At 54.7% G+C, this 57,671-nt stretch carries 52 protein-coding genes and 7 tRNA genes (2 of these 59 only partly in view); 18 read left to right on the top strand and 41 right to left on the bottom strand.

Annotation, left to right across the window (positions count from 1 at the left end):
* The 10 genes from rihA to miaB all read right to left on the bottom strand — a co-directional run.
* Positions 1-102, bottom strand: partial view of a pyrimidine-specific ribonucleoside hydrolase RihA gene (gene rihA / locus AOY24_RS03165; RefSeq protein WP_044266376.1) — the start only. 834 nt of this gene lie to the left of the window's left edge; only the first 102 of its 936 coding nucleotides appear in the window; it begins with the start codon at positions 100-102; its stop codon lies beyond the left edge, outside the window.
* Between the two features lie 116 nt (positions 103-218).
* Positions 219-944: a glutamate/aspartate ABC transporter ATP-binding protein GltL gene (gene gltL, locus AOY24_RS03170; RefSeq protein WP_043001415.1), complete on the bottom strand. Its 726-nt coding sequence runs from the start codon at positions 942-944 to the stop codon at positions 219-221.
* Complete coding sequence (gene gltK, locus AOY24_RS03175; protein WP_043001414.1) at positions 944-1,618, bottom strand: glutamate/aspartate ABC transporter permease GltK; 675 nt, start codon at positions 1,616-1,618, stop codon at positions 944-946. The genes gltL and gltK overlap by 1 nt, the downstream gene beginning before the upstream one ends.
* Positions 1,618-2,358, bottom strand: a complete 741-nt coding sequence (gene gltJ, locus AOY24_RS03180; protein ID WP_044256590.1) for a glutamate/aspartate ABC transporter permease GltJ — start codon at positions 2,356-2,358, stop codon at positions 1,618-1,620. Before gltJ ends, gltK begins: the two co-directional genes overlap by 1 nt.
* Positions 2,359-2,521: 163 nt before the next feature.
* On the bottom strand, positions 2,522-3,430 hold the full coding sequence (locus AOY24_RS03185; protein ID WP_054176132.1) for an amino acid ABC transporter substrate-binding protein: 909 nt from the start codon (positions 3,428-3,430) through the stop codon (positions 2,522-2,524).
* A gap of 379 nt (positions 3,431-3,809) precedes the next feature.
* Positions 3,810-5,348, bottom strand: coding sequence for an apolipoprotein N-acyltransferase (lnt, locus tag AOY24_RS03190; protein ID WP_054176133.1), 1,539 nt, complete (start codon positions 5,346-5,348; stop codon positions 3,810-3,812).
* 23 nt (positions 5,349-5,371) lie between these two features.
* Positions 5,372-6,250 (bottom strand): CNNM family magnesium/cobalt transport protein CorC, encoded by an 879-nt coding sequence (gene corC, locus AOY24_RS03195; RefSeq protein WP_054176134.1) that lies wholly within the window; start codon positions 6,248-6,250, stop codon positions 5,372-5,374.
* Positions 6,251-6,348: 98 nt separating this feature from the next.
* A complete protein-coding gene (gene ybeY, locus AOY24_RS03200) occupies positions 6,349-6,816 on the bottom strand; it encodes an rRNA maturation RNase YbeY (protein WP_043001409.1) in 468 nt (155 codons plus the stop codon).
* Positions 6,813-7,862: a PhoH family protein gene (locus AOY24_RS03205; RefSeq protein ID WP_043001408.1), complete on the bottom strand. Its 1,050-nt coding sequence runs from the start codon at positions 7,860-7,862 to the stop codon at positions 6,813-6,815. Before AOY24_RS03205 ends, ybeY begins: the two co-directional genes overlap by 4 nt.
* A 209-nt stretch (positions 7,863-8,071) precedes the next feature.
* The gene (gene miaB, locus AOY24_RS03210; RefSeq protein ID WP_054176135.1) at positions 8,072-9,496 is read right to left on the bottom strand and encodes a tRNA (N6-isopentenyl adenosine(37)-C2)-methylthiotransferase MiaB; all 1,425 of its coding nucleotides are present in this window, start codon (positions 9,494-9,496) and stop codon (positions 8,072-8,074) included.
* A gap of 145 nt (positions 9,497-9,641) precedes the next feature.
* On the opposite strand from miaB, the gene ubiF reads away from it, so the two are divergent.
* Entirely contained in the window at positions 9,642-10,817 is a 1,176-nt protein-coding gene (gene ubiF, locus AOY24_RS03215) for a 3-demethoxyubiquinol 3-hydroxylase (protein WP_054176136.1), read from the top strand.
* 95 nt (positions 10,818-10,912) lie between these two features.
* Here ubiF and AOY24_RS03220 read toward each other — a convergent pair.
* The 12 genes from AOY24_RS03220 to nagB all read right to left on the bottom strand — a co-directional run bounded on the left by AOY24_RS03220 (position 10,913) and on the right by nagB (position 17,843).
* Positions 10,913-10,987: transfer RNA gene (locus AOY24_RS03220), tRNA-Gln, on the bottom strand.
* 84 nt (positions 10,988-11,071) lie between these two features.
* Positions 11,072-11,146: transfer RNA gene (locus AOY24_RS03225), tRNA-Gln, on the bottom strand.
* Positions 11,147-11,193: 47 nt separating this feature from the next.
* Positions 11,194-11,270: transfer RNA gene (locus AOY24_RS03230), tRNA-Met, on the bottom strand.
* 15 nt (positions 11,271-11,285) lie between these two features.
* Positions 11,286-11,360: transfer RNA gene (locus tag AOY24_RS03235), tRNA-Gln, on the bottom strand.
* Between the two features lie 36 nt (positions 11,361-11,396).
* Positions 11,397-11,471: transfer RNA gene (locus AOY24_RS03240), tRNA-Gln, on the bottom strand.
* 23 nt (positions 11,472-11,494) lie between these two features.
* A tRNA-Leu gene (locus tag AOY24_RS03245) sits at positions 11,495-11,579 on the bottom strand.
* Positions 11,580-11,587: 8 nt separating this feature from the next.
* A tRNA-Met gene (locus AOY24_RS03250) sits at positions 11,588-11,664 on the bottom strand.
* A 223-nt stretch (positions 11,665-11,887) separates the two neighbouring features.
* Positions 11,888-13,552, bottom strand: a complete 1,665-nt coding sequence (gene asnB / locus AOY24_RS03255) for an asparagine synthase B (RefSeq protein WP_054176137.1) — start codon at positions 13,550-13,552, stop codon at positions 11,888-11,890.
* A gap of 254 nt (positions 13,553-13,806) precedes the next feature.
* Positions 13,807-14,559: a ribonucleotide monophosphatase NagD gene (gene nagD / locus AOY24_RS03260; protein ID WP_042320681.1), complete on the bottom strand. Its 753-nt coding sequence runs from the start codon at positions 14,557-14,559 to the stop codon at positions 13,807-13,809.
* 46 nt (positions 14,560-14,605) lie between these two features.
* Positions 14,606-15,826 carry a DNA-binding transcriptional regulator NagC gene (gene nagC / locus AOY24_RS03265; protein ID WP_043001404.1) on the bottom strand — a complete coding sequence of 407 codons (1,221 nt, stop codon included), beginning with the start codon at positions 15,824-15,826 and terminating at the stop codon, positions 14,606-14,608.
* A gap of 8 nt (positions 15,827-15,834) precedes the next feature.
* On the bottom strand, positions 15,835-16,983 hold the full coding sequence (gene nagA, locus AOY24_RS03270; RefSeq protein WP_054176138.1) for an N-acetylglucosamine-6-phosphate deacetylase: 1,149 nt from the start codon (positions 16,981-16,983) through the stop codon (positions 15,835-15,837).
* A 59-nt stretch (positions 16,984-17,042) separates the two neighbouring features.
* Positions 17,043-17,843: a glucosamine-6-phosphate deaminase gene (nagB, locus tag AOY24_RS03275; RefSeq protein ID WP_043001402.1), complete on the bottom strand. Its 801-nt coding sequence runs from the start codon at positions 17,841-17,843 to the stop codon at positions 17,043-17,045.
* 324 nt (positions 17,844-18,167) lie between these two features.
* Here nagB and nagE point away from each other — a divergent pair, with 324 nt between their 5' ends.
* From nagE to chiQ, 4 genes are all read left to right on the top strand, one after another.
* Complete coding sequence (gene nagE / locus AOY24_RS03280; protein ID WP_043001401.1) at positions 18,168-20,183, top strand: N-acetylglucosamine-specific PTS transporter subunit IIBC; 2,016 nt, start codon at positions 18,168-18,170, stop codon at positions 20,181-20,183.
* Between the two features lie 188 nt (positions 20,184-20,371).
* On the top strand, positions 20,372-22,039 hold the full coding sequence (gene glnS / locus AOY24_RS03285) for a glutamine--tRNA ligase (RefSeq protein WP_043001400.1): 1,668 nt from the start codon (positions 20,372-20,374) through the stop codon (positions 22,037-22,039).
* A 437-nt stretch (positions 22,040-22,476) separates the two neighbouring features.
* Entirely contained in the window at positions 22,477-23,883 is a 1,407-nt protein-coding gene (gene chiP, locus AOY24_RS03290) for a chitoporin (protein WP_043001399.1), read from the top strand.
* Between the two features lie 49 nt (positions 23,884-23,932).
* The gene (gene chiQ / locus AOY24_RS03295) at positions 23,933-24,265 is read left to right on the top strand and encodes a ChiQ/YbfN family lipoprotein (RefSeq protein ID WP_044256579.1); all 333 of its coding nucleotides are present in this window, start codon (positions 23,933-23,935) and stop codon (positions 24,263-24,265) included.
* Positions 24,266-24,317: 52 nt separating this feature from the next.
* Here the strand turns inward: chiQ and tcuC are convergent, their stop codons facing one another.
* The 8 genes from tcuC to ybfF all read right to left on the bottom strand — a co-directional run bounded on the left by tcuC (position 24,318) and on the right by ybfF (position 31,956).
* Positions 24,318-25,613, bottom strand: coding sequence for a tricarballylate/proton symporter TcuC (tcuC, locus tag AOY24_RS03300; protein ID WP_032190702.1), 1,296 nt, complete (start codon positions 25,611-25,613; stop codon positions 24,318-24,320).
* A gap of 54 nt (positions 25,614-25,667) precedes the next feature.
* Positions 25,668-26,807: a tricarballylate utilization 4Fe-4S protein TcuB gene (gene tcuB, locus AOY24_RS03305; RefSeq protein WP_044266362.1), complete on the bottom strand. Its 1,140-nt coding sequence runs from the start codon at positions 26,805-26,807 to the stop codon at positions 25,668-25,670.
* A complete protein-coding gene (gene tcuA, locus AOY24_RS03310) occupies positions 26,794-28,197 on the bottom strand; it encodes an FAD-dependent tricarballylate dehydrogenase TcuA (protein WP_043001396.1) in 1,404 nt (467 codons plus the stop codon). Before tcuA ends, tcuB begins: the two co-directional genes overlap by 14 nt.
* 97 nt (positions 28,198-28,294) lie before the next feature.
* Positions 28,295-29,221 carry a tricarballylate utilization LysR family transcriptional regulator TcuR gene (gene tcuR, locus AOY24_RS03315; protein WP_054176140.1) on the bottom strand — a complete coding sequence of 309 codons (927 nt, stop codon included), beginning with the start codon at positions 29,219-29,221 and terminating at the stop codon, positions 28,295-28,297.
* Positions 29,222-29,353: 132 nt separating this feature from the next.
* The gene (fur, locus tag AOY24_RS03320; RefSeq protein ID WP_043001394.1) at positions 29,354-29,800 is read right to left on the bottom strand and encodes a ferric iron uptake transcriptional regulator; all 447 of its coding nucleotides are present in this window, start codon (positions 29,798-29,800) and stop codon (positions 29,354-29,356) included.
* A 280-nt stretch (positions 29,801-30,080) separates the two neighbouring features.
* The gene (fldA, locus tag AOY24_RS03325; protein WP_054176141.1) at positions 30,081-30,611 is read right to left on the bottom strand and encodes a flavodoxin FldA; all 531 of its coding nucleotides are present in this window, start codon (positions 30,609-30,611) and stop codon (positions 30,081-30,083) included.
* Positions 30,612-30,760: 149 nt separating this feature from the next.
* A complete protein-coding gene (gene ybfE / locus AOY24_RS03330; protein WP_043001392.1) occupies positions 30,761-31,054 on the bottom strand; it encodes a LexA regulated protein in 294 nt (97 codons plus the stop codon).
* Between the two features lie 128 nt (positions 31,055-31,182).
* Entirely contained in the window at positions 31,183-31,956 is a 774-nt protein-coding gene (gene ybfF, locus AOY24_RS03335) for an esterase (RefSeq protein WP_043001990.1), read from the bottom strand.
* A 190-nt stretch (positions 31,957-32,146) separates the two neighbouring features.
* On the opposite strand from ybfF, the gene seqA reads away from it, so the two are divergent.
* The gene (gene seqA / locus AOY24_RS03340) at positions 32,147-32,692 is read left to right on the top strand and encodes a replication initiation negative regulator SeqA (protein ID WP_043001391.1); all 546 of its coding nucleotides are present in this window, start codon (positions 32,147-32,149) and stop codon (positions 32,690-32,692) included.
* 23 nt (positions 32,693-32,715) lie between these two features.
* Entirely contained in the window at positions 32,716-34,356 is a 1,641-nt protein-coding gene (gene pgm / locus AOY24_RS03345; protein WP_054176142.1) for a phosphoglucomutase (alpha-D-glucose-1,6-bisphosphate-dependent), read from the top strand.
* A gap of 56 nt (positions 34,357-34,412) precedes the next feature.
* Here the strand turns inward: pgm and potE are convergent, their stop codons facing one another.
* From potE to kdpF, 9 genes are all read right to left on the bottom strand, one after another.
* On the bottom strand, positions 34,413-35,732 hold the full coding sequence (gene potE, locus AOY24_RS03350) for a putrescine-ornithine antiporter (protein ID WP_044256569.1): 1,320 nt from the start codon (positions 35,730-35,732) through the stop codon (positions 34,413-34,415).
* On the bottom strand, positions 35,729-37,927 hold the full coding sequence (gene speF, locus AOY24_RS03355) for an ornithine decarboxylase SpeF (protein WP_054176181.1): 2,199 nt from the start codon (positions 37,925-37,927) through the stop codon (positions 35,729-35,731). Before speF ends, potE begins: the two co-directional genes overlap by 4 nt.
* Positions 37,928-38,184: 257 nt before the next feature.
* Positions 38,185-38,289: a leader peptide SpeFL gene (gene speFL, locus AOY24_RS24735; protein WP_114149115.1), complete on the bottom strand. Its 105-nt coding sequence runs from the start codon at positions 38,287-38,289 to the stop codon at positions 38,185-38,187.
* A gap of 278 nt (positions 38,290-38,567) precedes the next feature.
* Positions 38,568-39,245 (bottom strand): two-component system response regulator KdpE, encoded by a 678-nt coding sequence (gene kdpE / locus AOY24_RS03360; RefSeq protein WP_043001388.1) that lies wholly within the window; start codon positions 39,243-39,245, stop codon positions 38,568-38,570.
* A complete protein-coding gene (gene kdpD / locus AOY24_RS03365; protein ID WP_054176143.1) occupies positions 39,242-41,929 on the bottom strand; it encodes a two-component system sensor histidine kinase KdpD in 2,688 nt (895 codons plus the stop codon). Before kdpD ends, kdpE begins: the two co-directional genes overlap by 4 nt.
* Complete coding sequence (gene kdpC, locus AOY24_RS03370; RefSeq protein WP_054176144.1) at positions 41,919-42,494, bottom strand: potassium-transporting ATPase subunit KdpC; 576 nt, start codon at positions 42,492-42,494, stop codon at positions 41,919-41,921. The genes kdpD and kdpC overlap by 11 nt, the downstream gene beginning before the upstream one ends.
* Before the next feature lie 8 nt (positions 42,495-42,502).
* Positions 42,503-44,551 carry a potassium-transporting ATPase subunit KdpB gene (kdpB, locus tag AOY24_RS03375; RefSeq protein ID WP_044327929.1) on the bottom strand — a complete coding sequence of 683 codons (2,049 nt, stop codon included), beginning with the start codon at positions 44,549-44,551 and terminating at the stop codon, positions 42,503-42,505.
* Positions 44,552-44,570: 19 nt separating this feature from the next.
* A complete protein-coding gene (gene kdpA, locus AOY24_RS03380) occupies positions 44,571-46,250 on the bottom strand; it encodes a potassium-transporting ATPase subunit KdpA (RefSeq protein WP_054176145.1) in 1,680 nt (559 codons plus the stop codon).
* Positions 46,250-46,339 carry a K(+)-transporting ATPase subunit F gene (gene kdpF, locus AOY24_RS03385; protein ID WP_042285393.1) on the bottom strand — a complete coding sequence of 30 codons (90 nt, stop codon included), beginning with the start codon at positions 46,337-46,339 and terminating at the stop codon, positions 46,250-46,252. The genes kdpA and kdpF overlap by 1 nt, the downstream gene beginning before the upstream one ends.
* Before the next feature lie 308 nt (positions 46,340-46,647).
* On the opposite strand from kdpF, the gene AOY24_RS03390 reads away from it, so the two are divergent.
* The 11 genes from AOY24_RS03390 to nei all read left to right on the top strand — a co-directional run bounded on the left by AOY24_RS03390 (position 46,648) and on the right by nei (position 55,856).
* Positions 46,648-46,854, top strand: coding sequence for a YbfA family protein (locus AOY24_RS03390; protein ID WP_043001383.1), 207 nt, complete (start codon positions 46,648-46,650; stop codon positions 46,852-46,854).
* 94 nt (positions 46,855-46,948) lie between these two features.
* Positions 46,949-47,902 (top strand): 2-thiouracil desulfurase family protein, encoded by a 954-nt coding sequence (locus AOY24_RS03395; RefSeq protein WP_054176146.1) that lies wholly within the window; start codon positions 46,949-46,951, stop codon positions 47,900-47,902.
* A gap of 21 nt (positions 47,903-47,923) precedes the next feature.
* Positions 47,924-49,342, top strand: coding sequence for a deoxyribodipyrimidine photo-lyase (gene phrB, locus AOY24_RS03400; protein WP_054176147.1), 1,419 nt, complete (start codon positions 47,924-47,926; stop codon positions 49,340-49,342).
* Between the two features lie 175 nt (positions 49,343-49,517).
* Complete coding sequence (gene ybgI, locus AOY24_RS03405; protein ID WP_043001380.1) at positions 49,518-50,261, top strand: radiation resistance protein YbgI; 744 nt, start codon at positions 49,518-49,520, stop codon at positions 50,259-50,261.
* Positions 50,262-50,282: 21 nt separating this feature from the next.
* Positions 50,283-50,939, top strand: coding sequence for a 5-oxoprolinase subunit PxpB (gene pxpB, locus AOY24_RS03410; RefSeq protein WP_043001379.1), 657 nt, complete (start codon positions 50,283-50,285; stop codon positions 50,937-50,939).
* Positions 50,933-51,865 carry a 5-oxoprolinase subunit PxpC gene (gene pxpC, locus AOY24_RS03415; RefSeq protein WP_054176148.1) on the top strand — a complete coding sequence of 311 codons (933 nt, stop codon included), beginning with the start codon at positions 50,933-50,935 and terminating at the stop codon, positions 51,863-51,865. Before pxpB ends, pxpC begins: the two co-directional genes overlap by 7 nt.
* Entirely contained in the window at positions 51,855-52,589 is a 735-nt protein-coding gene (pxpA, locus tag AOY24_RS03420) for a 5-oxoprolinase subunit PxpA (RefSeq protein ID WP_054176182.1), read from the top strand. The genes pxpC and pxpA overlap by 11 nt, the downstream gene beginning before the upstream one ends.
* 77 nt (positions 52,590-52,666) lie before the next feature.
* On the top strand, positions 52,667-53,395 hold the full coding sequence (locus tag AOY24_RS03425) for a DUF969 domain-containing protein (RefSeq protein WP_043001377.1): 729 nt from the start codon (positions 52,667-52,669) through the stop codon (positions 53,393-53,395).
* Positions 53,392-54,387 (top strand): DUF979 domain-containing protein, encoded by a 996-nt coding sequence (locus AOY24_RS03430; protein ID WP_043001376.1) that lies wholly within the window; start codon positions 53,392-53,394, stop codon positions 54,385-54,387. The genes AOY24_RS03425 and AOY24_RS03430 overlap by 4 nt, the downstream gene beginning before the upstream one ends.
* Positions 54,388-54,396: 9 nt before the next feature.
* Positions 54,397-55,041 carry a pyroglutamyl-peptidase I gene (pcp, locus tag AOY24_RS03435; RefSeq protein WP_043001375.1) on the top strand — a complete coding sequence of 215 codons (645 nt, stop codon included), beginning with the start codon at positions 54,397-54,399 and terminating at the stop codon, positions 55,039-55,041.
* A gap of 23 nt (positions 55,042-55,064) precedes the next feature.
* Positions 55,065-55,856: an endonuclease VIII gene (gene nei / locus AOY24_RS03440; RefSeq protein WP_054176149.1), complete on the top strand. Its 792-nt coding sequence runs from the start codon at positions 55,065-55,067 to the stop codon at positions 55,854-55,856.
* Here nei and AOY24_RS03445 read toward each other — a convergent pair.
* Both AOY24_RS03445 and AOY24_RS03450 read right to left on the bottom strand, forming a co-directional pair.
* Positions 55,853-56,899 (bottom strand): AbrB family transcriptional regulator, encoded by a 1,047-nt coding sequence (locus AOY24_RS03445; RefSeq protein ID WP_043001373.1) that lies wholly within the window; start codon positions 56,897-56,899, stop codon positions 55,853-55,855. The two genes, nei and AOY24_RS03445, sit on opposite strands and share 4 nt — an antisense overlap.
* A gap of 186 nt (positions 56,900-57,085) precedes the next feature.
* Positions 57,086-57,671, bottom strand: the 3' portion of a protein-coding gene (locus AOY24_RS03450) for a citrate synthase (RefSeq protein ID WP_043001372.1). Its footprint extends 698 nt past the window's final position; 586 of the gene's 1,284 nt are visible here — the last part of the coding sequence; its start codon lies beyond the right edge, outside the window; the stop codon is at positions 57,086-57,088.

Raw genomic sequence — 57,671 nt, forward strand, 5'->3', positions numbered from 1 at the left:
GGTGATGGCTTTAACGTCAAGTTCCGGTGAGGCGAGGGCGAGAACCAGTGCGATCGCGTCATCATGACCCGGGTCGCAATCTATGATTATTGGCAGTGCCATTGTTGCTCCTTATGAATGCTACATTGTGGCAAGGGTAACGCTGGGGTGAAAATGATTCGAGGAGCGAGGCAAGAAAGCGTGAGATGGCGCGCACTCTGACATGCGCGCCGAAAAGATTAATGCAGGATTTTGGCGAGGAAGTCTTTTGCGCGTTCGGATTTCGGGTTAGCGAAGAACTCTTCTTTCGGTGAGTCCTCAACGATTTTCCCTTCGTCCATAAAGATCACCCGATTCGCCACTTTGCGGGCAAAGCCCATTTCATGGGTCACCACCATCATGGTCATCCCTTCGTTGGCCAGTTCAACCATAACGTCCAGTACTTCGTTGATCATCTCTGGATCAAGTGCCGAAGTGGGTTCATCGAACAGCATGGCGATAGGATCCATACACAGCGCGCGGGCAATCGCCACACGCTGCTGCTGGCCGCCGGAAAGCTGCGCTGGATATTTATTGGCATGCGCGGCAAGGCCCACGCGTTCCAGCAACTTCTGCGCTTTTTCACGCGCCGGGGCTTTATCACGCTTAAGCACTTTTACCTGCGCCAGGGTCAGGTTTTCAATAATCGACAGATGCGGGAACAGCTCAAAGTGCTGGAACACCATCCCGACGCGTGAGCGTAACTTCGCCAGATCGGTTTTTTTGTCGTTGACCATGATACCGTTCACGGTGATTTCACCTTTTTGCACCGGCTCCAGGCCGTTAACGGTTTTGATCAGCGTCGACTTTCCGGAACCTGACGGGCCGCAGACGACCACCACTTCGCCTTTTTTCACTTCCGTGGAGCAGTCGGTCAGCACCTGAAAGTGACCATACCATTTAGAAACATTTTTCAGGGTAATCATTAAACTGTCCTTTTCTTCAAATAGCTGACCAACAACGATGCGCTCAGGCTGATAACAAAGTAAACGGCACCGGCAAACAGGATCATTTCGACCTGTGTACCATCACGCTCGCCAATCGTAGACGCAGTGCGGAAGAAATCCGCGAGACTTAAGACGTACACCAGAGACGTATCCTGGAACAGGACGATGCCCTGCGTCAGCAGCAGCGGTACCATCGCGCGAAACGCCTGCGGCAAAATGATGAGCTTCATTGACTGCCAGTGGGTCATCCCCAACGCCAGCGCCGCACTTGACTGTCCGCGGGAAATACTCTGGATGCCCGCACGGATAATTTCGGAGTAATAGGCGGCTTCAAACATCGAAAATGCGACCATTGCCGAAATCAGGCGAATATCGGTTTTCGGCGACAGCCCCAGTACATCCTGTAATAGCCCCGGCACAATCAGATAGAACCACAACAGTACCATCACCAGCGGGATGGAGCGGAAGACGTTAACGTACGCTTTAGCAAACCAGGCGACAGGCGCAAAACTGGAAAGGCGCATAACGGCGAGAATAGTGCCCCAGACAATACCGATAATCACCGCGGTGACGGTAATTTTCAGCGTAATGAGCAGCCCATCCAGCAGATAGGGCAGGGAAGGGACAATTGAACTCCAGTCGAATTCGTACATTATTTGCCTCCCAGATTGCCAGGCAGGCGGATTTTACGTTCCACCAGACTCATCACCAGCATGATGAAGGCATTAATCAACACGTACGCCAGGGTAATGGCGGTAAATGACTCCCAGGCATGCGCCGAGTAATCGAGCAGCTTTCCGGCCTGCGCGGCCATATCGACCAGACCGATGGTCGAGGCGATGGCGGAGTTTTTCACCAGGTTCATCATCTCAGAGGTCATCGGCGGGACGATCACGCGATAGGCGTTAGGCAACAACACGTAGCGGTAGGCCTGCGGCAGGGTCAGTCCCATCGCGAGCGCTGCGTTTTTTTGACCGCGTGGCAGTGACTGAATGGCGGCACGAACCTGTTCGCAAACGCGCGCGGCGGTAAACAGCCCCAGACAGAGCATGGACGATACGAAGAACTGAATATTGGGATCCAGTTCTGCCTTAAACCACATGCCAAGATCTTCTGGCAGCAGTTCAGGCACCACCAGATACCAGGTGAAGAACTGGACGATCAGCGGTACGTTACGGAACAGTTCTACATACAGGGTGCCGATCCCGGAAAAGAAGCGATTCGGGACGGTGCGTAAAATGCCAAATAAAGAACCGACCAGGAAGGCAATGATCCAGGCGGTGATGGAAAGTGCGACGGTAACCTGGAAACCGCTCCAGAGCCAGCCGAGATAGGTGGTGTTGCCGAATGGGGCCTGTTGTAAAAAAATGCCCCAGTTCCAGTCTATTGACATACATCTACTCCGAAAAAATAAGGGTAGCAGCGCTACCCTCGAAGATTGTTATCCAGCGTACTTCGGTTTTCAGGCCTGATGGGGAACGACCATCAGGCATATAGTCTGTCCGTGCTGCATAGCAATCGAGAGGGCAAGGAGTTCCCGCCCCATTTCGTTCTAGTTAGTTAAGTGCTTTATCATTCGGTTCTTTGAACAGCGCTTGCATTTCGTCCGACAGTTCGAAGTTCATGTTCAGGTTTTTCGGTGGGATCGGATTTTTGAACCACTTATCAAACCATTTCGCGGCTTCGCCTGAAGTCTGCGCCTGGGCGATGGTGTCATCCATCAGCTTTTTGAACTCAGGATCGTTCTTACGCAGCATGCAGCCGTAAGCTTCCTGAGACTGTGGTTTGCCGACGATTTCCCAGTTGTCCGGTTTCTTCGCCTTCGCGCGTTCACCGGCCAGCAGGGCATCATCCATCATAAAGGCAACGGCGCGACCGCTTTCCAGGGTACGGAAAGAGTCACCGTGGTCTTTAGCGCTGATGATACGCATATCCATTTTTTGCTCGTCGTTCAGCTTGTGCAGCAGAATTTCAGAGGTGGTACCTGAGGTGACAACAACCGCTTTGCCTTTCAGGTCCGGGAAGTCTTTAATGTCGCCGCCTTTTTTCGCCAGCAGACGGGTGCCGACGACAAAGATGGTGTCAGAGAAAGCGGCCTGTTTCTGGCGCTCAAGGTTGTTGGTGGTGGACCCGCACTCAAAGTCGAAAGTGCCGTTTTGCAGCAGCGGAATACGGTTCTGCGACGTAATCGGGATCAGCTTCACCTGCAGATCGGGCTTGTTCAGCTTCTTCTTCACGGCTTCAACGATGGCGTTGGAGTAATCCTGAGAATAACCCACCACTTTCTGCTGATTGTCGTAATAAGAGAACGGCACGGAGGATTCACGGTGACCGACGACGATAACGCCGTTTTTGGCGATCTTGTCCAGCGTGCCGCCTGCGGCAGGGGCCGCATCTTCCGCATGTACCAGACCGGCTGACATTCCCATTACCAGCATTGCTGCGGCTAGCTTACGTAATTGCATATCCAACTCCTTATCGTCTGCGCCGTCGACGCAGTGATACCTATTGTGAGTGTCTGTGTTGTTATCACCTGCAACTTAAGCGTGCAGTGTTTTACCTGTTTGTTAACATTTAGTCTGGCTTAATGTAAAGATATTGCTGCGTTATTGTTTATTTTTGCGAAGTGCGCCGCACCGTTTAGAGGCAAAAATCCCTCGTTGCACCGTTTCGGTGCTACTGGTGAACTGCTTTAGTGCGACGACGTTGCGCTGAACGCCAAAAACAGGTTTGCCTTTGTTAACAAAGCAATAGGCGTGCCAGAATGGAAGAAGAGAATGGAGAATGGTAGGCCGGATAAGACGCGTAAGCGCGGTTATCCGGCCTGATGCAGGGAGTAATCGATTATTTACGACGTTGACGCAAACTCATTAACACGGCGGCAAAACCGAACAGCGCGGTCAGGAGCCACAGCGGCCAGTTGCCGGTGCGAGCATATGGCGTTAAGCCTGTTGTTGGCGTTACATCGACGGTTAACACCTGGCGCGTAAATTGCGGGATCATCGCCTGAATCTCGCCCTGCGGACCAATCACCGCTGTAATACCGTTGTTAGTACTGCGCAGCAGGGGGCGTGCCAGCTCCAGCGAGCGCATCCGCGCCATCTGGAAATGCTGCCAAGGACCAATCGACTTACCAAACCACGCATCGTTGGAGATGGTTAGCAGAAAGTCCGTGTCCGGGCGGAAGTTATCGCGTACCTGTTCACCCAAAATGATCTCGTAGCAAATCGCGGCGGTCAGTGCTAAACCGTGCGCATGCAGCTGCGGCTGAATGTACGGGCCGCGGCTGAACGAGGACATCGGCAGGTCAAAGAACGGCGCTAAGGGGCGCAGAATGGATTCCAGCGGCACAAACTCACCAAACGGCACCAGATGGTTTTTGTTGTAGCGGTTGGTGGAGTCATAACGGTAAGGATTGTCTTTCCCCAACGTGATGATGGTGTTGTAGGTGTCGTAACGGTTCTGCTTGTTCAGTCGCGCATCGACAATACCGGTAATCAGCGAGCTGTTCTTTGAACGCAACAGGTCATCCAGCATGCCCAGAAAGCGCTGCTGGTTGATTTCCAGATCCGGAATGGCGGATTCCGGCCAGATGATCAGCTGCGATTTCCCCATTTCGGGCTGCGTCGCATCCAGATAGATCTTGAGCGTATTCATCAACTGGCCTTCGTCCCATTTCAACGACTGCGGGATATTGCCCTGAACCAGCGACACGCGGGTTGTTCTTTCCGGCTCCAGGGTGAACCACTGGATATAGCGCAGTGGGAAAGGGAGCGCGAAAAGAATGATGGCGACCACCAGCGGACGCCAGTTACGGCTGACCAGCGAGAGAACCAGCAATCCGCTGACCATCATCAACAGGAAGTTAATGGCTTCGACACCCATGACCGGTGCCAGCCCTTTCAGCGGGCCGTCGATCTGACTGTAGCCGAACTGCAGCCACGGAAATCCGGTCAGCACCCAGCCACGCAGAAATTCCGTTAGCTGCCAGACCACCGGTGCGGCAATGGCAACCCGCAGCCAGCTGGTTTTTGGCCACAGACGCGCAAGTACGCCAGCAAACAGTCCGGTATACAGTGAAAGGTATGCCGCGAGCAGCACCACAAGGAAGACGTTCACCGGGCCTGGCATCCCGCCAAACTGCGCGATGCTGACGTAAACCCAGTTGATACCTGTACCGAAGAGTCCCAGTCCCCAGAAATAGCCGATAGCAGCTGACTGACGCGGGCGACGATTCAGGGTGAGTGCCTGCAAGCCCATCAGCGACACAATCGCAGCGGGCCAGATGTCATAAGGAGAAAAAGCCAGCGTACCGCAGGCACCGAATAATAACGCCAGCAGCAGGCGAATGCGCTGGCGTTCAAGTAATGAGGCAAAAGCCATTGAGTTCTTCTTCCCGTTCGGTGTTATTCGTCCAGTTTTGGCTGGGGGGAGTCATCCGGAATTCTGACATGAACCTGAATAATACGACGGCTGTCGGCCATGGCCACTTTGAACTGGTAACCATCGATATCAATGGTTTCACCCCGTGCGGGCAGGTGACCAAACGCCTGCATCACCAGACCCCCAATGGTATCGACCTCTTCGTCGCTAAAGCTGGTGCCGAAGGCATCATTGAAGTCTTCGATCGGCGCGAGCGCGCGAATGGTCCAGGTATGGCGACTGAGCTGACGGAAGTCGATATCATCTTCTTCGTCGTATTCATCTTCGATTTCACCGACGATCAGTTCGAGGATATCTTCAATGGTGACCAGACCAGAGACACCGCCGAATTCGTCGATGACGATAGCCATATGGTAACGCTGAGAGCGAAACTCTTTGAGCATACGGTCAACGCGTTTGCTCTCCGGGACGACAACGGCCTGGCGTAACACTTTCTCCATGCTGAAGGCTTCGGCATCGCTGCGCATAAACGGCAGCAAGTCCTTGGCCATCAGAATCCCTTCAATGTGATCTTTGTCTTCGCTGATCACCGGAAAACGCGAGTGGGCTGACTCGATGATGACATCGAGGCATTCGTCCAGCGTCTGGTTGCGTTTCAGGGTAATCATCTGGGAGCGGGGAATCATGATGTCGCGAACGCGCTGGTCCGCAATGTCCATCACCCCTTCGAGCATATCGCGCGTATCTTCATCGATAAGGTCGTTCTGCCCGGAATCACGGATCAGCGCCAGCAATTCATCACGGTTTTTCGGTTCACCGTGGAAAAGTTGGCTCAGTAACAGGGAGAAAAATCCCTTCTTGCTGCTTAACGTGTCACTACTGTGTGAATTGTCGTCGCTCATGGCGTCGTATGGGTTCTCTTGTTAGTTAATCTCTTGCTCAATGCGCGCAAACTCAGCGCATGGCATCACCAGAAACCACCGGGCATTCGCCCGGTCGCTTATTCCTTCTCGGCAATGTACGGATCCTCATAGCCCAGAGCAAGCATAATCTCTGTCTCGAGGGATTCCATCTCTTCTGCCTCGTCGTCTTCGATATGATCGTAACCCAGCAAATGCAGGCTGCCGTGGACGACCATGTGCGCCCAGTGGGCATCCAGCGGCTTACCTTGATCCCGGGCTTCCTGTTCAACTACCTGACGGCAGATGATCAAATCACCGAGCAGCGGCATTTCAATCCCTGGCGGCGCTTCAAACGGAAAAGAGAGCACGTTGGTCGGCTTATCTTTCCCACGATAGGTCAGATTGAGGTCGTGGCTTTCGGCCTCGTCCACCAGGCGAATCGTCACTTCTGATTCTTCCTGAAATTGCGGGATAACCGCATTCAACCAGGCCTGAAACTGGCTCTCTTCCGGCAAACCGCTGTTGTTCTCACACGCCAGTTGCAAATCAAGGATCACCTGACTCATTTCTGTTCCTGTTGTTCCTGAGCTTCACGCTTGCGCTCGGCAGCCAGCTCGGCTTTACGTTTTTGTTCGGCTTCTTCCCAGGCTTCATAGGCGTTAACGATACGGGCTACCACCGGGTGGCGCACGACGTCTTCGCTGTGGAAGAAGTTAAAGCTGATCTCGTCGACCTCTGCCAGCACCTCAACGGCATGGCGCAGACCCGATTTGATGTTGCGCGGCAGGTCAATCTGCGTGACGTCGCCGGTAATCACCGCCTTCGAGTTAAAGCCGATACGGGTCAGGAACATCTTCATCTGTTCGATAGTGGTGTTCTGACTTTCATCAAGAATGATAAAGGCATCGTTCAGTGTACGTCCGCGCATATAGGCCAGCGGAGCCACTTCAATCACGTTGCGCTCAATCAGCTTTTCAACTTTCTCGAAGCCGAGCATTTCGAACAGGGCGTCATACAGCGGGCGCAGATACGGGTCGACCTTCTGGCTCAAATCGCCTGGCAGGAAGCCCAGTTTTTCCCCGGCTTCAACCGCCGGACGGGTCAGCAGAATACGGCGGATCTCCTGGCGCTCAAGGGCATCCACGGCAGCGGCAACGGCGAGGTAGGTTTTCCCTGTACCGGCAGGACCGACGCCGAAGGTGATGTCATGGTCGAGAATGTTGGCGATGTACTGCGCCTGATTAGGTGTACGCGGTTTAATCACACCACGCTTGGTTTTGATATTGACCGCTTTGCCGTACTCGGGAACGCTCTCAGCGCTCTGCTCAAGCACACGCGCTTCTTTAATCGCAAGGTGGATTTGTTCCGGTTCGATATCCTGCGTCTGGCCGCGCATCGGCGCAGTATCCACATACAGGCTGCGCAGGATATCTGCCGCAGCGGTGACGCAAATCGGGCGACCGGTCAGTTTAAAATGGTTGTCACGGCGGTTAATCTCGATGCCGAGACGGCGTTCCAGCTGTTTGATGTTGTCGTCAAACGGGCCGCAAAGGCTCAGCAGGCGGGCGTTGTCTGCGGGCTCAAGGGTAATTTCGCGAGTGTCTGTGTTCAAACTGTTCCTCTTATGCATAGGGAGCCGGAAGGCGAACATTCACCGGCCTGTCAGGAAATTATTCACGCCACGGGTGAAAGGCGCAAGCACTGGAATAAAGATGGGGGCGCAGAGAGGAAATACAAGAGCCTTATCGGGCCTGTGAAGCGTCGTGCTTTGTAGGCCCGATAAGCGCAGCGTTATCGGGCATTTTGACGTTTTCAGCAGAATTAAGGCTGCCAGAACCCGACGCCAATCTCGTTCTCTTTACGGGTTCGCGCAATCACCGATTCCGGGGTTTCTGCAATGCGCAGACCCATTTCGTCTTCGGTACGCACCACTTTCCCGCGCAGTGAGTTGGTCCAGACATCGGTAATTTCCACATCGACAAATTTACCAATCATCTCCGGCGTGCCTTCGAAGTTCACCACGCGGTTATTTTCGGTACGACCAGACAATTCCATGATGCTCTTACGCGACGTTCCTTCTACCAGAATACGCTGAACGGTGCCGAGCATACGACGGCTCCAGGCCATTGCCTGCTGGTTAATGCGATCCTGAAGAATATACAGACGCTGTTTCTTCTCTTCTTCCGGCACATCATCGACCATATCGGCGGCTGGCGTTCCCGGACGTGCAGAGAAGATGAAGCTGTAGCTCATGTCGAAATTAACGTCAGCAATCAGCTTCATGGTCTGCTCGAAGTCCTGGGTGGTTTCACCTGGGAAGCCGACGATGAAGTCGGAGCTTATCTGAATGTCCGGACGTGCCGCACGCAACTTGCGAATGATCGCTTTATATTCCAGCGCCGTGTGGGTACGTCCCATCAGATTCAGTACGCGATCCGAACCGCTCTGTACCGGCAGGTGCAGGAAGCTCACCAGTTCCGGCGTGTCGCGATAGACGTCGATAATGTCGTCGGTGAACTCGATCGGATGGCTGGTGGTGAAGCGGATGCGATCGATACCGTCAATGGCGGCAACCAGACGCAGCAGGTCGGCGAACGAACCGGTGGTACTGTCGTAGTTTTGTCCGCGCCAGGCGTTGACGTTCTGGCCAAGCAGATTGACTTCACGGACGCCTTGAGCCGCAAGCTGGGCGATTTCAAACAGAATGTCATCAGACGGACGGCTGACTTCCTCACCGCGGGTGTAAGGCACCACGCAGTAAGTACAATATTTGTTGCAGCCTTCCATAATAGAGACAAACGCGGTCGGACCTTCCGCACGCGGTTCTGGCAGGCGGTCAAACTTCTCGATCTCCGGGAAGCTAATATCAACAACCGGACTACGGTTGCCGCGAACGGAGTTAATCATTTCCGGCAGGCGATGCAGCGTTTGCGGCCCGAAGATAATGTCGACATAATGCGCGCGTTGGCGGATATGATCGCCTTCCTGAGACGCCACACACCCGCCGACGCCGATGATCAGATCGGGATTTTTCTCTTTCAAGAGCTTCCAGCGGCCCAACTGATGGAAGACTTTTTCCTGAGCCTTCTCGCGGATTGAGCAGGTATTCAGCAGCAGCACATCCGCTTCTTCCGCCACATCGGTCAGTTGATACCCGTGAGTGGCATCCAGCAGATCGGCCATCTTCGATGAATCGTATTCGTTCATCTGACAGCCCCAGGTTTTAATATGGAGTTTTTTGGTCATCGACTTGCTCTTGCGAAATAGTGGCTGAATTGCAGGGCGCATAGTGTAATGCTTTGCTGCCCTGGTGACCAGTATGACCGTTATCAGCCTCAAGGGGTAAAAAATCCTGTAAACTTGTCTTATTCATGCAACAGGATGATTGACCATGACAAATCAACCAACGGAAATTGCCATTGTCGGCGGGGGAATGGTCGGTGGCGCACTGGCGCTGGGACTGGCACAACACGGCTTCACAGTAACGGTGATTGAACACGCCGCGCCTGCGCCGTTTGTTGCACACAGCCAGCCGGACGTGCGTATTTCGGCGATCAGCGCCGCCTCGGTTTCACTGCTGAAGGGACTCGGCGTCTGGGATGCCGTGCAGGGGATGCGCAGTCATCCCTATCGTCGACTGGAAACCTGGGAGTGGGAAAACGCACATGTGGTGTTTGACGCCAGCGAACTGAAGCTGCCGCTACTTGGGTATATGGTTGAAAACAACGTTCTGCAACAGGCGCTCTGGCAGGCGCTGGAAGCGCATCCGAAAGTGACGCTGCGGGTTCCGGCTTCGCTGATTGCGCTGCATCGCCATAACGAACGTCATGAGCTGGAACTGGCCGGTGGCGAGCGAATCACCGCAAAACTGGTGATTGGCGCGGATGGCGCAAATTCGCAGGTGCGGCAGATGGCCGGCATTGGCATTCACGCCTGGCAGTATGCGCAATCCTGTATGCTGATTACCGTTCAGTGCGAGAATGACCCTGGTGACAGCACCTGGCAGCAGTTTACGCCGGAGGGGCCGCGCGCGTTTCTGCCGCTGTTCGATAACTGGGCATCGCTGGTGTGGTATGACTCACCGGCGCGGATCCGTCAGTTGCAGGGGCTAAGTATGTCGCAGCTTCAGACGGAGATCGCGAAGCATTTCCCGGCGCGTCTGGGACAAGTGATGCCCGTCGCGGCAGGTGCGTTTCCGCTGACGCGCCGTCATGCCCTACAATATGTGCAGCCGGGGCTGGCGCTGGTTGGTGATGCGGCGCACACCATTCATCCGCTGGCCGGGCAGGGGGTAAACCTGGGCTATCGCGACGTGGATGCGCTGATTGATGTGCTGGTGAATGCCCGCAGTTATGGCGAGGCCTGGGCGAGTCAGCCGGTTCTGAAACGTTACCAGACCCGGCGCATGGCGGATAACTTCATCATGCAAAGCGGGATGGATCTGTTCTACGCCGGATTCAGTAATGATCTGCAGCCGCTGCGAATTATTCGTAACCTTGGACTAATGGCGGCTGAACGCGCTGGCGTGTTAAAACGTCAGGCGCTGAAATACGCATTAGGGCTGTAGCGTTGATAAAGGCCTGATGGCGGTACGCTTATCAGGCCTGTTCGTTGGTCACTAGCAGAAAAGCAAAAAGCTCGCCGAAGCGAGCTTTTCTGATGTGGCTGGGGTACGAGGATTCGAACCTCGGAATGCCGGAATCAGAATCCGGTGCCTTACCGCTTGGCGATACCCCAATGGTATGTCGGTTATCTCGCGCCAGACTCAGCCCGGTGCTTTACAGCCTGGAGATATCCAATAGTGCAGTACATCTTGAAATTTGGCTGGGGTACGAGGATTCGAACCTCGGAATGCCGGAATCAGAATCCGGTGCCTTACCGCTTGGCGATACCCCAACAAATTGTTTTTGAACCCGTTTAAAGAAACTAACGTGTTCTGAATATGGTGGCTACGACGGGATTCGAACCTGTGACCCCATCATTATGAGTGATGTGCTCTAACCAACTGAGCTACGTAGCCAGGGTGTTTCTTCGATGGCTGGGGTACCTGGATTCGAACCAGGGAATGCCGGTATCAAAAACCGGTGCCTTACCGCTTGGCGATACCCCAATGACCGTCGCGGTAATCCGCAAACTCGAAGAAAAATGGCTGGGGTACCTGGATTCGAACCAGGGAATGCCGGTATCAAAAACCGGTGCCTTACCGCTTGGCGATACCCCATCCGTGCAACGCTTTTATGGGAATGGTGCGGGAGGCGAGACTTGAACTCGCACACCTTGCGGCGCCAGAACCTAAATCTGGTGCGTCTACCAATTTCGCCACTCCCGCAAAAAAGATGGTGGCTACGACGGGATTCGAACCTGTGACCCCATCATTATGAGTGATGTGCTCTAACCAACTGAGCTACGTAGCCCTCTTTTTTCGCGCTTACCTTATCGGCGTTGCGGGGCGCATTATGCGTATTGAGCCTTGAAGCGTCAACCCCTTTTTCATCGAAAACGCCCGGAATGTGACTGTTTGGTTAGGTTGCGAACAGCGTGGCGCAATATTCGGCAATTATTGGTTATTAATCGCTTTCTGAACCGTTTTTCAGGATCAAAAAAGGGCCCCGAAAGGCCCTTTTTCATCAGCGTGGCTTATTGATAAGCGGACTGGTGAACACCCACTGCGCGACCGGATGGATCGTTCATGGTTTTGAACGCTTCGTCCCATTCGATCGCCTTAGCAGAAGAGCAGGCGACGGAAGGGCCACCCGGTACACATTCTGCGGCGCTTGGTACCGGGAACAACTCTTCGAAGATCTCGCGGTACAGATACGCTTCTTTTGAGGACGGCGTGTTGTACGGGAAGCGGAAGCGGGCGGTTTCCAGTTGCTGATCGGAAACTTGCTTAGCGGCCACCTCTTTCAGGGTGTCGATCCAACTGTAACCCACACCGTCGGAGAACTGCTCTTTCTGACGCCATGCGACGCTTGCCGGCAGATAGGATTCAAAACATTCGCGAAGGATATGTTTTTCCATCTTGCCGTTGCCGCACATTTTATCTTCCGGGTTGATGCGCATCGCCACGTCGAGGAATTTTTTATCCAGGAACGGGACGCGTGCTTCCACCCCCCAGGCCGACATCGCCTTGTTGGCGCGGGCGCAGTCGAACATGTGCAGCGCCTGGAGTTTGCGTACGGTCTCTTCGTGCAGTTCTTTGGCATCTGGCGCCTTATGGAAATAGAGATAGCCGCCGAACACTTCATCCGACCCTTCGCCAGACAGCACCATTTTGATGCCCATCGCCTTGATCTTACGCGACATTAAGTACATCGGCGTGGAGGCGCGAATGGTGGTGACATCGTAGGTTTCGATGTGATAAATCACGTCGCGGATCGCGTCCAGCCCTTCCTGTACCGTAAAGTGAATCTCATGGTGTACGGTCCCCAGATGGTTCGCCACTTCCTGCGCGGCTTTCAGATCCGGAGAGCCTTCCAGACCGACGGCAAAGGAGTGGAGTTGCGGCCACCAGGCTTCAGAACGTTCGTCATCTTCGACACGACGGGCGGCGAATTTTTTGGTGATCGCTGAGATAACGGAAGAGTCCAGGCCGCCAGAGAGCAGCACGCCGTAAGGCACGTCTGACATCAGGTGGCTTTTGACGGAATCTTCCAGCGCCTGACGCAGTTCGTTTTTGTCGGTAACGTTATCTTTTACCGCGTCAAAATCGAACCAGTCACGCTGATAGTACTGACGGATTTCACCGTCTTTGCTCCACAGATAGCTCCCCGCCGGGAACTCTTTAATGGTGCGGCACACCGGCACCAGCGCTTTCATTTCTGACGCCACATACAGGTTGCCGAATTCGTCGTAGCCCATATACAGCGGGATAATGCCGATATGGTCGCGACCAATCAAATATGCATCCTGCTCGCTGTCATACAGCGCGAAGGCAAACATCCCTTGCAGGTCGTCAAGAAACTCTACGCCTTTTTCCTGATACAGCGCGAGGATCACTTCGCAGTCAGAGCCGGTCTGGAACGCGTAGCGATCGCCATATTCTGCACGCAGCACCTGGTGGTTATAGATTTCACCGTTGACGGCCAGCACGTGGGTTTTCTTTTCGTTATACAGCGGCTGCGCACCGGCGTTGACGTCGACAATCGACAGACGTTCATGGGCCAGAATGGCCTTATCACAGGCATAAATACCGGACCAGTCCGGGCCGCGATGGCGCATCAGGCGTGACAGCTCAAGCGCTTTTTTACGCAGTTCACCTGCATCTGACTTAATATCGAATACGCCGAAAATTGAACACATAACCTTCTCCGTTAACCTGTTGCGTAATGCTTTTTGTGTTTGCTTGCTAAAGAAAATGCCGCAAAGAAACAAGAGGCGCAAGGGGTTTGCGGTCTGAAAAAGAAAAAACGCAATGGCTATTGCTGAATGGTGAAAAAAGATTACGTATTGAGCATATTCATTGATGAATTATCAGTTTTTTGCCGTTTTTGTTGAATGGTGTGATTTTTTCAGAAGACGAAAATGAAAAACCACGTCCTGGGACGTGGTCTGGGTTAAATAACGTCGATTTCGGCGACGGAGGGATAAATCCAGCTCGGGCGGAACGGCATGCTGTCGATGTCATCCAGCGTGGAAACGCCGGAGAGCACCAGAATGGTTTCGAGTCCCGCCTGGAAGCCCGCGAGAATATCGGTGCGCAGGTTATCGCCGACAATGACCGTCTCTTCCGAGTGCGCCTGCATTTTATTTAACGCCGCGCGAATGATCCACGGACTGGGTTTACCAACGTAGAACGGTTTACGACCAGAGATTTTTTCGATACCTGCACAGAGCGCGCCACAGGCCGGATAAAACCCGCGACCGTGAGTGTCCGGGTTGGTGGCGATAAAGCGTGCGCCGTTTGCCACAAAGTAAGCTGCTTTGTGCATCATGTCCCAGTTGTAGGAACGGGTCTCGCCAACGATAACGAAATCCGGGTTTACATCGGTAATGGTGAAACCGGCTTTATACAATTCGTGGATCAGTGCGCCTTCGCCGACCACATATGCCTTTTTCCCTTCCTGACGACGCAGGAAATCGGCGGTCGCCATTGCCGAGGTATAAAACACGCTGTCCGGCACATTGACGCCAGCCGTCGCGAAACGGTTCGCCAGATCCTGGCCGGTCTGCGACGGGTAATTGGTCAACAGCACCAGCGGCAGGCCTTTTTCCATTACGCCAGTCAAAAATTCCGCCGCACCCGGTACGGCGACGTTGTCGTGCATTAGCACGCCGTCGATATCACAAATGACATTCTTAATGGTCATGAACTACCCAGGAGATGTGTTATTAATCCGATACTATAAGAGCGCATCAGTTTTCCAGCAAATGCTGGAGCAAAATACCGTTGAGCATAGCGCGTTTTACCAGCGCAAACGCACCGATGGCTGAGCGGTGATCCAACGTAGAACGCACCACGGGCAAATTCGTGCGAAACGCCTTCAGCGCCTGCGTATTAATGCAGCTTTCAATGGCGGGTAACAGCACTTTATCGGCTTCGGTGATCTCACCGGCAATCACGACTTTTTGTGGATTAAACAAGTTGATGGCGATCGCAATGGTTTTGCCCAGATGACGCCCGACGTGCTCGATCACCTCAGAAGCCAGGCTGTCGCCCTTATTTGCCGCCTTGCAGATGGTTTTGATCGTGCAGTCTTCCAGCGGAACACGGCTCTGGTAACCTTGCTTGAGCAGATTAAGAACGCGATGTTCAATCGCCGCGTTTGCAGCAATGGTTTCCAGACAACCGAAATTGCCGCAGTGGCAGCGCTCGCCCAATGGTTCAACCTGGATGTGACCAATCTCGCCAACGTTGCCGTTACGACCAATAAAAATTCGCCCGTTAGAGATGATTCCGGCGCCTGTTCCGCGGTGGACGCGCACCAGAATGGAGTCTTCGCAATCCTGACTTGCACCAAAGTAGTGCTCTGCCAGCGCCAGACTGCGGATATCGTGACCGACAAAACAGGTGACGAGGAACCGCTTTTCCAGTGCCTCAACCAGTCCCCAGTTCTCCACCTGAATATGCGGCATATAGTGGATCTTGCCGCTTTCCGGATCGACAAGCCCCGGCAGAATCACGGAAATGGCGATGAGCTCGCGGATTTTGCGCTGATTGCTGTCAATAAAAGCGGTAATGGCGTTGAGCAACGCGTGTTCCAGCGTTTCCTGCGTCCGTTCGGGCAGAGGATAGTGCTCTTCCGCCAGCACTTTGCTGCTCAGGTCGAACAGGGTGATGGTCGCGTCGTGGCGGCCAAGACGCACGCCAATGGCGTGAAAACTGCGGGTTTCGGTGACGATAGAGATGGCGCGGCGGCCTCCGGTGGAGGCCTGTTGATCGACTTCTTTGATCAGTCCGCGTTCAATCAGTTGACGCGTAATTTTGGTTACGCTGGCGGGGGCAAGCTGGCTTTGTTCGGCAATCTGGATCCGCGAGATTGGCCCATGCTGGTCAATCAGGCGGTAAACGGCCGCGCTGTTAAGCTGTTTTACGAGATCAACATTACCTATTTGAGCTTGTCCGCCTGGTGTCATACTTTCTCTTACTCAGTAACGACCTCGTTACCATTAACGATGGTCTTGATGATTTTAAAGTCGTGTGTGAAAGCGGTCAGGTTCGCCACTTTACCCGCCGCGATACTGCCGAGGTGTTTCTCAACACCGATGGCACGCGCAGGGTAGAGGGTCGCCATGCGCAGCACTTCGTCGAGTGCGATACCGCAATGTTCAACCAGATTACGCACGCCTTCAATCATGGTTAGTGATGAACCGCTCAGCGTCCCGTTCTCATCTACACAGAGTCCATTGCGGTAGTATATTGTTTTACCAGCAAAAATGAACTGTTCAATATTTGCCCCTGCCGGCGCAGTCGCATCCGTCACCAGGCACAGTTTGTCGCCTTTCAGCCGTTTGGCGTTGCGGATATTGGCATAGTCAACGTGCAGACCGTCGGCAATCACGCCGCAATAGATATCAGCTTCATCCAGAATCGCACCTGCCAGGCCCGGTTCGCGTCCGGTGATATAAGGCATCGCATTGAACAGATGTGTAGCAAAGGTGATACCTGCACGGAACCCGGCTTTCGCTTCTTTCAGCGTGGCGTTGGAGTGCCCGGCGGAGACTACAATCCCGGCATTCGCCAACTTGCTGATCACTTCCGCAGGAACCATTTCCGGTGCCAGCGTCACTTTGGTGATTACGTCGGCATTATCGCACAGGAAATCGACCAGCGCAGCGTCAGGCTGACGGACAAAGCTCGGATTGTGCGTCCCTTTTTTCACCAGGTTCAGCCACGGGCCTTCCAGGTGCAGACCCAGCGCCTGATTCGGATGTTTGGCCAGGTATTCACGCATCATGCGAATGCCTTGCTTCATGAGATCATCGCTGGTGGTAATCAGCGTAGGCAGGTAGTTGGTGCAGCCCGATTTCTCGTTGGCCTTCTGCATGATCTCCAGCGTTTCAACGGTGACGGCTTCTGCCGTGTCGTTAAACTGCACGCCGCCGCAGCCGTTGAGCTGGACATCGATAAAGCCGGGGGAAAGAATGGCCCCGTTCACTGAACGTTGCTCGATCTCTGGCGGCAGTTCTGCCACAGGACAAACGCGGTCAATCAGGCCATTGGCGACAACAATCGCATGGTCATCAAGAATTTCGTGACCGGTGAAGATCCGGCCCTGGGTTAAAGCATACATTCCGACCCCCGATTTCAAAAAAAATGCCGCCCTGAACATAAAACAGGGCGGAGACTACATTACAGACCTTTGATATTTTCGGCTTCTAACTCGTTGAAATATTTCAGTGTCTTAACTTTCAGTTCCATTGTGGACGGCTCATCGCACACCACAACCGCTTTCGGATGCAGTTGCAGACAGCTGATGGTCCACATGTGGTTCACATTGCCTTCCACCGCAGCTTGCAGCGCCTGCGCTTTCTGCGAACCCAGCACCAGAATCATCACTTCTTCAGCGTCCAGCAGGGTACCCACGCCAACGGTCAGCGCGTACTTCGGTACCTGATCCACGTCGCCGTCAAAGAAACGGGAGTTTGCCACACGGGTGTCATGCGTCAGGGTTTTGATACGGGTACGAGAAGCCAGCGACGAAGCCGGTTCGTTAAAGGCGATATGACCATCATTGCCGACACCCCCCATGAACAGGTGGATTTTACCGTAGGAACGGATCTTTTCTTCATACTGACGGCATTCGGCGTCGATGTCCGGCGCGTTGCCGTTGAGCAGGTTGATATTTTCTGCTGGAATATCAACATGGTCAAAGAAATTGCGATGCATAAAGCTGTAGTAGCTTTCCGGATGCTCTTTTGGCAAGCCGACATATTCGTCCATATTGAACGTCACGACGTGTTTGAAGCTAACCTGGCCCGCTTTGTGCATTTCGACTAAGGCTTTATACGCTGTCAACGGCGTGCCGCCTGTCGGCAGACCCAGAACAAACGGACGATCGGCTGTCGGTTTGAACGCGTTGATGCGATTAACGATATGGCGTGCCGCCCATTTGCCGACCTGTTCAGCGGAAGTCAGGGGAATTAGTCTCATTCTTCACCTCAGAAAGTAAATGTAAGCCGTTGACGGATTGTGCAGGTGCATGGCAAAGCGTAACCTGGCATGCATCAGTTGGGTCAATCTGTCTTGATTTTTTGAATGATAAAATAAGTTTTCCCACATAGCCAGTAAAAGGGAGTGAATATAACGATATTTGGTGACTAAACTCACAAAAAACACGCTTTTAATTTGCGGTACGAATTAAATTTTTACACACTCACAATGCCAGTAAAGCAACAACTGAATTTCAATAAGTTAGTGACAAAATAAAAACACAGCTTAAAGCGAGCCTTAACGGGGTCTCAAAGGGGGAAGAAAGTGAGTATTCTAGGTTATCTGCAAAAGGTAGGCCGTGCGCTAATGGTGCCGGTCGCCACGCTGCCTGCGGCGGCAATATTGATGGGGGTCGGCTATTGGATCGACCCGGTAGGTTGGGGTGGAGACAACGCCCTTGCGGCGTTCTTCATTAAGTCCGGTTCCGCCATTATCGATAACATGTCCGTACTGTTTGCTATCGGTGTGGCTTACGGTATGTCTAAAGATAAAGACGGTGCTGCGGCGCTGACCGGTTTTGTGGGCTTCCTGGTGCTGACCACGCTCTGTTCTCCGGCGGCGGTTTCCATGATTCAGAAGATTCCTGCAGACCAGGTGCCTGCTGCTTTCGGTAAGATAAGCAACCAGTTCGTGGGTATCCTTGTGGGTATTATCTCTGCTGAACTGTACAACCGCTTTAGTAGCGTTGAGCTGCCGAAAGCGCTCTCCTTCTTCAGCGGGCGCCGTCTGGTACCGATCCTCACCTCTTTTGTGATGATCGTTGTGGCGTTCATCATGATGTACATCTGGCCGGTAATTTTCGACGGTCTGGTTAACTTCGGTGAACACATTCAAAAACTGGGCTCAACCGGTGCGGGTATCTACGCCTTCTTTAACCGTCTGTTGATTCCGGTGGGTCTGCATCACGCCCTGAACTCCGTATTCTGGTTCGACGTTGCGGGGATTAACGACATTCCTAACTTCCTCGGTGGTGCCCAGTCTATTGAATCGGGTAAAGCAGTTGTCGGGATTACCGGTCGTTATCAGGCGGGCTTCTTCCCAATCATGATGTTTGGTCTGCCGGGTGCGGCGCTGGCTATCTATCACTGCGCGCGTCCTGAGAACAAGGCGAAAGTGCTGGGTATTATGATGGCCGGTGCGTTTGCGGCATTCTTTACCGGTATCACTGAACCGCTGGAATTCTCCTTCATGTTCGTTGCGCCGGTTCTGTATGTGATTCACGCCGTCCTGACCGGGATCTCTGTATTCATCGCAGCGAGCATGCATTGGATTGCTGGCTTCGGCTTCAGCGCGGGTCTGGTGGATATGGTGCTTTCTTCCCGTAACCCGCTGGCGACCCAGTGGTGGATGCTGATCCCGCAGGGTCTGGTGTTCTTTGCCATCTACTACGTGGTGTTCCGTTTCGTTATCACCAAATTCAACCTGATGACGCCGGGTCGCGAACTGGCTGTGGCTGGCAGCGAAGCGGACGGTCAGGATCTCAATGTGAGCAGCGATAAAGAGCAGGACGTTTCTGCCCTGGCGCGTCAGTACATCGCCGCCATCGGTGGTTCTGATAACCTCACCGGTATTGACGCCTGCATCACCCGTCTGCGTCTGAGCGTAAAAGACTCGTCGCTGGTGAATGAAGGTCTGGCGAAACGCTTGGGTGCTTCTGGTGTGATTCGTCTGAACAAAACCAGCGTGCAGATTATCGTCGGCTTCGTGGCTGAGAAAATCGCCAACGCGATGAAAACCACCGGTCCGGTTGCGGCGGCTGAAGCCTCTGCTGCGCCTGTTGCCCAGGCAGCAGCTAAACCGCAGGCGGTTCCAAATGCGGTGACCATTGCCGAACTGGTTTCTCCGGTAACCGGTGATGTGGTTGCGCTGGAGCAGGTGCCTGACGAAGCGTTCGCCAGCAAAGCGGTGGGTGATGGTGTTGCGGTAAAACCAACGGATAAAACCGTAGTTTCTCCGGCTGCGGGCACGATTGTGAAAATCTTCAATACCAATCATGCGTTCTGTCTGGAAACCGAGAAAGGCGCGGAAATCGTTGTCCACATGGGGATCGATACCGTCGCGCTGAACGGCCAGGGCTTCACGCGTCTGGTAGAAGAGGGCGCGGAAGTGACCGCGGGTCAGCCGATTCTGGAAATGGATCTGGATTACCTGAACGCAAACGCGCGCTCTATGATTAGTCCGGTGGTGTGCAGCAACATCGACGATTTCAGCGGCCTGGTGATTAAAGCCGACGGTCACGTTGTTGCCGGTCAAACGCCACTGTATGAGATCAAAGGGTAGGTCGGATAAGGTATAAGACGCCATCCGGCAACATGAAGCGGCGGGGGAAACCTCCGCCGCTTTTTTTTGCAGCAAATTCCCTCCTATTTTTCTTCAACGCCACTTTTTCAGTAACTAAAGGTTGTCAGTCAGTCCGGCTTATAAGATCATATGCCGTTATACGTTGTTTACGCTTTGAGGAATCCACGATGAGTGAGGCTGAAGCCCGCCCGAGTAACTTTATTCGTCAGATCATCGATGAAGATCTGGCCAGTGGTAAGCACACCACAGTCCATACCCGTTTTCCGCCGGAGCCAAATGGCTATCTGCACATTGGCCACGCGAAATCCATCTGCCTGAACTTTGGTATCGCGCAAGACTACCAGGGCCAGTGCAACCTGCGTTTCGATGACACCAACCCGGTAAAAGAAGATATCGAGTACGTTGATTCGATCAAAAACGACGTTGAGTGGTTAGGTTTTCACTGGGCTGGCAACGTTCGCTACTCCTCAGATTACTTTGATCAACTGCACGCTTATGCGGTTGAACTGATCAACAAAGGTCTGGCGTATGTCGATGAGCTGACGCCGGAGCAGATCCGCGAATACCGTGGCACGCTGACTCAGCCTGGCAAAAACAGTCCGTTCCGCGATCGCAGCATCGAAGAGAACCTCGCGCTGTTTGAAAAAATGCGTACCGGCGGTTTTGAAGAAGGTAAAGCCTGCCTGCGTGCGAAGATCGACATGGCGTCGCCGTTTATCGTGATGCGCGATCCGGTTCTGTACCGCATTAAATTTGCCGAGCACCATCAGACCGGCAACAAGTGGTGCATCTACCCGATGTACGACTTCACCCACTGCATCAGCGATGCGCTGGAAGGTATTACCCACTCTCTGTGTACCCTGGAATTCCAGGACAACCGTCGTCTGTACGACTGGGTGCTCGACAACATCACGATTCCGGTTCATCCGCGCCAGTATGAATTCTCGCGCCTGAATCTGGAATACACGGTGATGTCCAAGCGTAAGCTGAACCTGCTAGTGGCTGACAAGCACGTTGAAGGCTGGGACGATCCGCGTATGCCGACGATCTCTGGTCTGCGTCGTCGTGGCTATACCGCAGCGGCGATCCGTGAATTCTGCAAACGCATTGGCGTGACCAAGCAGGACAATACGATCGAAATGGCGTCGCTGGAATCTTGTATCCGCGAAGACCTGAACGAAAACGCCCCGCGTGCGATGGCGGTTATTGATCCGGTGAAACTGGTTATTGAGAACTACCCGCAGGGTGAAAGCGAAATGGTCACCATGCCTAACCATCCGAACAAACCGGAAATGGGCACGCGTGAAGTTCCTTTCAGCGGTGAAATCTGGATCGATCGCGCTGATTTCCGCGAAGAAGCCAACAAGCAGTACAAGCGTCTGGTGATGGGTAAAGAAGTGCGTCTGCGCAACGCCTACGTGGTGAAAGCAGAACGCGTGGAAAAAGATGCGGAAGGCACTATTACCACCATCTTCTGTACCTATGATGCAGATACCCTGAGCAAAGATCCGGCAGATGGCCGTAAAGTGAAAGGTGTGATCCACTGGGTTAGTGCCGCACACGCGCTGCCAGTCGAAATTCGTCTCTACGATCGTCTGTTCAGCGTACCAAACCCAGGCGCGGCGGAAGATTTCCTCTCCGTGATGAACCCGGAATCGCTGGTGATCAAACAGGGGTTTGCTGAACCGTCGCTGAAAGCCGCAGTAGCAGGGAAAGCGTTCCAGTTTGAGCGCGAAGGTTACTTCTGCCTGGACAGCCGTTACGCCAGCGCAGAGAAGCTGGTGTTTAACCGCACCGTTGGCCTGCGTGACACCTGGGCGAAAGTCGGCGAATAAACTGCCGCAATGCTACCTTCAAGCGCCGCATTCTGCGGCGTTTTTTTATCTTCTGTTCAACGAAAAATCTCGCTTTGCGAAGCGAATTAATTCCCATTCACAAAATAATGCCATTAACAACCGTCTGTTATCGATAACGCTCGCAAAAAAACAGATAGTGTCATGAAATCTCGTTCATCTTTCTGGAAAACAAAGAGAATTTGCAGCTTTTACGGTATTTTTTGATGGATGAATAAAATGTAACAGGAAGCAATGAATTATGTGCGGTTGCTCATACTCTTACATTCTCGTTACAGAAAGGTATTGATAATTCGCGTCGCGAAAAATAGTCTATCACTGTAGTCAGTGAGGTTTTTTTCAGTGCTACTTTTACTTTTTTATTTTTTCGCTGTTTTGCCTTTGGCAACAGCAATTTATACGTCAAAGAGGATTAACATATGCGTACGTTTAGTGGCAAACGTAGTGCGCTGGCGTTGGCTATCGCCGGTATCACAGCACTGTCAGGTCTGGTCGTTGTTCCGCAGGCACAGGCCGAAGGCTTTATCGATGATTCAACCCTGACGGGCGGCATTTATTACTGGCAGCGTGAACGCGACCGTAAAGATGTCACCGACGGAGATAAGTACAAAACCAACCTTTCTCACGCGACCTGGAACGCCAACCTGGATTTCCAGTCCGGCTATGCAGCAGATATGTTCGGTCTCGATGTGGCGGCGTTTACGGCAATTGAAATGGCAGAAAACGGCGACAGCGGCCATCCAAACGAAATCGCGTTCTCGAAAAAGAACAAAGGCTACGATGAAGACTACTCCGGTGATAAGAGCGGAATCAGTTTGTACAAGGCCGCCGCGAAATTCAAATACGGCCCAGCCTGGGCGCGTGCCGGTTATATTCAGCCTACTGGTCAGACGCTGTTAGCACCGCACTGGAGCTTTATGCCAGGTACCTATCAGGGTGCTGAAGCGGGCGCAAACTTTGACTACGGCGATGCAGGCGCACTGAGTTTCTCCTACATGTGGGCCAACGAATATAAAGCGCCATGGCACACTGAGGTTGATAAATTCTACCAGGGCGATAAAAAGACCAAAGTCGATTATCTCCATTCTGTCGGCGCAAAGTATGATTTCAAAAATGACCTGGTGCTGGAAGCCGCCTTTGGTCAGTCCGAAGGCTATGTCGATCAGTACTTCGCCAAAGCCAGCTACAAGTTTGATTTAGGTGGCAATCCGTTCTCCACCAGCTACCAGTTCTACGGTGCGCGTGACAAAGTTGATGACCGCAGCGCCAGCGATATTTATGACGGAACCGCCTGGCTGCAGGCGTTGACCTTCGGCTATAAAGTGGCGGAAGTGGTTGACCTACGTCTGGAAGGGACCTGGGTTAAGGCCGAAGGGCAGCAAGGGTTCTTCCTGCAACGTATGACGCCGACCTATGCGTCATCCAACGGTCGTCTGGATATCTGGTGGGATAACCGTTCAGACTTCAACGCCAACGGCGAAAAAGCGGTCTTCTTTGGCGCGATGTATGACCTGAAGAACTGGAACCTGCCAGGCTGGGCCGTCGGGGCTTCTTATGTATATGCCTGGGACGCGAAACCGTCTACCTGGCAGAGCAACCCGGATGCGTACTACGACAAAAACCGTACCATTGAAGAATCGTCATACAGCCTGGATGCGGTCTACACCCTGCAGGACGGTCGTGCGAAAGGCACCATGTTTAAACTGCACTTCACCGAATATGACAACCACTCCAACATCCCGAGCTGGGGCGGCGGTTACGGCAACATCTTCCAGGATGAGCGCGACGTGAAGTTCATTGTGATTGCACCGTTCACCATCTTCTAATGCCAACAGCGGCAGGCCTTGTGCCTGCCGCCTCGTTGAGGACCATGCTATGAAAAAACTGATACTCATCGCCGTAATGGCCTCGGGACTGGTGGCCTGCGCACCGTCAACGGCGCCGAAAGAAGATAGTCGGTTGAAAGAGGCGTATAGCGCCTGTATCAACACGGCACAGGGATCGCCCGAGAAAATCGAAGCCTGCCAGAGCGTGCTGGATGTGCTGAAAAAAGAAAAACAACATCAACAGTTTGCAAATCAGGAAAGTGTTCGTGTGCTGGATTACCAGCAGTGTATTCAGGCGACACGTACCGGTAACGATCAGGCTGTCAAAGCCGATTGCGATAAGATCTGGCAGGAAATTCGCAGTAACAATACGGCGAAGTAAACGTCAGAGACAACATAAAGCGGGCGGAGATATCTCTCCGCCCGCTTGCGTTTCAGAGCTTATTCTCTGCTGTCTGATAGCCACGGCTGAGACGAACAAACAGCATTGCCGTTGCGGCGAGTCCGCACAGCGCCGCGCACATGAGCCACCACCCCGGAGAACTCTTATCGCCGGTCAACTGGACCAATGCGGTGGAGATAGCAGGCGTCAGGCCGCCGAAAATCGCTGTCGCAAGACTAAAGGCCAGCGAAAAACCCACGGTTCGGACATAAACCGGCATCACTTCGGTCAGGGCCGCCACCATCGCGCCGTTATACATGCCAAAAAAGAACGAGAACCAGAGCAGCACCAGCGTCATGCGGGTGAAGTCAGGGGCAGCGGTAAGCCAGTTCATCACCGGCCAGGTGGTGACGAGGGCGAGCAAGGTGATGCCCATCAGCACCGGGCGTCGCCCGATCCGATCAGAGATAGCGCCGCCAATCGGCAGCCAGATGAAGTTAGAAATCCCTACCAGCATGGTGACTACCAGGCTGTCACGTGCGCTCAGGTTCAACACCGTTCTCCCGTAAGTGGGGGTATAGACAGTAATAAAATAAAAGGTCGTGGTCGTCATCGCCACCAGCAGGGTACCCGCGGTGATGATGCGCCAGTTTTTAGCAATGGTGGTAAAAATTTCCCGGGTGTCCGGACGGTGTTTACGTTGTAAAAAGGCTTCAGTTTCCTGTAGCGAACGTCGAAGAACAAAAATCAGCGGAATAATCATGCAGCCAATGAAGAACGGGATTCGCCAACCCCATTCGGATATTTCATCGTGTCCCAGCGTGACATTCAGACCGTAGCCGATCAGCGCGGCGACGACAATCGCCACCTGCTGGCTGGCCGATTGCCAACTGGTGTAAAAGCCTTTATTGCCTGGCGTGGCGATCTCAGAAAGATAAACAGAGACGCCGCCCAGTTCGACGCCAGCAGAAAATCCCTGTAGCAGACGCCCCACCAGGACCAGCACGGGAGCCAGCAGGCCGATAGTCTGATAACCCGGCACGAGGGCGATGAGCAGCGTGCCGCAGCCCATAATCGCCAGGGTGACCATCAGCCCTTTCCGTCGTCCGATCCTGTCGATATATGCGCCCAACACCACGGCCCCGATAGGGCGCATTAAAAATCCGGAGCCAAAAACGGCAAAAGTAAGCATTAATGCGGCAAACTCACTTTCGGCAGGAAAAAACGTCTTTGCGATATAAGTGGCGTAAAAACCAAACAGGAAAAAATCGAACTGTTCGAGAAAATTACCGCTGGTCACACGCAGTATTGCGCCGAACGTGCCAGCGCGCGATGGTTGTTGAGTCATTGAAGTTGCTCCACTGTCTTATCATAATTATGTATAGAGGTAAGAGTTTGCGGGTTAGTCGCCTGCGACCCCCGCCTGTTTTCCACGTCGCTTCTCAATCGCCCATTTGAGTAAAGACGCGCAGCGGTAAAATCCGTGGGCAAATTTTCCGTATGGAATGGTCAAAAAAAGCGCCATGACCACGCCAAGATGGATGGCAAGCAGGATCCCCATCCATGAGGTGTCTCTTCCCGCCAGCAAACCTAAACCGGTCAGGCTGGTCAGGAGCAGCAGTAAAATAAAACCGCGATCCATCGGTTTCTGTCGCGCGTCGCCATGCAGTGGCGAGCGCTTAAGGTTTAACCACAGCAGGCCTGCCGGGCCGACAATTAAACCGATTCCTCCGAGCGTGCCAAGCATGACCGGCACGCTGAAGAACGGGTAGGGGGCTTCCCAGCCGGCGAAGTAGTGGTAACCCGTCGCCACCACGGTCGCGGCGAAACAGAGCATAAAGCCGTAGAAGGTGAAATGGTGGAAACGACGACGCATCAATGTGAAAGCATCGTCCGCCTCGTTGCAGCCTTTGCCATGTCCGCCGTCGAGGTATTTCAGCGTCAGCGCGTTGTGCGACGCTTCGGCAATTTCCGCCGGACGCGGCCCGACGGGAGAGATCTCGCGCCAGAAGCGGATCACCCCTGCCATTAGTAAACCGATCGCCAGCATGAAAACCGATCCAAACATCCATGCCAGCAGGTTGTGCGGGAAGATTTGGTAGAAATCACCGGCCAGCGGCGGATGGAGTAGCGATCCCTTCAGCCCCATCGCGAGGAGTAAAAAGAGGATCAGACTAAAGACCAGTGCCAGCGTCACGGTAACGCCAGCCTGGCGATACAGCGCTCCGAAGGCCGCCGGTTGCGCGTAGTGTTGATACGTTTCCAGACGCACTTCCGCCATTGCTTTCGGCACGTTGATCGCAAACTCATGGGGCGGCGCATACTGGCAGGCGTGCAGGCAGGCGCCGCAGTTATGGCACAGGTTTGCCAGATAGTTAATGTCGGCTTTGCTAAATTCCAGTCGCTGAGTCATCGCCGGGAACACGGCGCAAAACCCTTCGCAATAGCGACAGGCATTACACACCTGCATCACCCGCTCGACTTCAGCTTCTGGCTCGGTGAGAATTTTGGCCTCGATGATCAGTTTTTCAAGCTGCTTCATGATGCGCCTCCTTACGTGCTGCCTGCGCGGCTTCTTTACCTGCGATGCGACCAAACGTGGTGCCGATGGACATGCCGACACCGGCGGTATAGCCCTTGCCCAGTACGTTGCCAGCCATCATCTCACCGGCAACGAACAGGTTACGGCTGGGGGTGCCTGCGAAGTGAACCGCAGCGTGTTCATTCACTTTCAGTCCCAGGTAGGTAAAGGTGATCCCCGGTCGCAGGGCGTAACCGTAGTAGGGGGGCGTATCAATAGGCCGCGCCCAGTGCGTTTTCGGTGGCGTCAGGCCCTGCGTCGCGCAGTTGTCCAGCTTCGTGTGATCAAACTGACCCGGCTGACAGGCCTGATTGTAGTGCTCCACGGTATGGGTAAAGCGTTCGGGATCCAGCCCCAACTGGCGGGCCAGTTCACTCAGCGTATTGGCCTGTGCGCCGGGGAAAACCGGCGGCATAAAGTGACCGATCGCTTTGCTGTCGATAATGGAGTAGCCAATCTGCCCCGGCTGGTGGGCAACCAGACGCCCCCAGATGGCATAGCGTTTCGGCCAGAAATCTTCGCCTTCATCGTAAAAGCGCTCCGCGTCCCGGTTGACTACCACACCCAGTGAGACGCAATCCACGCGGGTACAAATGCCGCCGTCGTACAACGGAGCCCGGGCATCAATCGCCACACAGTGGGACTGAGACGGATCGCCGATAATGTCAGCACCGGCATCGATCATAAATTTGAGCAAGACGCCCTGATTAAAGCGGGTGCCGCGAATGAGGAAGTTATCGGCTGGCCATTCGCCACGAGCGTTCTCTCCCCAGGCGTCGCGCAGCCATTCGCGGTTGGATTCAAATCCACCGGCGGCGAGTACGCAGGCTTTCGCCTCAATGCGCTCGTGACCTGCCAGGGCTGCGATGAATTCGCCGTTGCGCAATTCAAGTGCCTGTACCGGCGTGTTGTAGCGAATCTGTACCCCCAGCTTTTCTGCGCTGCGGTAATAGGCGTTCACGAGGGCTTTACCGCCGCCCATGAAGAAGGCATTGGTACGCGCCACGTGCAGCGCGCCAGAGAGCGGAGGCTGAAAATTAACGCCGTGCTGACGCATCCAGTCGCGACACTGGGAAGAGGTCCGGATCACCAGTCGCGCCAACGCTTCATTGGTATTGCCTTCGGTGACACGCCAGAGATCCTGCCAGAACTCCTCTTCGGGATAACTCTCGACCAGCACATCCTGTGGCGCATCGTGCATACAGCGTAAATTGCGCGTGTGTTGGGAATTCCCGCCGCGCCATTCCCGGGGCGCAGCCTCTAACAGCAGCACGGAAGCTCCTGCCTCACGGGCGGTTAAGGCGGCACATAACGCGGCATTACCACCGCCAATCACCAGTACATCAACCATCGTCTACTCCATTACCATTTAACTATTTGTTAAATTTGTAATTGAAATGTATACGTGCTGATTGTATGGGCGCTATGACGAATAGCTAAAGAGGGGTTTAGGGAGCGTAAAGGGTTGCGCCCGGCCAATGACCGGTTTCAACGAGTTCACGCATGACTTTTGTGAGTATCACGCGGGCTGCAAGACCGGCAGGGGTGAGTTCATCGTCCGACAGACTGACCAGAAAATTGGGGCGGCTGAGGACAGGATTATGGACGCCGATCACTCTTAGCGCTTCCCTCTCAAGATGCGAAATGGCTGCACCGGGTTGCAGCGTGGCGCCGAGTCCGCTGCCAACGGCGCGCATCAGTAACGTCAGGCCGTCAATTTCCGTGGCAATATCGACCTTCAGTCCGTGTTCCTGACAGATGGCTTCCAGTCTGCCACGCAGGCCGTGTCCCTGGCTTGGCATGATCAGGGGAATATTCGCCAGTTGAGCAGGCGTTATGGTGTCATCCGGAATATCCGCCAGCAGCTCGTGTGTGCCAATCAGAAACAGGCGCTCCTCAAGAACCGGTCTGGCGCTCCAGCGCAGGATTTTCTCTTTTTGAAACACGACCGCCAGATCAATCTGGCGCGTGTTGATCATCCGTTCCAGATTACCCGACAGGCTTTCCACCACATGCAGGCGAACGTCGGCGTAATATTCCCGCATGGCATGAATAAACGGTATTCCCAGGATGGAGGCGGTGCTGGGGGCCATGCCGACGCTGACGTGTCCCGAAAGACGCGCCTCGCGAGCGGCCAGGATCGCATCATCGGCGTGGCGTAGCGCCAGTTGTGCCTGCGAGTAAAAGGCCAGACCGGCGTTAGTGGGCGTGACGCCGCGCGAGGTTCGCTGCAACAGGCGGATCGCGAGTTCGTTTTCCAGCCGCGTCATCTGCTGGCTCAGGGCGGACACGCCGATGTCGAGATCGAGCGCCGCGCTGCCCATACTGCCGGTTTCTACAATACGGACAAAGTAACGTAGCTGGCGAAGTTCCATTTCGATTCTCCGGACGAAGCAGGGTGATATATTTTACATTAAAGCAACATGCAGGCAGAAGAAAGCGCTGAGTAGGGAATGGCAGGCATAAAAAAAGCCAACCGGCAGGTTGGCTTTTCAGAATAATGCAGATTATTTCGCGTCATGCGCGTGTTCGTTTTCGCGGCAATCGCCTTCAGCGCAGTGACCATAGAGGTAGAGGCTATGGTTCGTCAGACGAATGCCATGCTTCGACGCGATCTCACGCTGGCGCGCTTCAATAGACTCATCGCTAAATTCGATCACTTTGCCGCAATCAAGGCAAATCAGGTGATCGTGATGATGCTGCTGGGTCAGCTCGAAAACGGATTTGCCGCCTTCAAAATTGTGGCGGGTTACGATACCGGCGTCATCAAACTGGTTCAGCACGCGATACACGGTCGCCAGACCAATTTCTTCACCCATGTCGATCAGTCGTTTGTATAAATCTTCCGCACTGACGTGATGGTTATCCGGTCCCTGAAGAACTTCCAGAATCTTTAAACGTGGAAGCGTTACTTTCAGGCCAGCCTTCTTTAATGCGGTATTGTTGTCAGTCATGCGGAATCTGTCCTGTTGCTAAACGATTCACTTCATACAAGAAGTGACAGAAATTGCACTCGGGATAATGCGTTTCATTATAGGACTGCCGTGTCTAAATGAAAACTGCAAGCCTCTGGCAAATGTTAATAAATAGTCGGTATTGCCTGGAAATGAGAGCGCCACCTAAAAACTCCCGCACATTGTACAGGGATGGGCAAGAAAGTTACAAATTTGTAGCAATTATTTTGATTGGTTCTGTCTATTGATGCGGCGCAAACCTTGTCTGCGCCGCCGTACATCAGGCGTTGATGATCTCATCAAGGTGCAATTCTTCAGAGATCTGCTTCACCCATTTTTCCACGCGCTCGGCGGTCAGTTCCGGCTGACGGTCTTCGTCAATCGCCAGACCGACAAAATGGTTATCATCCGCCAGACCTTTGGAGGCTTCAAAATGATAGCCAGCGGTCGGCCAGTGACCCACGATGGTTGCACCGCGCGGCTCAATGATATCGCGGATTGTGCCTAACGCGTCGCAGAAGTATTCTGCATAATCTTCCTGATCGCCACAGCCGAACAGTGCGACCAGTTTGCCGTTAAAATCGATGTCTTCGAGGGTAGGGAAGAAGTCGTCCCAGTCGCACTGCGCTTCACCGTAGTACCAGGTTGGGATGCCAAGCAGCAGAATGTCATAACCTTCGAGATCTTCCTTGCTGCTTTTTGCAATGTCATGCACATCGGCAACGTCTTTACCAAGCTGTTTTTGAATCATTTTTGCGATATTTTCGGTATTCCCGGTGTCGCTGCCGAAAAAGATGCCAGTGATTGCCATGAGTAAAGTAACCTCTTGAAACTTATTGAAATGGTGGTGGCGAATTGCCCACAGATAAGGGCAATCATAGCAGAACAGTCAGGTATGCGGAAATAGCAAACGCATACGAGTGCACTCCATGCTACACGAAAGTGGGAGAGAGGATAATTTCAGGCGAGATCCTGGCCGCGTAGCGTTGCCAGTTGGGCCATCAATATCTCTTCGATCAGTTCACTGCGGCTCATCTCTCGGGATTCCGCCAGCTCATTCAACGCGTCAACAGCTTCTGCGTTGAGTTTGAGTTCGACACGCTTAAGACCGCGAACTTTGTCGCGTTTGAGTTGATTACGCTTATTAATGCGCAGCTGTTCATCGCGTGAAAGCGGATTGGTTTTCGGTCGTCCCGGGCGACGCTCGTGCGCGAACAGATCTAGTGTCGTACGGTCCGTTTGTTCTTTGGCCATGATATTGGTGACTTCGGGGAAACAATCAGCCAGGCCTCTGCCCGGATGGATAGCGCGCCATCATACATCAGCGAATGAGGCGCGCCAACGTTCACACGCGTAATCGCGCACGGACGCTGAGTTTTTAATCAGTTAGCTGTTTCATTAAGATAACGACGGATGGCGCGCAACACCGCCTCCGGTTTTTCGGCATGCACCCAGTGACCGGCCCCGGCAATCACATGCGCACGTGCTTGCGGAAACTGTGCCAGTAAATCGTCGCGATACGCCTCGGTGACGTATGGGGAGTTGCCGCCGGGGATAAACAGCGCCGGATGATTCCAGGCGGGAATTGTCTCCCAGCCGACGATATGCGGATATTGTTCCCACAGTACCGGCACATTGAAGCGCCACTCGCCGTCAACATACGATTTCAGCAAAAATTGAATCACGCCTTCTTCATTAAGATGTTCGCGCATGACCGCTGCCGCCTGCTGGCGAGTTTTTGCCGCTGATGCCGTCACCGCGTTGATAGCCGCGAAAATTTCGTCGTGGCGGCGGACATGATAGTCCACCGGGGCGATATCGATAGCCACTAAGCGATCGATGCGTTCCGGAGCCAGCGCACTGAGCGCCATCACCGCTTTACCCCCCATCGAGTGGCCAATGAAGGTGGCTTTTTCGATGTGTTGCGCATCCAGCGTATCCAGCAGATCCTGCGCCATCGCCGGGTAGTTCATCACCGGGTCGCGAGGAGAGAGACCGTGGTTACGCATATCGACCTGGATGATGTCATGGTCGTTCACCAGATCACGAGCAAGCACGCCCAGATTGTCCAGACTGCCAAATAAACCGTGAACCAGTACGATGGGAGAATTATTGTGCAGGTTTTGTGCGGATTGCGCTCGGATATTCAATTTCATGGCAAAGTTCTTTTTTTCGCTCTGTCGGGTTAGGGTATTATGTTGACCATTCTGCCACTGGGCTGCAACCACTTCGGTTTTCTCCGAGTTTTTTGTTCAGCCGGGTTTGACGCTATTCGCTGTTGGGATTTGCTCCTATACTCCCAACGATTTGTATTTCAGATCAGATAAGACACCGCACTGGATTAAGATGAAAACGATTGAAGTTGATGATGAACTCTACAGCTATATTGCCAGCCACACGAAGCATATCGGCGAGAGCGCATCCGAGATTTTACGGCGTATGTTGAAGTTTTCCGCCGCATCACAGCCCGTCACGCCAGTGACAAAAGAGGTTCGCGCTGCGCAACCGGTTGTTGCTGAGGCGAAACCCGTCAATCTTGTCAAAGATAAAGTGCGCGCTATGCGTGAACTGCTTCTGTCCGATGAATATGCGGAACAGAAGAAGGCCGTTAACCGCTTTATGCTGGTGCTGACTACACTCTATACACTGGATCAGCACGCGTTTGCTGAGGCAACCGAATCGTTGCATGGCCGTACGCGTGTCTACTTCGCGGCTGATGAACAGACGCTACTGAAAAACGGTAACCAAACCAAACCAAAACACGTGCCCGGCACGCCGTATTGGGTGATCACCAACACCAACACCGGCCGTAAATGCAGCATGATTGAGCACATCATGCAGTCAATGCAATTCCCGGCGGAATTGATTGAAAAGGTTTGCGGAACAATTTAATCCATGCAGAAAAGGACCAGGCAATGGCAATCCACGACCGCGCAGGTAAACCTGCGCAACAGAGTGATTTGATTAACGTCGCGCAACTGACGTCACAATACTATGTACTGAAGCCCGCAAAAGGAAATGCGGAACACGCGGTGAAGTTCGGCACCTCCGGACACCGTGGCAGTGCAGGCCGTCATAGCTTCAACGAACCCCACATTCTGGCGATTGCGCAGGCTATCGCGGAAGAACGTGCGAAAAATGGTATTACGGGTCCATGCTACGTGGGGAAAGATACCCATGCACTGTCTGAACCGGCGTTTATCTCCGTGCTGGAAGTGCTCGCCGCGAACGGTGTTGATGTGATTGTTCAGGAGAACAACGGTTTTACCCCAACACCCGCTGTGTCAAATGCCATTCTGGTTCACAACAAAAAAGGCGGTCCGCTGGCTGACGGTATTGTGATTACCCCGTCCCACAATCCGCCAGAAGATGGTGGCATTAAATACAACCCGCCTAATGGTGGCCCGGCAGATACCAACGTCACGAAAGTGGTGGAAGATCGGGCGAATGCGCTGCTGGCTGACGATCTGAAAGGCGTGAAGCGCATTTCTCTGGATGCAGCGCTGGCGTCCGGTCATATCAAAGAGCAGGACCTGGTACAGCCGTTCGTTGAGGGGCTGGCTGATATCGTCGATATGGCGGCGATTCAGAAAGCCGGTCTGACGCTGGGTGTGGATCCGCTGGGCGGCTCCGGTATTGAATACTGGAAGCGTATCGCAGAGCATTACAAACTGAATCTGACCATCGTAAACGATCAGGTTGATCAGACTTTCCGCTTTATGCATCTCGATAAAGATGGCGCAATCCGTATGGACTGTTCGTCTGAATGTGCCATGGCCGGTTTGCTGGCGCTGCGCGATAAGTTCGACCTGGCGTTCGCCAACGATCCGGATTATGACCGTCACGGTATCGTCACTCCGGCGGGGTTGATGAATCCAAACCACTACCTGGCGGTGGCTATCAACTACCTGTTCCAGCATCGTCCGCAGTGGGGCAAAGACGTGGCTGTCGGTAAGACGCTGGTTTCGTCGGCAATGATTGACCGCGTGGTTAACGATCTGGGGCGTAAACTGGTTGAAGTTCCGGTGGGCTTTAAATGGTTTGTTGATGGTCTGTTTGACGGCAGCTTCGGCTTTGGCGGCGAAGAGAGCGCGGGGGCATCCTTCCTGCGTTTCGACGGTACGCCGTGGTCTACTGATAAAGACGGGATCATCATGTGTCTGCTGGCAGCAGAAATTACTGCCGTCACCGGGAAGAACCCGCAGGAGCACTACAACGAGCTTGCCGCCCGTTTTGGTGCGCCGAGCTACAACCGTCTGCAAGCTGGCGCAACATCGGCACAGAAAGCGGCGCTGTCGAAACTGTCTCCGGAGATGGTCAGCGCCAGTACGCTGGCTGGAGACCCGATCACAGCACGTCTGACGGCGGCACCCGGTAACGGTGCGTCGATTGGCGGTCTGAAAGTCATGACTGACAATGGTTGGTTCGCGGCACGCCCGTCGGGTACGGAAGATGCGTACAAGATCTATTGCGAGAGCTTCCTTGGCGAAGAACATCGCAAGCAGATCGAGAAAGAAGCGGTCGAAATCGTCAGCGAAGTGCTGAAAAACGCCTGAGTTGTACCACTGAATTAAAAAAGGAGCCGAAAGGCTCCTTTTTTGTTTGGCTAGCCTTAACCGTGTTTATTCTTCAGTTCAAAGCGTGGTGATACCAGGCCGTACAGCGTCCAGCCGAGGAAGGTCACGATGGAACCATACAACATCGCTTCTTCACCTGACGAGTAGAGCGCATAGAAGCTGTACATCGCACCGATGAAGGCGACAAAGTTTGCCATCTTCGCCTTTGACGGCGGAACGTTCGCCACTCTCTGGATGATCACCAGTGCGGCCATCGACAGAATATACGGAATGATATTCGTCACCACGGCCAGGTTGACCAGCACGTTAAACTGGCTGTTCAGCGATGGGCTGATGGTCATCAGCGATAAGCCACTCTGGATGATAACAATCGTCAGCATCCCCTGAACCGGCGCATCGACTTTGGTCACGCGAGAAAAGATTTTCGGGAAATAGCCTTCATCGGCAGAGGATTTAAAGACCTGCGCAATGGTGAATTGCCAGCCCAGCAATGAACCACAGCAGGACATGATCATCAGCGCCATGATCACTTTACCCACTTCCGGTGTGAACATCTGCGCGAACGCCAGACCAAACGGTGCGGTGGAGTTAGCCAGATCCATGTTAGGCACAATCCCGGCAATCACGTTGGTAGAGACGATGTAGATCACCGCCGCGCCCAGCGTCCCGCCCAGTACGGCAATCGGTACGTTCTTCTCCGGGTTTTCCACCACTTCCGCGTTCGCACAGGCGGATTCCAGACCAAGGAACGCCCACAGCGTCATGGCGATAGAGGAACCGACGGCGGTAAAGAACGGTACATGATGCGGGTTCCACGAGTTGGCATACAGCGTCGGGCTAAACCAGAACCAGCCGATAATGCACAGACCGACCACCGGAATGATCACCCCCCAGACGGTAATGCTACTGATCTGTCCGGTAATGCGCGCACCGCCAAAGTTCGCGACCGTACAGATCCACAGTACGCCGATGGTGGCGAGACCGATTTGCACCGGGGAGAGGGTGGCGCCGAAAAGTTCGGTACCGTAACCCACGGCGGAGATGGCAATGGCGACGTTGGCAATCAACAGCGATACCCCATAGGTGTAGTTCGCCATAAAGTTACCGGATTTACCAAACGCATATTCTGCGTAGCCCCCCATCCCGCCGGCTTTACGGCTGAACATTCCGCACTTGGCGAACGCCCAGGCCAGCGCCATGGACCCGACGGCTGTCACCAGCCAGGAGATAATCGAAATGGTGCCGACTTCAGCCAGTTTGGTCGGCAGCATGATGATCCCGGAGCCCATCATATTGACCATGGTCAGGATGGTGAGCTGCATCACGCCCATTTTATTGGATTTGGCTTTACTCATAATGCTTCTCCTTTCAACAGGTCGCTTTGTGCTTCACGCGGTTTAATCACGTAGCACCACACCTGTTTGCGACCATCGCACTCGTTGATGTACACACCCTGAAGTTCCGGCGCGAAACCGGGCAGCAGGTTGATCCCTTCTTCCAGTGCGCTGAAGTAACGCAGTACCGCACCGCCCCAGACTTCCCCAGGAACCACGCACAGCACACCCGGCGGGTAAGGGAGCGCGCCTTCAGCGGCAATACGGCCTTCGGCCTCAGGCAGCGGCACCAGATCCACTTCACCGCGCAGATAGGCGTAGTTGGCATCTTGTGGGTTCATGCTGACGCGCGGGAAATGGGACTTGCGGAACATCTCTTTTTGCAGTTGTTTTACGTTGTGACGCGCATACAGGTCGTGCATCTCCTGACACAACTGGCGCAGGGTGTAACCGGCATAACGCGCTTCGTGCTGTTTGTAGATAGACGGCAGAACGTCCGCCAGCGGTGCGTCAGATTCCAGCAGGCGCTCGAAGCGCACCAGCAGGGCGACGAGTTGTTGCAGTTTCGCCATGTCTTCCGCCGGGGTCAGCAGGAACAGGATCGAGTTGAGGTCGCATTTTTCCGGGACCACGCCGTTTTCACGCAGGAAGTTGGCAAGAATAGTCGCCGGGACGCCGAAGGTGTCGTACTCGCCATTGCGTGCGTTGATACCCGGAGTGGTCAACAACAGTTTGCAAGGGTCAACAAAGTATTGATGCTCGGCGTAACCTTCAAACGCATGCCAGTGTTCGCCAGGGACGAAGTGGAAAAAGCGCAGATCGTTGGCGATTTCCGCAGTCGGATAAGACTGCCACGGTTTGCCATCAACCATTTCCGGAACAAAGGGACGGATATGATGGCAGTTATCAAGGATCAGCTTACGGGCGTCGATACCGTTGGCGACACAGTCCATCCACATGTTGCGGCCACTGACGCCTTCGTGCATTTTGGCGTTAATATCCAGTGCGGCAAACAGCGGATAGAACGGGCTGGTGGAGGCGTGCATCATGAACGCGTTATTCATGCGTTTATGCGGCACATAGCGCGGCTGACCTTTGATATGGCTGTCTTTTTTGTGAATTTGCGAAGTCTGGGAGAAGCCCGCTTGCTGTTTGTGAACGGACTGCGTTACCAGAATACCCGGATCGTTTTCGTTCAGTTCCAGCAGCAGCGGAGAACAATCCGCCATCATCGGGATAAACTGCTCATAGCCCACCCAGGCGGAGTCGAACAGAATGTAATCGCAAAGGTGACCAATTTTATCCACCACCTGACGGGCGTTATAAATCGTGCCGTCGTAGGTGCCCAACTGGATAACGGCAAGACGGAATGGACGTGCGTCACGAGCCCGTTGCGGTGCCACTTCGCTGACCAGTTCGCGCAGGTAGCTCTCTTCAAAGCAGTGGGCATCGATCCCGCCGATAAAGCCGTACGGGTTACGTGCGGTTTCCAGATAGACCGGCGTTGCGCCCGCCTGCAATAACGCGCCGTGGTGGTTTGACTTGTGGTTGTTACGGTCGAAGAGCACCAGATCGCCCGGAGTCAGCAGTGCGTTCAGCACCACTTTGTTAGACGAAGAGGTTCCGTTTAACACAAAGTAGGTTTTATCGGCATTAAAAACCTTCGCGGCATGTTGCTGGGCGATGCACGGTGCGCCTTCATGGATCAGCAAATCGCCCATTGCTACGTCAGCATTGCACAGGTCGGAGCGGAAAAGCGTTTCGCCGAAATATTCCACGAACTGGTTACCTGCCGGGTGACGGCGGAAAAACTCGCCGCCCTGATGTCCGGGGCAGTCGAAGGCGCTGTTTCCCTGGTTTACATAATCAACCAGCGCGCGGAAGAACGGTGGTCGTAATTGTGTTTCGTAATGACTGGCTGCCGTTTCTAACTGACGACCGTAGAAAGCGGTACGGGCTTCATTGCATTCGAATACGCCCGAAATGCGCGGCAGATGTTCTGCCGGAACGCGCTCTTCCTCTTCGGTTGCGATAAATACCGGAATACCGTATCCGGTCGCGTCAATTTCATCGAGCTTCCCACGTTCAATATCATTGACAGACAACACGACGGCAGCGACATCAATAAAATTACTTTCATCAACATTCACAATCGTGCGTTGTGTAGAAAAACAGTCAGGGCAAGAACGACTCACGGCAATTTTTAATTCAGACATTTTCATCTCTTTATTTTCAGATAATAGCAGGTCCTCAATTTCCCGAATGAGAAACTGATAACGCCGGAATAAAAGCAAAGTGTGTCCCCTGATAAATAAATCAGTAAATTGCTTTTTTTCAGGATGCAAAAAACCTTACCTGTCCGGTCACAGGCAAATCAAGGCTTAAGCAGAGTGAGCACTGAGGAATACAGGCGTGAGCCTGCGATACAGCGAGTCAGGAAGACCTGTATGCTGGAGTGCCCATAGTCGAAAGACTAACGGGCATTAAAGAAATGAAAGTCAAAACTATTACGGTGGGCAAACATCATAATATGTGTTGTCCGCCTGATATGTGGCATAGTACGGCTATTGTTTTCCATTTTGATTACCTTTTCTTTATCAGTAGAAGGTGAAGGTATTTTATCCAGGAAAACGGCCTGATCCGTGAAGGAGATCAATAAAAAACGATCATTCGCAAAATATTTAGTCGTTTTTTATGCATGGCTGGCGATAAGATATCGTTTTGTTTATTATTTGTTATAATTCTGTATTTCTTAATTTTGTGGAAAATCTTAAATACCCGAATTAATATAATTTCGGCTAAGTAAGAATAATAAAAATTAATTTTAAGATTTATTTAAAAATAATGAATAACCATTCATGGCATAAAACGATAGCCAATACCGGTTTCGGTAATAAAGTGGCGGGGGCGCGCGGGATCACGCTCCAGTTTCTGCCGCAGGTGACCCATATAAATACGCAAATAGTGGCTGTGCTCGACGGCGTTCGGTCCCCAGACCTGATTCAATAACTGGCGCTGGGTCAGCACTTTCCCGGCGTTGTTGAGCAACACGGCCAGCAGGCGAAACTCAATCGGTGTTAAATGGATTTCTGTTTCTCCGCGATGAATCAGATGCGCGGCGAGATCGACGACCACATCGGAAAAGCGTACCACCGGCTCAGGAGAGGGCGTTGCAGAATGACGGCGCAGGGCGACGCGCAGACGTGCCTGTAACTCGCCAATGCCAAACGGTTTGCTCAGGTAGTCGTCGGCACCGGCGTCGAGCGCGGCAATTTTATCGCTCTCTTCGCTACGTGCAGAGAGCACGATCACCGGGACGGCGCTCCACTGTCGCAGGTCGCGAATGAAATCGATGCCGTCACCATCCGGCAGGCCGAGATCGAGAATAATGAGATCGGGCTTGCGCGTTGCCGCTTCCAGCAAACCACGCTGAAGCGTCTCGGCGTCGTACACGCGCAACCCATCGGCTTCCAGCGCGGTACGCAGAAAGCGGCGAATGGCCTGCTCATCTTCAACAATCAGAACGTTTGTCACATATCCTCATGAAAATCTTCAAGTTCTGGTGGAGCGTCTTGCCTCAGTGTAACACGGAAACAGGCACCGCCCTGAGGGCGATTATAGACGGCAATTGACCCGCCATGCACTTCCACTATCGCCCGACAAATGGCCAGCCCCAGCCCGACGCCCGGCACCGCTGACTCTTTGTTCCCCCGTGAGAATTTATCGAACACGCGCTGCTCCTGTCCTTGTGGAATGCCTGGCCCATTATCCCAGACGTCGAGTTGCAGATGTTCGTCTTCAACGTGCGCGTCGATGCCGATCTGCGCCTGTGGTCCGGCATATTTAATGGCATTCTCCAGCAGATTAATCAGTACCCGTTCGAACAGGGGGCCATCGACGTGAATGAGAGTCAGCGGCGCGGGCAGGGAAAGGTTTACCGGATGAACCAGGCCTGGCTCCAGCATTTTCAGCGCACTGCCCACTACTTCTTCCAGCGTCAGCCACTCTTTTTTGAGGTTGAAACCACCAGACTGAATCCGCGCCATATCCAACAGGTTATTCACCAGACGGGTGGTATTCAGTACATGCTGGCGAATTTCGCTGGCCTGTCTGGCATGAGGCGAGCCTTCGCTGGCGAGGTCGAGCGTGAGGATTTCCGCCTGACCAAACAGCACGGTCAGCGGGGTGCGCAGGTCGTGAGAAAGTGCCGCGAGCAGAGCGTTGCGCAGGCTTTCCCGTTCGCTGGCCAGCCGCGCCTGCTCTTCGCTGGCCGTTAAGGTCAGACGTTCCAGCGCATTCGCCACCAGCAAAGTGAAGGTTTCCAACAGTCGCTGCTGCTCGGGGATCATTAACTGACGCAGATTGCCGGGTTCGACAACCACCAGGCCGTGGGTTTTGTCGGCGCTGCGTAACGGCAGGATCTGGTACGGCACGCCTGGCAGGGTATCGGTACCAGCGCCTGCCGGTAACCCTTTATCAAAGCTCCAGCGGGCAATAGCATCATCCCAGGGTGTCATTCCCTGCTGGTGGGTGAGGGCGGCCAGTTTGCCCTCTTCATTCGGCAATAAAATCTGGCTGCGGGCATGAAAGGTGGAGGCAATAAATTGTTCGCTGGTACTGGCGATGTCTTGCGCACTGCGCCCCATCGCCAACGCTTTCGACATCTCATAAAGATGACGAGTCCGCTGTTCCCGGTAGCGCGCAACGCGAGCCTGATAGCGCACGCCCGCCGTCAGGTTACCCACGACCAGTCCAACCGTCAGCATGACGCCGAAGGTGAGGAGATACTGCACGTCTGAGACGGCGAGCGTGCCGCGCGGCGCAATGAAGAACAGATCAAAGCTGACCACGCTAATAAAGGTGGAAAACGCCGATGGCCAGCGACCATAGAAGAGAGCGATGACCACCACACCGAGCAGATAGAGCATCACCAGGTTTGCGGCATCAAAGGCGGCCAGCCACTGGCTGGCGATAAACGTTGTCAGAGCGCAGAGTGCAACGGCAACCAGACAGCCCTGAATTTGCACCCGCCACTTGTCTTTAAAGGCGCGGGTATCGGGCAGGGACGACAGCGTCCGCACCGGTGGCTCATCGAGGGCGACCACCATCAAATCCAGCTCAGGGGCGCGTTTCGCCAGCCGATCGGCAAACGACTCCCGGTGCCACCAGCGTCGCGTTGACGTCCGCCCCAGCACTATTTTTCCCAGATTATGCTCGCGAGCGTAGCGGACCACCGCTTTATCCTCGCTGGGATCGGATAGCGTGGCGGTCTCCGCGCCCAGCTCTTGCGCCAGTCGCAGGGCGTGCAGAATATTGCGCCGCTGCTTTTCCGGCAAGCGATGCAGCGCGGGGGTTTCGACGTAGACGGCGTGCCAGATGCTGCCCAGTCGCGACGCCAGTCGTGCGGCAGTACGCACCAGTTTTTCACTGCCGGTGTTGTGACCAATGCAGAGCAGTATGGCGTCGCGGGTATGCCAGACCTTCTCTTCACCCGGACGACCGCGCCAGGCGCGCATCTGATCGTCCACCCGATCGGCGGTGCGGCGCAGCGCCAGTTCGCGTAGCGCGATTAAATTACCCTTACGGAAAAAGTGTTCAATAGCACGCTCGGCCTGTCCCGCAATATAGACTTTGCCCTCTTTCAGGCGCTGGCGCAGATCGTCAGGTGGTAAATCGACCAACACCACCTCGTCGGCAGCGTCAAAAAACGGATCCGGCACGGTTTCGCGCACCTGAATCCCCGTCACGCCGCTGACCACATCGTTCAGGCTTTCGAGATGCTGCACGTTGACGGTGGTAAAGACATCAATACCGGCGTCGAGCAGTTCTTCAATGTCCTGCCAGCGCTTGGGATGGCGTGAACCCGGTGCATTACTGTGCGCCAGTTCATCCATTAAGATCAGCGCCGGACGGCGTGCGAGCGCGGCATCGAGATCGAATTCACTGATATGACGTCCGTGGCGCGCCTGGCGTTTCAACGGCAGAATGCTGAGACCCTCCAGCAGAGCGGCGGTCTCTTTGCGTCCATGGGTCTCCACCACGCCAATCAGGATGTCGAGTCCCTGTGCGCGCAGGCGCTGGGCTTCAGCCAGCATCGACCAGGTTTTCCCTACGCCCGCACAGGCGCCGAAGAAGATTTTTAGTTTTCCCCGATGGGGGGCGACCGCCTGCTCAAGCAGGCGATCGGGATCGGGGCGTACTGGTTCACTATTCGCCATTCATGCTGTCCAGCGCTAAATTGAGTTCGACAATATTTACGACCGGTTGACCGATAAAGCTCACCAGTGGTTTCTGCGTGTATTCTGCAACCCGTTGCGTCACCTGTTCAATGGTCAGATGACGAGCCTGCGCCACGCGGGGGATTTGCCACGCCACCGCGGCGGGCGTCAGGTTGTTGTCCAGACCGCTCGCGGAGGCAGTAACCAGTTCCACCGGTACGTTACGACTGGCCTGCGGGTTGGCGGCGCGCAGGGTGGCGACCCGGTTTTGCAGTTGTTTATCCAGTTCCGGGTTACTGGCGGCGAGATTACTGCCGCCGGATGCCATGGGATTATAGGGCATTTCAGCGGTGGCCGAAGGCCGTCCCTGGAAATAGCCTTCAGAGGTAAAGTTCTGCCCGAGCAGTGCAGAACCCCGCACCCCATGCTCATCCCGAATCAGTGAACCGTTGGCCTGATACGGGAACCACCATTGCCCCAGCGCGGTGGTCAGCAGCGGATACGCACCGCCCGTCAGCAGCAGCAGGAAAATCAGTGTTGAAAACAACGGACGTAAAGCACTCATCAGACACCTCACACCAGACCCAGCAGGGTCAGCAGCAAATCAATTACTTTGATGCCAATAAACGGCACCACCAGCCCCCCCAGACCGTAAATCCACAGGTTACGGCGCAGCATGGCGGAGGCGGAAAGCGGTTTGTAGCTCACGCCTTTCAGCGCCAGCGGGATCAGAAAGACAATAATCAAGGCGTTAAAGATCACCGCACTCAGAATGGCCGAGTCCGGCGAATGCAGACGCATGATGTTCAGCGCATTCAGTTGCGGATAGGTCGCGGCGAACGCGGCCGGAATGATCGCAAAATACTTCGCCACGTCGTTGGCGATACTGAACGTGGTCAGTGAACCACGCGTCATCAGCATCTGTTTGCCGATGTGCACCACTTCGATAAGCTTGGTGGGGTTAGAGTCGAGATCGACCATGTTGCCCGCTTCTTTTGCCGCCTGCGTACCGGAGTTCATTGCTACCGCGACATCGGCCTGGGCCAGCGCCGGGGCGTCGTTGGTACCATCACCGGTCATCGCCACTAAGCGGCCTTCCGCCTGATACTGGCGGATGAGCGCCAGCTTGGCTTCCGGTGTCGCTTCGGCAAGAAAGTCATCCACACCCGCCTCGGCGGCGATGGCGGCGGCGGTCAGGCGATTATCGCCAGTGATCATCACCGTTTTAATGCCCATTTTACGCAACTGGGCAAAACGCTCTTTTATCCCGCCTTTGACGATATCTTTCAGCGCGATCACGCCTAGCACCCGGGAACCTTCCACCACCACGAGCGGCGTGGCGCCCAGACGGGCGACGCTGTCCACTTTCTGCTCGACATCCGCCGGGAACTGGCCGCCGCTGGCCTCAATGTGGCGACGGATGGCGTCGACGGAACCTTTACGAATCATCCGGTTGTCGATGTTAATACCGCTCATACGACTCTGGGCGGTAAAGGGGACGAAGGTGGCATGCAGCGACTGCACGTCACGTTCGCGCAGATTAAAGCGCTGCTTGGCGAGGATCACAATGCTGCGACCTTCCGGCGTCTCATCGGCTAACGACGAAAGCTGTGCGGCGTCGGCCAGCGTTTTTTCGTCGACACCCTGCGCAGGCAGGAAGTCCGAGGCCTGACGGTTACCGAGAGTAATGGTGCCGGTTTTGTCCAGCAGCAATACGTCCACGTCGCCTGCGGCTTCCACCGCGCGGCCACTGGTGGCGATGACGTTCGCACCGAGCATACGGCTCATTCCGGCGACGCCAATCGCGGAGAGTAACCCGCCGATTGTCGTTGGGATCAGACAAACCAACAGGGCGACCAGCACCGTGACGCTGACCGCGTGACCGCCCCAGGCAGAAAATGGCCACAGCGTGGCGGTTGCCAGCAAAAAGACAATCGTCAGGGCTACCAGCAGAATGGTCAGGGCGATCTCGTTGGGCGTTTTACGGCGCTGGGCGCCTTCGACCATGGCGATCATCCGGTCAAGGAAAGTTTCGCCAGGGTTCACGCTACACTCGATCACCAGCCAGTCGGAGAGAATGCGCGTCCCGCCAGTCACCGAGGCGAAATCGCCGCCGGATTCGCGGATGACCGGCGCAGACTCTCCGGTAATCGCACTTTCATCCACGGAGGCGCCGCCTTCAATGACTTCGCCGTCACAGGGAATGATATCACCTGCTTCCACCAGCACGATGTCGCCTTTGCGTAGCTCATCGGCCGGAACGTGATCCATTTTCGCGCCGTACTTCGGCTCGCGCAGTTTGCGGGCAAAGGCCGTCTTTTTCACTCCTTTGAGGCTGTTGGCCTGTGCTTTACTGCGCCCTTCGGCGAGCGCTTCCGCAAAGTTGGCAAACAGTACAGTGACCCACAGCCACAGACTGATCGCCCCGGTAAACAGCGCGCTGCCGGCCATCTGTCCTGTCGCCATCGCAACGGTAATCACGGTGGTCAGCAGGCTACCCATCCAGACAATGAACATCACCGGGTTGCGCCACTGGGTATGTGGGCTTAATTTTTTCACTGCGTCCATCAGCGCCTGAGCGACCAGAGACGGTTCGAACAGCGCCAGTTGTTTGCGACTCATAACATTTGCTCCGCATCGCTTAGCGTAAGGAAAGGTGTTCAGCGACTGGGCCAAGCGCCAGTGCAGGAATAAAGGTCAGGGCGCCGACTAACAGCACTGTGCCGATCAGTAAACCGACAAACAGCGCGCCGTGGGTCGCCAGGGTGCCGGGACTGGCCGGTTGGCTCTTTTTCGCCACCAGCGATCCGGCAATCGCCATCACCGGGATGATGACCCCGAAGCGACCGACGAACATGCAAAACGCCAGCAGGCAGTTCCAGAACGGGGTGTTTGCGCTCAGACCAGCAAAGGCGCTGCCGTTGTTGTTGGCGGCGGAAGAGACGGCGTACAGGACTTCGCTAAAGCCGTGTGGGCCAGGGTTGAGCATGGCGCTGCGTCCCGCATCGGTCATCATGGCAAGCGCGGTGCCGAGTAAAACCAGCGCAGGGGTGACCAGAATCGCCAGTGCGGTCATTTTCATCTCGCGAACGTCGATCTTTTTGCCCAGGTATTCTGGCGTGCGGCCAATCATCAGTCCGGCGATAAACACTGCCAGCAGCACGAACAACAGCATGCCGTAAAGGCCCGAACCAACGCCGCCGAACACCACTTCGCCAATCTGCATCAGCCACATTGGCACCATGCCGCCCAGCGCGGTAAACGAGTCGTGCATGGCGATCACCGCGCCGCATGAGGCTGCCGTCGTCACCACCGCAAACAGACTGCTCACCAGCACGCCAAAGCGGCTCTCTTTGCCTTCCATATTAAGAGTGGAATCCGCGCCAAATTGCAGCAGATGGGGGTTGCCCTGGACCTCCGCCCACATCACCACCGCGACGCAGACGGTGAAGATGAGCGACATGGTCCACAGCAACATCCGCCCCTGGCGACGATCGCCTGCCGCGTCGCCAAACGCGAAACAGAGCGCGGCTGGAATTAAAAAGATGGCCAGCATTTGCACCATGTTGGTCAGCGCGGTGGGGTTTTCGAACGGGTGTGCCGAGTTGGCGTTAAAGAAGCCGCCGCCGTTGGTCCCCAGCATCTTGATGGCTTCCTGCGAGGCCACCGGCCCCATCGGCAGCAGTTGCTGCACACCTTCCAGAGTAGTGAAAGTCTGATAGGGCAGCAGGTTTTGCAGGCTGCCTTGCTGAATAAAGAACAGCGCAATCACCAGCGCGATGGGGCATAAAATCCACAAGGTAATACGCACCAGGTCGACCCACGCATTGCCCATCGTATTCATGCTCTGGCGGGTAAAGGCGCGGATCAGCGCGAACACCACCGCAATGCCGGTCGCGGCGGACAGGAAGTTTTGTACCGTCAGCCCGGCCATCTGGCTGAAATAGCTTAAGGTGGTTTCCCCGCTGTAAGCCTGCCAGTTGGTATTGGTAACAAAACTCACCGCCGTATTAAGCGCCAGATGCCAGGGCAGACCGGGCAACTGCTGTGGATTCATCGGCAGAAGGTGTTGCCACAACAACAGCAGGAACAGTAGCGTCAACCCCAGCACATTCAACGCGAGGATCGCCAGCAGGTACTGCTTCCAGTTCATCTCGTCTGTCGAAATGCCCAGACCGCGCCAGATCAGGCGTTCAACCCTCGCGGTACCAGGCAGCGAATGGTTGCCGATCAGCCGTGCCAGGCCCGCGCCTAACGGCCTGGCGAGCACGAACAGAATCAGCAGAAAACTGGCGATGAGTAAAAATCCTTGCGCAGCCATCAGAACGCCTCCGCATTGATCAATGCATATACCAGGTAACCTAATAATAAGAAAATCAGCACGATGCCGATTATCACGCCTGCACTCACAGTGCACCTCCCGTGGCATTAATGTGATAAACAAAGCGTAAATATCTGCCTGCAAAGATTTCGCAAAAATCGACGTCGGGGGTGTAAAAAAAGTATAAAAATGGCAAAGACCATTATTTAACTAATGATTAGTATTAATTTAACTTTTTTGTAACTTAATTACGCGATAAAGATAAATAAAGCGTAAATAGCTAAAAATAAGTGGTCGGATGAGTAGTAAAATTACACGCAAAGCGGTACTATTTTCAGCAGATAACCAATTTGACTTTACCGGTGATGATTACCGGCCAGATAAAGGGGAGAGAATCATGGAGTTGTACAAAGAATATCCAGCACATGTTGTATTGTTACGCCGTACTTTCGCCGTCGTGGCTGGGGTGCTGGCACTACCGGTCATGCTGTTCTGGAAAGACCGCGCCCGTTTTTATAGCTATTTACACCGCGTGTGGTCAAAAACCAGCGATAAACCGGTGTGGATGGATCAGGCTGAAAAAGCCACCTGCGATTTCTACTAAGCGCATCGCGTTCAGAAAAACCGCCAACAGCAATGTGGCGGTTTTTTTATGTCTCTGTGTCTACACTTATTTCAGAAATGGAAAAGGAGACATCATGAGCGAGAAAATCCCTGTTGGCATTAGCGCTTGTTTGTTAGGGGAGGCGGTTCGCTTTGATGGTGGACACAAACGCCTGCCCTTTGCAGTCGAAGAACTTTCACCGTGGGTGCACTTTGAACCCGTCTGTCCGGAAATGGCGATCGGCCTGCCGGTGCCGCGTCCTGCATTGCGCTTAGTCAAAATGGAAGAGGCAATTGCACTGCGTTTCAGTGACCGGCGCGAGGGCGATTTAACCCAGGCGATGACCGCGTTCAGTGAAGAACGTGTCAGTCGTTTCGAACACCTTTGTGGCTATATTGTCTGTGCGAAATCCCCAAGTTGCGGCATGGAACGCGTTCGTGTTTATGACGCCGATGGGAAAAACAATCGCAAAGCCGGTCGCGGTATCTTTACCTCAGTCCTGATGGCGTCTTACCCGTGGCTCCCTGTTGAAGAGGACGGGCGATTGCACGATCCACAATTACGGGAAAATTTTGTCGCGCGGATTTATGCCCTGCATGAATTGCATGGATTGCGGCAACAAGGACTCACGCGTGGCGCGCTGATTGACTATCACAGCCGCTATAAACTGTTGCTGCTGGCCCATTCACAGCCGGAATACCGCGAGCTGGGGCGCTTTGTCGCTGCGCTTTACGAGTGGGAAAGCCTTGATGACTTTTTCATTGAATATCGTCTGCGCCTGATGAAACTGATGTCCCATCCTGCCACCCGGCGTAACCATACCAATGTCCTGATGCACGTTCAGGGCTATTTTCGCAAACAGCTCAATGCCCGTCAGCGGCAGGAGTTGGCTTCCCTTATTGACGGTTACCGACGCGCTACGCAGCCACTGCTTGCGCCTGTGACGCTGCTCAAACACTATATGGCAGAATATCCGGATGCGTATCTCTCCGGGCAACGCTATTTTGAACCCTGGCCGGAAGCCCTGCGGCTGCGCTACGGGAGTTGATTTTTTTCATTCGGGAGTGTTATGTCCACCCATCTGGTCTGGTTTCGTCGCGATCTCCGTCTGCATGACAATCTTGCCCTCGCCGCCGCCTGCCGCCACCGCGCCGCGCGCGTTGTGGCGTTATTTATCTCCACGCCTGAGCAGTGGAAAAATCACGTCATGTCACCGCGTCAGGCCGCCTTTATCCAGGCTCAGCTAAACGCTTTACAACAGGCGCTGGCGGAAAAGGGCATTCCGCTGCTGTTTGAGGAAGTCGACGACTTCGCAGGCAGTATTGAAACGGTGAAAGCGGTGTGCGAACAGCATGACGTCAGCCACCTGTTTTATAACTATCAGTATGAAGTGAACGAGCGTGAACGCGATGCGGCGGTAGAAAAGGCGCTGCCGCATGTGGTTTGCGAAGGGTTTGATGACAGCGTGATCCTGCCGCCAGGTGCGGTGACGACGGGAAATCATGAGATGTATAAAGTCTTCACGCCGTTTAAAAACGCCTGGTTAAAACGGCTGAAGGAGGGGATGCCGGAGTGCGTATCCGCACCGGCCCGCCGGGAGAACGGTAGTGTTTCTTCCGCGCTGGTGCCAATTAACCTTCACTATCCGCAACAGGAATTCGACCCCGCCCTTTTTCCCGCCGAAGAAAAAGCCGCAATTGCCCGGTTACGCCAGTTTTGCCAGCAGGGGGCAGGAGAGTACGACGAATGTCGCGACTTCCCGGCCATTGAGGGCACCAGTCGTTTATCCGCCAGTCTTGCTACCGGTGGCTTATCGCCGCGCCAGTGTCTGCATCGCCTGCTGGCGGAACAGCCGCAGGCGCTGGACGGCGGCGCGGGCAGTGTCTGGCTGAACGAACTTATCTGGCGTGAGTTTTATCGCCATCTGATGACGTACCATCCCAATCTGTGCAAACACCGCCCCTTTATTCTCTGGACCGATCGCGTGCGCTGGCGGGATCGTGCGGAAGATTTACAGGCCTGGCAGGAGGGGAGAACGGGTTATCCGATTGTTGATGCGGCGATGCGGCAACTGAACGCCACCGGCTGGATGCACAACCGTCTGCGGATGATTGCGGCCAGCTTCCTGGTCAAAGATCTGCTGATTGACTGGCGTAAAGGTGAACGCTATTTCATGTCGCAACTGATTGATGGCGATCTCGCTGCGAATAACGGCGGCTGGCAGTGGGCGGCCTCTACCGGAACCGACGCCGCGCCGTATTTCCGCATTTTTAACCCCACGACGCAGGGCGAAAAGTTCGACAGAGAGGGGGAGTTTATCCGCCGGTGGATCCCGGAACTTAGCCATGTACCGGGCAAGGCGATTCACGAGCCGTGGAAATGGGCGATGAAAGAAAGCATCACGCTCGACTACCCGCAGCCGATTGTCGATCACAAACTGGCGCGCCAGCAGACGCTTGCCGCGTATGAGGCCGCGCGAAAGAACTAACGGTGGCTATGCGGCCTGACGCCATAACTATTCATAATGAGGTGCGTTAATACGCCCCTTTTTTTATGGCTAAGAACGGGGTGATGGTTTCTTAATATGGCTAATAATTGTCTATCGACGAACCGCCACAGGGACGCTATGTTAACGGAGTGCATAAATAAACAAGGGATCGATGATGAAAAACACCGAACTGGAACAACTGATCAACGAGAAACTGAACAGCGCCGCCATCAGCGACTACGCGCCAAACGGTTTGCAGGTTGAAGGCAAAGAAACGGTGCAAAAAATCGTCACCGGTGTGACCGCCAGTCAGGCGTTACTGGATGAAGCAGTGCGTCTGCAGGCTGATGCGGTCATCGTTCATCATGGCTATTTCTGGAAAGGCGAATCTCCGGTGATTCGCGGGATGAAGCGCAATCGCCTGAAAACGCTGCTGGCGAATGACATTAACCTCTACGGCTGGCATCTCCCTCTGGATGCACATCCCGAACTGGGCAACAACGCACAGTTGGCGGCCCTGTTGGGGATCACCGTGATGGGTGAAATCGAGCCGCTGGTTCCCTGGGGCGAACTGACGATGCCGGTCCCTGGGCTGGAACTGGCGTCGTGGATTGAAGCACGTCTTGGACGCAGGCCGTTATGGTGCGGTGATACCGGGCCGGATACTATCAAACGTGTCGCCTGGTGCACTGGCGGCGGGCAAAGCTTCATCGACAGCGCCGCGCAGGCTGGCGTTGACGCCTTTATCACCGGTGAAGTTTCCGAACAAACCATCCACTCAGCCCGTGAACAGGGACTGCATTTTTACGCCGCCGGGCATCACGCCACCGAACGCGGCGGGATCCGTGCGCTCAGCGAATGGTTGACGGAGAACACCGATTTGGATGTGACGTTTATTGATATTCCAAACCCGGCATAAATAAAAACAAGAGGAACGCAAGTGCAACGAGCGCGTTGTTATCTGTTAGGTGAAACGGCGGTAGTGCTGGAGCTTGAGCCGCCGGTGACGCTGGCGAGCCAGAAACGTATCTGGCGTCTGGCGCAACGTTTGGTTGAGACGCCAAACGTGGTCGAGGCGATTCCGGGAATGAACAATATCACCGTGATCCTACGCGACCCGCAAACGCTGGCGCTGGATGCGATCGAACGCCTGCAACGCTGGTGGGAGGAGAGTGAGGCGCTGGAGCCTGACTCACGCTATATCGAAATTCCGGTAACCTACGGCGGCGCAGGAGGTCCCGATCTGGCGGACGTTGCCCGCCACAGCGGCCTGAGCGAAAAGCAGGTAGTGGAGCTGCACGCGTCGGTCGAGTATGTGGTCTGGTTTTTAGGTTTTCAGCCGGGATTCCCGTATCTCGGTAGCTTACCGGAACAACTGCACACGCCCAGGCGCGCTGAGCCGCGGCTGATCGTTCCGGCTGGATCGGTGGGTATCGGCGGACCGCAAACCGGTATTTATCCGCTGCCAACGCCTGGTGGCTGGCAGTTGATTGGTCATACCTCGCAGGCCTTGTTCGACCCGAAAAAAGAGGAACCGGTTCTCCTGCGCCCTGGCGATAGCGTGCGCTTTATCCCGCAGAAGGAGGGGGTATGCTGAATATTATTCGCGCGGGATTGTACACCTCCGTTCAGGATGGCGGTCGTCACGGTTTTCGTCAGTCAGGCGTTAGCCATTGTGGTGCGCTGGATAAACCGGCGATGCAAATCGCTAACCTGTTAGTGGGTAATGAGGCCAGTGCTCCGGTGTTGGAAATTACCCTCGGACAACTGGTTGTGGAATTTGAAACCGACAGCTGGTTTGCCCTGACCGGTGCGGGATGCGAAGCGCGGCTGGATAATCACCCCGTCTGGACGGGCTGGCGTCTGCCGGTGAAAGCGGGCCAGCGTCTGGTGCTAAAACGTCCGCAGCACGGTATGCGCAGCTATCTTGCCGTCGCGGGCGGTATCGACGTGCCGGAAGTGATGGGGTCATGCAGTACCGATCTCAAAGTGGGCATCGGCGGGTTGGAAGGACGCCTGCTGAAAGACGGCGACCGGCTGGCAACCGGCAAACCCCGACGGACGTTCCTGGAAGCGCGAGGGGTAAAACAGCTGCTATGGGGGAATCGCATTCGGGCGCTGCCGGGGCCGGAATACCACGAATTTGACGCCGTTTCGCAGGAGTCGTTCTGGCGATCGCCGTGGCATCTCAGTCCGCAGAGTAACCGGATGGGCTACCGCCTGCAGGGACAACCGCTGATGCGAATGACGGATCGGGAACTGGTGTCGCACGGTCTGCTGCCTGGCGTGATTCAGGTTCCGCACAACGGTCAGCCGATTGTATTGATGAACGATGCCCAAACGACCGGCGGCTATCCGCGCATTGCCTGCATAATCGAGGCAGACATGTACCATCTGGCGCAGATCCCGCTCGGCCAACCCATTCACTTTGTTCAGTGTTCGCTGGAGGAGGCGCTGAAAGCGCGGCAGGACCAACAGCGCTATCTGGAACAACTCACATGGCGACTCAATGATGAACATTGATTTAAATGCGGATCTCGGCGAAGGCTGCGCCAGCGATGGAGAACTGTTGACGCTGGTCTCATCGGCCAACATTGCCTGCGGCTTTCATGCCGGCGATGCACAAACCATGCTGACCAGCGTGCGCGAGGCGCTGAAAAATGGTGTAGCCATTGGGGCACACCCGAGTTTTCCGGATCGGGAAAACTTTGGCCGCACGGCGATGACGCTACCTGCGGAAACGGTCTACGCGCAAACGCTGTATCAAATCGGCGCGCTGGCGGCCATGGCCCGGGCGGAGGGGGGCGTCATGCGGCACGTGAAACCGCATGGCATGCTCTACAACCAGGCGGCGAAAGATCCGCAACTGGCGGATGCCATTGCCAAAGCGGTGTACGCCTGCGATCCGGCACTGATTCTGGTCGGCCTGGCGGGAAGTGAGCTTGTTCGCGCGGGTGAGCGTTACGGTCTCGTCACGCGCCAGGAGGTGTTCGCCGATCGCGGTTATCAGGCGGACGGCAGTCTGGTGCCACGCACGCAGCCGGGCGCGCTGATTGAAGACGAGGACCAGTCGCTGGCGCAAACGCTGGGAATGGTGGAAACCGGACGCGTGAAAAGCATTACCGGTGAATGGACAAGCGTGGTGGCGCAAACGGTTTGTATTCATGGCGATGGCGAACACGCGCTGGCCTTCGCCCGACGTTTACGCTCGGCGTTTGAAGCCCGCGGTATCACCATTGTTGCCTGAGCGCACTGACGCAGCCTCCATAGAGGGGCTGCGCATATAAAAACACCACAACAAAACACAACATACAGGAATGGATTATGGGAGATGCAATAACGCTCTGGCCACTGATGGGCATCGCCGTCATTGTGGTTGGATTTCTTTTACGTTTTAACCCGGTGCTGGTGGTTATTGTCGCCGGGATCGTCACTGGACTGGCGGCGCAAATGCCGATCGCCACGATCCTCGAAAAGCTGGGTGAAGGTTTTCTCAACACCCGCAACCTGCCGTTTATCCTGCTGATACCGCTGGCGGTTATCGGCCTGCTCGAGCGTCACGGGCTGAAAGAGCGCGCCCAGGCGTGGATTGCCAGGATTAAAAGCGCTACATCAGGTCGCTTGCTGATCGTCTATCTGTTTATTCGTGAAGCCACCGCTGCGCTAGGGCTGACCAGCCTGGGCGGTCACCCGCAAATGGTGCGTCCGTTGTTAGCGCCTATGGCGGAAGGGGCGGCGGAGAAAACGTACGGGGCATTGCCCGGCGCGGTGCGCTACCGGTTGCGAGCGATGTCGGCGGCGACGGATAACGTGGGACTTTTTTTTGGTGAGGATATCTTCGTCGCGTTCGGCGCGATTATCTTCATGCACAACTTTATGCTGGAGTCAGGCGGTATTCAGACCGAACCGCTGCACATTGCCTTATGGGGGATCCCAACGGCCCTGTGCGCCTTCGTGATCCACGGTACGCGCCTGTGGCGGCTGGATAACTATCTGCAACGCGAAATGGCGAAAGCCGGTTCTGTTGACACCCGCAAAGGAGAGGCGCAATGAATTTTCAACAAAGCTACCTCTACTGGCTGGCGGGGATCGTGCTGCTGATTGTCGCCATTATGTCCTGGCAGGATAAAGCTAATCCGCGTCGGTTAACGACCGGGTTATTCTGGGGCGTCTACGGGCTGTTGTTCCTGCTGGGCGACTGGACGTATCAACTGGTGGGCGACAAACGTACAGTCAACATTGCCGTCGGTGTCGCGGTGGTGATCATGGCGTTGATCGCCGGTTTTGGCGGCGTCAAGCTGGGCAGTTATCATCAGCGCACCCGCGAGCAGCGGGAAGAGAGCGCGACGCGTCTGGGTAACCGCCTGTTTTACCCGGCGCTGGCCATTCCGGTCGTCACCGTGATTGGCGTACTGATGTTCAATCACATTCCGGGGTTGCAGGACGCTCTGTTTGGACCGGGTAATCATGCCACGCTGGTGACGCTGTTCTCGATGACCGCAGGCTCACTGATTGGTCTCGGTATGGCTATCAAAATGACCCATGAGAGGGTGCATCAGCCGATTCAGGAGGCGCGCCGCCTGCTGGATTCCATCGGCTGGGCATTTATTTTACCGCAGATCCTCGCAACGTTAGGATTGCTGTTTACGGCGGCAGGCGTTGGCAGTGGCATTTCGTATCTTACTCAAGAGTATCTGGCCGTCGACAGCCGCTTTATCGCGGTGGCGGTGTATACCATTGGGATGGCGCTGTTGACGATGGTGATGGGCAATGCGTTTGCCGCCTTCCCGATTGTCACGGCGGGAATTGGCATTCCGATTCTGGTGCTTCAGCACGGTGGCAACCCGGCGGTGATGGCGGCTATCGGGATGTTCTCCGGCTATTGCGGTACGCTGATGACGCCGATGGCGGCAAACTTCAACATCGTGCCCGCCGCGCTGCTGGAACTGCCAGATAAAAACGCGGTCATTAAAGCGCAGGTGCCAACCGGCATACTGCTGCTGCTAGTCAACGTGTTCCTGATGTATTTCCTGATGTTCCTGTAAGGAGGACGGATGAAAACGGTATTAATCACCGGATTTGAGCCCTTCGGCGGCGAGCAGATTAACCCTTCCTGGGAAGTGGTCTCGCAGCTCGACAATGCTATCATCGCCGGGTGCCGCGTGGTGGCGCGTCAGTTGCCGTGTGTGTTTGGCGAGTCGCTCAGTGTGCTGAATTCCGCCATTGATACGCTCTCTCCATCGCTGGTGCTGGCCATCGGACAGGCGGGCGGACGGACCGATATTACCGTTGAGCGCGTGGCGATCAACGTCGACGACGCCCGTATTCCGGATAATAAAGGCCAACAGCCGGTGGATGAGCCGATTGTTGCTGGTGGACCAGCGGCCTGGTTTAGCACGCTGCCAGTCAAAGCCATGGTGGCGGCGATGCGTGAAGCCGGTGTGCCAGCGTCGGTCTCACAGACGGCGGGGACATTTGTTTGCAACCATGTGATGTACGGATTGCTCCACAAACTGAGCGGCATCGCGGAGGTGAAGGGGGGATTCATCCATATCCCTTATCTGCCGCAGCAGGCGGCGGCGCATCCGGGGGCGCCCAGTATGGCGGCGGAAACGGTGCGTCTGGCGCTGGAGGTGGCGATCGCTACCGCATTGCAGGTTGACGATGACATCGCCGTGACAGGTGGCGCCACGCACTAATCTTCTCAGATAAGGACAGAACCATGCCTGAAGGCCCGGAGATCCGCCGCGCGGCGGATAGCCTGGAGGCGGCGATCAAAGGCAAACCCCTGACGGATGTCTGGTTTGCCTTTGCGCAGTTAAAACCGTATCAATCCACACTGGTGGGGCAGACCGTCACGGCGATGGAGACGCGCGGCAAAGCGTTGCTGACCCATTTTTCCGCGGGTCTGACGCTCTACAGCCATAATCAGCTGTATGGCGTCTGGCACGTGGTGGACAGTGGCGACATGCCGCACACCACCCGTATTCTGCGCGTTAAACTGCAAACCGCGGATAAAACCATTCTGCTTTATAGCGCGTCTGACATTGAGATGTTGACGCCGGAACAGCTCACTACCCATCCCTTCCTGCAACGGGTTGGGCCGGACGTGCTGGACCCGCGTCTGACCCCTGATGCGGTGAAAGCCCGGTTACTCTCGCCGCGTTTTCGCAACCGCCAGTTTTCCGGGCTGTTGCTGGATCAGGCTTTTCTCGCTGGGCTGGGAAACTATCTGCGGGTGGAGATCCTCTGGCAGGTGGGGATAACCGGTCAGCATAAAGCGCGCGATCTCAGCGATGCGCAGTTGACGGCGTTAGCGCATGCGCTGCTGGATATTCCGCGCTTGTCCTACACCACGCGTGGGCAGGTCGATGAAAATAAGCATCATGGCGCGCTGTTTCGCTTTAAGGTGTTTCACCGCGACGGTGAACCTTGCGAACGTTGTGGCGGGATCATCGAGAAAACCACGCTCTCCTCACGGCCGTTCTACTGGTGTCCACATTGCCAGCATTAATGCGCTTGTCGCGGCGCTTTGGCTGAAATAAAACGGGCGATGGCAGGGCCAGTGAGAAGAATACTGAACAGCCGCAGGGTTTGCATCGCCATGATCAGCGACATGTCGGCGTGACTGCCGGCGGCAATGACTGCAACCGTATCAAGCCCGCCGGGGCTGGTGGCGAGATAGGCGGTTAAAAAATCAATCTGCATATAGTGGGTCATTCCCCAGGCCATTGCTGCGCAAATGGCAAGCAGGGCGAAGATAGAGAGCAGGATTTGCGGCAACGGTCGCAGCGCCATAAAGAAGACCTGCTTGTCGAATCCGAGACCAATCTGCCAGCCAATAAGCATATACGCTATCGCCAGCAGCCATTCCGGCAGTTCAATCACCATCACGCCGCTTGCGTGCAGCAGGGCGCCTACCAGCATCGGCACCAGCATGGTACCGGAGGGAATGCGCAGCACCCGACCGACAACGCTGGCAACCACCGCTAATAGCAGCGTCGTGAACAGATTGCCGCTCAGCGGCGGGAACCACTCAATCTGCTGGCTGACGGCTTCTGCGCTTTCGCCCATGATAAACCGCGTCACCAGCACTGCTGCGCCAGCGACAAACAGTACCCGCAGATATTGCATAAAGGCGACCAGGCGGATATCGGCGCCGTAGTCTTGCGCCATCGCGACCATTGCCGCCGCACCGCCGGGAGATGAGCCCCACGCGCCGGTATTGCCAGGGAGTGAACTGTAGCGAACCAGTAACCAGCCAACGACCGTACTGGAGAGCAGCGTCACCAGCAGAACTGCCAGCACTACTACCCAGTTTGCCGCCAGCGTCGTTAATAATGAGCCTGACAAATTCTGCGCGATCATACAGCCAAGAATGGCTTGCGCGCCGAGGAACGTACAGCGAGGAAGCTTTAGTGAGATACCGCGAAGACTAAACAGAATACCGGTGATCATCGGGCCGAGCAGTAACGCCGCCGGAAGATGAATGCTGAGAAAGAGCAGGGACAGAAGGAGTGACAGCAAAAACAACAAGCCCCACTGCAGAACTGGCATCCTGTGCTCCCGGAAGAAATGAACAAACTATCCGTAAATCATAGAGAAGGGCGGAGAAGATTAATATAGCGAGGGTCAAGAAAAGGTTGGGAAGTTGCCGGATGGCGCTAATACTTATCCGGCCTACGAATTGACAACCGTAGGCCGGATAAGACGCAGTCGCGTCACCATCCGGCAGTCTGACGATTAATGCTTAAGGTCAGATTTAAAATCGCGTTTTTCGTAGCCGGTGTACAGCTGACGTGGACGCGCGATTTTCATGCCATCGGTATGCATTTCGCTCCAGTGCGCAATCCAGCCGACGGTACGCGCCATGGCGAAGATCACGGTGAACATGGAAGACGGGATTCCCATCGCTTTCAGGATGATACCGGAGTAGAAGTCGACGTTCGGGTAAAGTTTCTTCTCAATGAAATACGGGTCGTTCAGCGCGATGTGTTCCAGCTCCATCGCCACTTCCAGCAGGTCATCTTTGGTACCCAGCTCTTTCAGCACTTCGTGGCAGGTCTCACGCATCACGGTGGCACGCGGATCGTAGTTTTTGTAAACACGGTGACCGAAGCCCATCAGGCGGAAAGAGTCATTCTTGTCTTTCGCACGACGAACGAATTCCGGAATGTGTTTAACCGAGCTGATTTCTTCCAGCATCTTCAGCGCCGCTTCGTTCGCGCCACCGTGCGCCGGTCCCCACAGGGATGCAATACCCGCAGCAATACAGGCAAACGGGTTCGCGCCAGACGAGCCAGCAGTACGTACCGTTGAGGTGGAGGCG

Source organism: Citrobacter sp. CtB7.12 (genome assembly GCF_001297795.1).
Taxonomy (GTDB): domain Bacteria; phylum Pseudomonadota; class Gammaproteobacteria; order Enterobacterales; family Enterobacteriaceae; genus Citrobacter_A; species Citrobacter_A amalonaticus.

Coding starts and splice junctions, on each gene's coding strand:
- gltL (WP_043001415.1), bottom strand. CDS start 944: ATGATTACCCTGAAAAATGTTTCTAAATGGTATGGTCACTTTCAGGTG.
- gltK (WP_043001414.1), bottom strand. CDS start 1,618: ATGTACGAATTCGACTGGAGTTCAATTGTCCCTTCCCTGCCCTATCTG.
- gltJ (WP_044256590.1), bottom strand. CDS start 2,358: ATGTCAATAGACTGGAACTGGGGCATTTTTTTACAACAGGCCCCATTC.
- AOY24_RS03185 (WP_054176132.1), bottom strand. CDS start 3,430: ATGCAATTACGTAAGCTAGCCGCAGCAATGCTGGTAATGGGAATGTCA.
- lnt (WP_054176133.1), bottom strand. CDS start 5,348: ATGGCTTTTGCCTCATTACTTGAACGCCAGCGCATTCGCCTGCTGCTG.
- corC (WP_054176134.1), bottom strand. CDS start 6,250: ATGAGCGACGACAATTCACACAGTAGTGACACGTTAAGCAGCAAGAAG.
- ybeY (WP_043001409.1), bottom strand. CDS start 6,816: ATGAGTCAGGTGATCCTTGATTTGCAACTGGCGTGTGAGAACAACAGC.
- miaB (WP_054176135.1), bottom strand. CDS start 9,496: ATGACCAAAAAACTCCATATTAAAACCTGGGGCTGTCAGATGAACGAA.
- ubiF (WP_054176136.1), top strand. CDS start 9,642: ATGACAAATCAACCAACGGAAATTGCCATTGTCGGCGGGGGAATGGTC.
- asnB (WP_054176137.1), bottom strand. CDS start 13,552: ATGTGTTCAATTTTCGGCGTATTCGATATTAAGTCAGATGCAGGTGAA.
- nagD (WP_042320681.1), bottom strand. CDS start 14,559: ATGACCATTAAGAATGTCATTTGTGATATCGACGGCGTGCTAATGCAC.
- nagC (WP_043001404.1), bottom strand. CDS start 15,826: ATGACACCAGGCGGACAAGCTCAAATAGGTAATGTTGATCTCGTAAAA.
- nagA (WP_054176138.1), bottom strand. CDS start 16,983: ATGTATGCTTTAACCCAGGGCCGGATCTTCACCGGTCACGAAATTCTT.
- nagB (WP_043001402.1), bottom strand. CDS start 17,843: ATGAGACTAATTCCCCTGACTTCCGCTGAACAGGTCGGCAAATGGGCG.
- glnS (WP_043001400.1), top strand. CDS start 20,372: ATGAGTGAGGCTGAAGCCCGCCCGAGTAACTTTATTCGTCAGATCATC.
- chiP (WP_043001399.1), top strand. CDS start 22,477: ATGCGTACGTTTAGTGGCAAACGTAGTGCGCTGGCGTTGGCTATCGCC.
- chiQ (WP_044256579.1), top strand. CDS start 23,933: ATGAAAAAACTGATACTCATCGCCGTAATGGCCTCGGGACTGGTGGCC.
- tcuC (WP_032190702.1), bottom strand. CDS start 25,613: ATGACTCAACAACCATCGCGCGCTGGCACGTTCGGCGCAATACTGCGT.
- tcuB (WP_044266362.1), bottom strand. CDS start 26,807: ATGAAGCAGCTTGAAAAACTGATCATCGAGGCCAAAATTCTCACCGAG.
- tcuA (WP_043001396.1), bottom strand. CDS start 28,197: ATGGTTGATGTACTGGTGATTGGCGGTGGTAATGCCGCGTTATGTGCC.
- tcuR (WP_054176140.1), bottom strand. CDS start 29,221: ATGGAACTTCGCCAGCTACGTTACTTTGTCCGTATTGTAGAAACCGGC.
- fur (WP_043001394.1), bottom strand. CDS start 29,800: ATGACTGACAACAATACCGCATTAAAGAAGGCTGGCCTGAAAGTAACG.
- fldA (WP_054176141.1), bottom strand. CDS start 30,611: ATGGCAATCACTGGCATCTTTTTCGGCAGCGACACCGGGAATACCGAA.
- ybfE (WP_043001392.1), bottom strand. CDS start 31,054: ATGGCCAAAGAACAAACGGACCGTACGACACTAGATCTGTTCGCGCAC.
- ybfF (WP_043001990.1), bottom strand. CDS start 31,956: ATGAAATTGAATATCCGAGCGCAATCCGCACAAAACCTGCACAATAAT.
- seqA (WP_043001391.1), top strand. CDS start 32,147: ATGAAAACGATTGAAGTTGATGATGAACTCTACAGCTATATTGCCAGC.
- pgm (WP_054176142.1), top strand. CDS start 32,716: ATGGCAATCCACGACCGCGCAGGTAAACCTGCGCAACAGAGTGATTTG.
- potE (WP_044256569.1), bottom strand. CDS start 35,732: ATGAGTAAAGCCAAATCCAATAAAATGGGCGTGATGCAGCTCACCATC.
- speF (WP_054176181.1), bottom strand. CDS start 37,927: ATGTCTGAATTAAAAATTGCCGTGAGTCGTTCTTGCCCTGACTGTTTT.
- speFL (WP_114149115.1), bottom strand. CDS start 38,289: ATGGAAAACAATAGCCGTACTATGCCACATATCAGGCGGACAACACAT.
- kdpD (WP_054176143.1), bottom strand. CDS start 41,929: ATGGCGAATAGTGAACCAGTACGCCCCGATCCCGATCGCCTGCTTGAG.
- kdpC (WP_054176144.1), bottom strand. CDS start 42,494: ATGAGTGCTTTACGTCCGTTGTTTTCAACACTGATTTTCCTGCTGCTG.
- kdpB (WP_044327929.1), bottom strand. CDS start 44,551: ATGAGTCGCAAACAACTGGCGCTGTTCGAACCGTCTCTGGTCGCTCAG.
- kdpA (WP_054176145.1), bottom strand. CDS start 46,250: ATGGCTGCGCAAGGATTTTTACTCATCGCCAGTTTTCTGCTGATTCTG.
- AOY24_RS03390 (WP_043001383.1), top strand. CDS start 46,648: ATGGAGTTGTACAAAGAATATCCAGCACATGTTGTATTGTTACGCCGT.
- AOY24_RS03395 (WP_054176146.1), top strand. CDS start 46,949: ATGAGCGAGAAAATCCCTGTTGGCATTAGCGCTTGTTTGTTAGGGGAG.
- phrB (WP_054176147.1), top strand. CDS start 47,924: ATGTCCACCCATCTGGTCTGGTTTCGTCGCGATCTCCGTCTGCATGAC.
- ybgI (WP_043001380.1), top strand. CDS start 49,518: ATGAAAAACACCGAACTGGAACAACTGATCAACGAGAAACTGAACAGC.
- pxpC (WP_054176148.1), top strand. CDS start 50,933: ATGCTGAATATTATTCGCGCGGGATTGTACACCTCCGTTCAGGATGGC.
- pxpA (WP_054176182.1), top strand. CDS start 51,855: ATGAACATTGATTTAAATGCGGATCTCGGCGAAGGCTGCGCCAGCGAT.
- AOY24_RS03425 (WP_043001377.1), top strand. CDS start 52,667: ATGGGAGATGCAATAACGCTCTGGCCACTGATGGGCATCGCCGTCATT.
- AOY24_RS03430 (WP_043001376.1), top strand. CDS start 53,392: ATGAATTTTCAACAAAGCTACCTCTACTGGCTGGCGGGGATCGTGCTG.
- pcp (WP_043001375.1), top strand. CDS start 54,397: ATGAAAACGGTATTAATCACCGGATTTGAGCCCTTCGGCGGCGAGCAG.
- nei (WP_054176149.1), top strand. CDS start 55,065: ATGCCTGAAGGCCCGGAGATCCGCCGCGCGGCGGATAGCCTGGAGGCG.
- AOY24_RS03445 (WP_043001373.1), bottom strand. CDS start 56,899: ATGCCAGTTCTGCAGTGGGGCTTGTTGTTTTTGCTGTCACTCCTTCTG.